We start from the raw sequence: 57671 nt of genomic DNA on the forward strand, positions 1-57671 counted from the left end.
AGCACCTCAAAGAAGGCGTTGAGCGCCTTGCGGAGCGCCGAATTGAGGCCACAGCTATCGACGAGCGGACAGTCGATCTCGCCGGCCTCGAAGCATTCCGCCATGGCGAAGCTGTCTTCCGTTACCTTGACGACATCGAACAGGGTGATGGCGGATGCGGGCTTCGGCAGGCGCACGCCGCCATTGCGGCCGCGGACGGTCTCGACAAGGCCGGCCTTGGTCAGCGGCTGCAGGATCTTGAAGAGAAACAACTCGGAAACGCCATAGGCCCTGGCGATTTCGGGAATGCGGCTGAGCTTTTCTCCGTTGGCGGCGCAGTACATCAACATGCGAACCGCGTAGTTCGTTTGTTTCGTCAGACGCATCATTCACTCCGGCATTCGAGAGGTTCACGAGTTCATCATATAGGACGGATCGTAGTTTGGAACAATTCCAAAAAGCTCGAAAATTCACTTCTTGTTGAGTGTTAACCGTTTCCCGATTGACTGTTCTGGGCGCTGAGGTCAAGAAAGATGAGCATTTTTGTTAACTTAGCTCAAACAAGAAAATGGAGGAAGCGATGTCCGTTTCAAGAGCAGCGATGGGCGTTTTGTCCCTGACGGCAACCCTGCTTACGACGAGCGCCGCCTGGGCCGACGGTGAGGTCAATATCTATTCCTACCGGCAGCCCGATCTGATCAAGCCGCTGCTCGACGCCTTCACCAAGGAAACCGGCATCACCACCAACGTGCTCTTCCTCGACAAGGGCCTCGTCGAGCGCATCCAGGCCGAAGGCGCCAACTCGCCGGCCGACGTGATCCTGACGGTCGACATCAGCCGCCTGACCGAAGCCAAGGACGCAGGCGTCACCCAGCCGGTCGTCAACGAGACGATCAGCAAGGACATCCCGGCACATTTCCGCGATCCTGACGGCAACTGGTTCGGCCTCACCACGCGCGGCCGCGTCGTCTACGCTTCCAAGGACCGCGTCGCCCAGGACGACATCACCTATGAAGAACTTGCCGATCCGAAGTGGAAGGGCAAGATCTGCACCCGCGACGGCCAGCACTCCTACAACATCGGCCTGTTCGCCTCGATGATCGCCCACCATGGCGAAGCCGAAACCGAGAAGTGGCTGACGGGCCTCAAGAACAATCTCGCCAAAAAGCCCGACGGCGGCGACCGCGACCAGGCCAAAGCGATTCTCGCCGGCGAATGCGACCTCGCACTCGGCAACACCTACTATGTCGGTCTGATGCTGACCAACGAGAAGGAGCCGGAACAGAAGGATTGGGCTGCCGCCATCAAGGTGCTCTTCCCGAACGCCAAGGACCGCGGCACGCACGTCAACATCTCGGGCATGGCACTCGCCAAGAACGCCCCGAACAAGGACAACGCGCTGAAGCTGATGGAATTCCTGTCGGAAGGCGAAGCCCAGAAGATCTACGCCGAGCAGGTCTACGAATATCCGGTGCTGCCGGGTGCCGAGCCCTCCGACGTGGTCAAGTCCTTCGGCACGATCAAGCCCGACGAGCTGCCGTTGGCCGACATTGCCGCCAACCGCAAGAAGGCATCGGAACTGGTCGACAAGGTCGGCTACAACGACGGCCCGCAGGACTGATCGCGAACCGAACTCGCGTTACGGACAGCGGGCCTCGGCCCGCTGTTTTCGTTTCAGGTCGCTGGACGGCAAGAACCGCAGGCTCATTGGGCCCCGGCACGCAACTGGGCAGCATAGTCGAGGATTGCCTTGCGACGCTCGGGCGTGCCGGGATGGGTCGACAGGATGCTGGTGTCGCCGTGGTCATCGAGCTTGTCTTCGAGCAGATCAAAGAAGCGGGCGATCGCCGTCGAATCCCTGCCGGCCTTCTGCATCAACTCGACCGAGTGCCTGTCCGCAGCACTTTCCGCGCCGCGTGAGTAGGACAACGTCAAAAGACCGGCGCCCTGTACCAGAATGTCTTCAGCACCGGACCCGATGTCGCCGCCGATCATCATGATCAGCCCGGCGACGCCGGCGGCACGGTAGATCTGCCGCAGGCTATGCTCGAGCTCGACGTGACCGATCTCGTGCGCCAGCACACCGATGATCATTTCGGTATCGTCGCCGGCAAGCTCGATCAGCTCGTCGGTGACAATCAGCGTGCCGTCGGGTAGCGCGAAGGCATTCGGGCCGATGGTGCCACCCTTGCGGAAGTTGAGCCTATATCCGCCCTCGCCGCGATCGGACTGGCGCGCGATCGCGTTGAACCCGTCACGGATCTTGTTCTGCCGCTCAGCTGAAAGCGCCGACGTGTCGAGCAGCGTTCGATCCATTGTTTCCAAGGTGCTTGCCGACATGATCTTCGGCACGATCGGCGGCGTCACCAGCACGGCGACTTCGACGAGCGCCGGCACGGCATAACGATAGATGGCCACGCCGCAGAGCACGGTCGCCAAAACGACCGCGATCAGGCGCGGGTGGAAACGCTCCCACTCGTGGACGAGACTGGTTTTTCCCTTCCGTTTGAGGAAGCGATCCATGGCGTCGTTGTCGGTCGTCTCGAACAGCGAACCGTCGGGAAACTCGACACGACGCGGAATGGCGCCGACACGCGCGGAAATGTCGACGGCGGCAAGCACGCCGCCTGCAAGTTCGACACCGTCCTCACCCAAGGCTTTGACGCCGCCGCCATCTTCGATCAGCCGCGAGGGCGCCGACCGGCTGGAACCGGCCGGATGCCACTCGCCAACAGCAATCTCTGTGACGCTAGAAGCCAAAGTCGAAGCCTTCGAAATCCATGAACTCCGAACCAACGGCCGAACCTTCCTGGGCGATCTTGTCGAACATCTCGCCGACATTACCTTCGAAATGTACACCCGTATGTTCATTGACATAGCGCGTCATGCGCACCGCAGCCCAGGGACGCATCAGGCCCAGTGTGAGGAGGGTGACGATCACGTTGGTGATCGTGATCCAGGCGTAACGGCCCCGCGACAGATCGCTCGTCAGCTGATGCTTGCCGTCGAAGGTCGTTGCCGACCAGGCGACGTTGCGAACGCCAGCACGATAGAACAGCGTCGCGACCCCGAAGATCGAGAAGAACGCGATGTAGCCGATGACGAACAACGCAATCATCGAAACCTGCAATTCCGGGGTGGCCACATAGGAACCGTCGAACAGCGTCATGATCACGGCCAGGTTGAGGAAACCGATAAAGGCGATGATCAGCAGGCCAGCAACGATGATGGCCGCCGACAGGAACCAGGACTTGTAGATCGCACCGACCGAAGGATCGGTCGTAAATGCCCTTTGTCCGTAACGCAGGTTGCTGCCGATGTAGCGGTAGGACCAGCGGCTGGCGAGCGGCACCAGGATTCCGAGCGTCAGAACCGAGATGACCGGACCGACGATAAAGGCGAGGAACGCACCGCCGACGCCGCCGACGAAATCGAACCGCACATTGCGATAGCTGGTGACGCGGGCGCTGAAACGCAGGCCCCTGACGACCAGCCACGGCAAGAAGACCACCAGCAGCAGCGCAAGGATGATGCCGGCGATCGGCACGAAGGTCAGCATGACGTTGTAGAAAATCAGGTAGGCGAACACGATCACTCGGCCGATCAGGATCTGCTTGCCCTTCGCATGATATTCGAAGGCGCGCCCGAGCAGCACAGTATTGCCATAGAAATAGCGGTTGCGGCGGACTTTTGCCCAGGCGGAATAGATGCCGAGCGTGATGATCGTCAGCAGCACGTTGACGATCCAGATGCCAAAATACTCTTTTCCGCTACCGCTGAACGACAGGCGGTGGAAATTGTCCGGTACCCTCTGCGTCGACGTCCCTTGCATCGACGCCGTTTCGGCCACGACCATGATAAAACCTCTCTCAATGAAATCAGCTTGCGGCCGCCCGCTAACAGACAGGCGCCGCGTTGCGACAGGATGACGTCATTTGTGAACCCAGCGAACTGTGGCTATCCCCCCGGATGAGCCTTCCATGCAAAAGAACGATCGAAATGCCTGCAATATTCGACCGAGGCGCGAATCAATTTTCAGCGCCTCGGGGATATCAAATTAGTTGCAGCGCAGCATGGCATGCAACAGGAAAGGAGCTCCCGAGGGAGGTCCCCGGCGCGCAACAAAAAAGGGCCTCCCGAAGGAGGCCCTGAGGCGGGAGGATCTGATGTCCCGTTACTTCATCGTCGGCATGACGAACTCGGCACCATCCTTGATGCCCGAGGGCCAGCGCTCGGTGATGGTCTTCGTGCGGGTCCAGAACTTGATCGAGTCCGGGCCATGCTGGTTCAGGTCGCCGAAGGACGAGGACTTCCAGCCACCAAAGGAGTGGTAGGCGAGCGGAACCGGGATCGGCACGTTGACGCCAACCATGCCGATGTTGATGCGCGAGGCGAAGTCGCGGGCCGCATCGCCGTCACGGGTGTAGATCGCGACGCCGTTGCCATATTCGTGCTTCATCGGCAGGTCGAGGGCTTCCTCGTAGTTCTTGGCGCGAACGACCGAGAGAACCGGTCCGAAGATTTCCGTCTTGTAGATGTCCATGTCCGGGGTGACATGGTCGAACAGGCAGCCGCCGATGAAGTGGCCGTTTTCATAGCCCTGCAGCTTGAAGTCGCGGCCGTCGACCACGAGCTCAGCACCCTGCTCGACACCGCTGTCGATCAGGCTTCTGATGCGCTGTTCGGCTTCCTTGGTGACGACCGGACCCATGTCGGCCTTTTCGTCGGTGTAGGGACCGATGCGCAGGCTTTCGACCATCGGGGTCAGCTTCTGAATCAGGCGGTTGGCGGTTTCTTCACCGACCGGGACGGCAACCGAGATCGCCATGCAGCGCTCGCCGGCCGAGCCGTAGCCGGCGCCCATCAGCGCATTGGCGGCCTGGTCGAGATCGGCGTCGGGCATGATGATCATGTGGTTCTTGGCGCCGCCGAAGCACTGGGCGCGCTTGCCGTTCATCGCTGCCGTGCCATAGACGTAGCGGGCAATCGGGGTCGAGCCGACGAAGGTAACGGCGGCAATATCCGGATGGGTCAAGATCGCGTCGACGGCGCCCTTGTCGCCGTTGACGACGTTGAGGATACCTGCCGGCAGGCCAGCTTCAATCATCAGTTCTGCGAGGCGCATCGGAACGGACGGGTCACGCTCGGACGGCTTCAGGATGAAGGCGTTGCCGCAGGCGATCGCCGGGGCGAACATCCACATCGGGATCATCGCCGGGAAGTTGAACGGCGTGATGCCGGCGCCGATGCCGACGGCCTGGCGGATCGAGTACATGTCGATGCCGGGGCCTGCACCTTCGGTAAATTCGCTCTTCTGCAGATGCGGAATGCCGATGACGAATTCGCAGACTTCGAGGCCGCGGACGAGGTCACCTTTGGCGTCTTCGACGGTCTTGCCGTGTTCGCGCGAGAGTATCTCGGCGAGTTCGTTCATATGCGTGTTCAGGAGCTCGACGAACTTCATGAAGACGCGGGCACGGCGCTGCGGGTTGGTGGCCGCCCATTTCGGCTGCGCCGCCTTGGCGCTTTCGACCGCTGCCGCAAGCTCCGCCTCGCTCGCCAGCGCAACGGTGCCCTGCACTTCGCCGGTTGCCGGGTTGAAGATGTTGCTGACGCGACCGCTCTTGCCGGCGACGCGCTTGCCATCGATGAAATGACCGAGTTCGTACATGGTTGGTTCCTCCAGACCTTGATTGTGGCGGCATGATCGCACTACGATTTCAACAAAGCAATTTCCGATATTCAGCAACCGTTGTGCAAAAACTAAAGTCCATGGTGTTGAGACGAGGTATCTGCCTATGAATTGGGACGATGTGAGAATGTTTCTAGCCGTGGCGCGCACCGGGCAGATCCTGGCGGCATCGAAGCGGCTCGGCGTCAACCATGCCACGCTCAGCCGCCGGGTGACGGCGCTCGAGGAAACCTTGAAGACCCGGCTTCTCGTGCGCCGGCCGAATGGCTGCGAGCTGACCGCCGAAGGGGAAATCTTCCTGACGGCAGCCGAGCGGATGGAGACGGAGATGCTGGCGGCGCAATCGCAGATCGGCCGGATCGACACGGCGATCGCCGGCACAGTGCGCATCGGCGCGCCCGACGGCTTCGGCGTCTCGTTCCTGGCGCCGCGCCTTGGGCGGCTGACGGCCCGCTATCCGGAACTGAAGCTGCAACTGGTGCCGGTGCCGCGTTCCTTTTCGCTGTCGCAGCGCGAGGCCGATATCGCAATCACCATCGAGCGACCGGAACAGGGGCGCCTCGTCTCCTCGAAGCTTACGGATTACACGCTCGGTCTTTACGCCTCATCGGACTACCTGGAAAAACACGGGACGCCGCAGACGATTGACGATCTGAGGGAACATCGCCGCATCGGCTATGTCGAGGACCTGATCTTCACGCCATCTCTGAATTTCTCCGCCGAGATCATGCGAAGCTGGGACGCCTCGTTCGAGATCTCCAGCGCCACCGGCCAGACGGAAGCCGTGCGCTCCAGCGCCGGCATCGGCATCCTGCACAACTATATCGCCCGCCACACGCCGGAGCTCAAACGCATCCTGCCGGAAACGACGATCCGCCGCGCCTATTGGACCACCTATCACGAAAGCGCCCGGGACCTCGTGCGCGTGCGCACGGTGGTCACCTTCCTGCAGGAATTGGTAACGGCGGAACATCAGATCTTCGTCTGAGACCGGACCGGGCCAGGATGCACGAGAGACGGCGCGTCCGCGGGGCGCACGAGCACGATCGACGGGAGCGGCGCACCGAGGCGCTTCAAACGAGAAAGAGAAGAAATAAGGAGAATGGTACGGTTGCCAGAAGCCGTTTTTTGTCCCACATTTTTCGAAGTGCCTGAGTTTGCTTGCTTTTCAGAATTCCTGCGGGCCCACCATGCGTCACATCGCATCGTAAACTCTGAAGTCTGAAACTGCGGGCTCTGGGACGCAAATCCCCAAAGCCCGCAAATTAAGGTTTACGGCTGCAGATTGACGGTAAGCTTTGCGATTTCACCGTTAAAGGCGAACGGGACCTGATAATCAGTTTCATCTACACCTGTGCGAGTATCGACGCCCACATCGAAAGTCTCATCCCAAGGCATGAGCGCCGGGATCGTGTGTGGTATTTTCGCGTTCGCGACCTCCTTGCCGTCCACCTTCAGGACGCCAGTGCCGCCCTTGCCCATGCCGGGTCCGTCAGATTTGAAATCGAACACCAGCGTGTGCTTGCCGGATGAAAGGGTGTCCTGCCCCTCCCAACGGAAGCGCTCCATATTGACGAAGTTGTACAGAAATACGGGTTTGCCCTTGAGGAGATAGAACCCGTATCCACCGAAGCGCCCCCCCGTGGTGACGAGCATACCTTCGCCGCCGTTTTCGGGAACGGTTACCTCTGCGGTGATCGTGTAGGATTTGTTGATGACGTTGGGTGCATTGCTTGTCGGAATACCTGGCATCACGCCGGCGTAGCTGAACTCCTTCCGTCCGGCGGTGGCGCTCGGCCGTGGCGTCTCAAGGCGTTCCAGGATCGAGTTGTCCAATGGGAAGACGTCGTACTTCGCCGCTTCCATCAGAAACAGTTCCTGCATCTGGTGCAATTTTTCCGGCATTTTTGCAGCAAGGTCGTTGTTCTGGGAATAGTCCTCAGTGAGGTTGTACAGTTCCCATTTATAGCCATCGACGACGTCCGGCATCGCCGTCGTGCCCATCAACCACGGCGCTGCTGGTGGTGTCGTGCAGGCATACCAGCCATCGCTGTAGATGCCGCGATTGCCGAACATTTCAAAGTATTGCGTTTTGCGGGCAGATGAGGCTTGGGCATTGTCCCATGTATAGGCCATGCTCACGCCTTCGATCGGTTTCTGCGCAACGCCATCGACCATAACCGGGGCGGTTATGCCTGTTGCTTCGAGGATCGTAGGAACGATATCGATCATGTGGTGGAACTGAGTGCGAACTCCACCGGCTTCCTTGATCCGTGCGGGCCAGGACATCGCCATGCCCTGACGCGTGCCGCCGAAGTGCGAAGCAACCTGCTTCGTCCATTTGAACGGCGTGTCAAACGCCCATGACCAGGCAACCGACATATGCGGATAGGTTTGGTTGGAGCCCCATTTATCATAGAACGCCATCTGCTCTGCGACCGGCATCTGCATGCCTTCGATCGTGATCAGTTCGTTCGGGGTTCCGAGCACGCTTCCTTCGGCGCTGGTGCCGTTGTCACCTTCAATGTAGATGACGAGGGTGTTGTCGAGCTTACCCAGATCATCGACGGCCTGGATAACCCGCCCGATCTCATGGTCCGAGTAGGCCACGTAGGCAGCAAACACCTCAGCCTGGTGCGCGAACAGCTTCTTGCTCTCTTCGTCGAGAGAATCCCATTTCGGGAGGCTCTCTGGCCATTCGGTTAGCTGCGTGTTGGCGGGAATGACGCCGAGCTTTTTCTGATTGGCGAAAATCTGCTCGCGCAACTCGTTCCACCCCATGTCAAACTTGCCCTTGAACTTGTCGATCCATTCCTTGGTTGGATGGTGGGGGGCATGAGTGGCACCGGGCACGTAGTAAACGAGGAACGGCTTGTCGGGTGCTGCCGCATTTAGCTGCTTTATATGATCAATGGCGTTGTCGGCCGTGTCCGTTATGAGGTTGTAGTCGGGCTTACCGGTCCAGGGGAAAATCTGGGTGGTGTTCTGGAACAGGTACGGCTCCCATTGATTGGTGTCGCCACCCATGAACCCATAGAAGTAGTCGAAGCCCATACCCGTCGGCCATTGATCGAACGGACCAGCGGCGCTGTACTGAAAAGCGGGCGTGTTGTGGTTCTTTCCGAACCAGGACGTGGCGTAGCCGTTCTGCTTCAGGATCTCGCCGATCGTAGCGTTCTCTATGCCGATGATCGAGTCATAGCCGGGATAGCCGGTTGCCTGCTCGGAGATGACGCCGAAACCCGCTGAATGGTGATTGCGGCCGGTGATAAGCGCGGCGCGCGACGGCGAGCAGAGCGCGGTGGAATGGAACTGCGTAAAGCGCAACCCCGCGTTTGCGACACGGTCGAGTGCCGGCGTGGGGATCACGCCTCCGAAAGTGCCCGCAACGCCGTATCCAGCGTCATCGGTCATGATCAGAAGGATGTTCGGGGCGCCCTTTCGGGGGACGATCTGCGGTGGCCAATAGGGTTTTGAGGCTTTCGCGTCGAGGCCGATTTCTCCACCGAACGCCGCCGGCGGGTTCGGTAGATATCGACCGTCGATCGTCGTTGTTGCGCTGGGCGAACCCAATTCACCCGTGGTTTCCTGCGCATTGGCATTGAAATTCGAAGCTGCCGTCAAACTCAAGGTGGCAAGAAAGAGCGTACCTAGTCTTAGCATGTCGCTTCTCCTCCGGTGAAAAAAAGAGAATTACAGAATGCTAAAATTAGGCAAGGTTGTAACAGTTACGAAGCCGGTTCGCATGCCCTGCGGACTGGGTGTCAGCGTGGGACAATCTGAGGGAAACGCATAACGTTGCGTGGGGACGACACTGCGATAGGTTCTTTAGATTTCAAACGCTTATCAGCTGCATCGGCATCATCTGCGGTGCAAACTACTATGCAAAATCTCACCCCCTCCGCCCGCCGATGAGAACACTCCAAGGCGATGCTGACGCGATCATTCGCACGCTGCTCGCCGACCGCACGCACCTGCGCTGACAGCTAGCGCTCGCCGAGACCTCGGCGCGCACCAGCTTAGCTCGAGGATGGCGTCCTCGCGGCGACAGGCAAACCGTACGTAGCACATGAGCGACGAGACGACCAGAAGTGCCAGTCAGGGCTCCATACGGAACCAAGGCCCATGTGCCATCCACACGACTAAAAGATGCTTCCAAACAGCGCGGAATAGACAATCACGGCTATCGCGAGCGTAAACCCAAGCGCGACGAACAGTCGGGTGAAATCGTACGTATAGAATCGAGCGAGAGTAAAGTTCCTCACGGCGACCTCCTAATTTTCATTTTGGTTGCGATGCCAGTGCACGGCGTCCACAGCAACTCAGGACAATGAGCGACTGCAATTCGTACCGACCTTGCCTACGAGACCTGCCGGAACTTGGATATCGGTCATGATTGCGGCTACGAATTCATCGCGTTTCGCACGATTGTCGAAGCCTTTGATTGCAGCGAGGTCCGTGCTTCTGGCAGTAGCCATTCGTCCTGCTGCGCTTGAACAGATGCCCGCAAATGCATCCACCTGAGCGGTTTCCGCCGCCCGCGTGCTGGCAGTCGTGGTCGTAAGCCATCCAGCATTGAAACCGACAATCGGCGCCGCGAAAAGCCCAATGCCTAAACCAATGGCGTAGGGTCTTGTCCATTCAAAAATTCGATCGAGTGTCATGACTTTGCTCCCTCTAATCAGGTGATTATCGGGATCGTTACAGGCCCGCGCTCGGACCATGAGCCAATGGCAATCCAGATTTTCCAGTTTGCGCTTTAAAAACGTCAATGTAAACAATCAAGAATCGATGTTAATGTGAAATATTCGATATTTAATTATTGATACTAATATTTATAGAAATACATAATTCTTGATCTTTCTCTGGATTTATATATATCAACTGACGTCGAATTCTCCAGAAATTTTTCATGAGTCCGTCTAATACTCCCAAAATATCTTGGTAAAGCCTCAATCATCGGATACAGATTAAACGTCGTTCTTAGGCCAGCTTGGCTTTTTGCTTCGTCAGAGGCTCCAGACCGCCAAACTCACCAATCATCGATCCTTGACGGCAGTTGTTCGCGCTGCATTGGCGCCAGACCAGCCCGATTTGGCTGAACCTTGCGAACGGCGTTCGCCATAAGAAAGGGGGCAGTATGTTTACCCGTACGAAATACCGAACCGTCCATTTCGATGAACCGTTCTGGATGCCAGGCCTCTGCGAGATGGTGGCCCCGGGCGACTACGAAGTTGATGAGGACGAGGAGTTGATTGAAGGCATCTCCTGGCTGGCTTATCGCCGCGTGGCGACCCTCATCAAGCTGCCGGCGACGGTCGAGAACAAATACCAAATGCGACTTGTTGCCATCGATCCTGAGGAGCTTGAAGGCCTCATCGCAGTGGACCGCGACAGGCACGCAATCTCCCTCTCGCCCAAATCGGAGAGACAGCAATTCGATGGGTAACGGCGTTTGCCGCTTGGCTCGTCAGTTAGCCCCAAAAGTCGAACGAAGATGTCGGCCTATGCGACCGAAACCTATCGCCCTCATCACAGAAGTAAGGATGCATCGGTGCTGTTCAGACGATTTTCTTCAGGAAGCCATCCAGAGAGACAGACGGCTTTGAACATTGGAACACACACCGAAACCGAGGTTAGGGACGCGATATGAAAAATAGCGACGAAGAACACGCACTCGCCATTAGTGTATGGGAATCGGAAGGCGGGGCGCCCAACAGATCCATGAGGCTCTATCAATACGGACGCCGCGTCGAATGCGACAGGTCGTACACCATCTACCATGTGTTCACGGGCGTGCCGGCAAAGATCGGTTCATGGACGATGACGGGGCTCAGCCAAAAGAATGCGGCGCGGGCTCTGCGTACTCTCAACACGCCCTAAAGCATGTCGCGCAAAAAGTGCGCAGCGGTTTGGCGATAGCGACACGCGTGAAATCAAACTGTCGAAGCGCGTTGCACGAGGCCGTTTAAACGCGACGCGCCCCGGGGCACCCGCAGATGTTCAACAATTGAAAGAGAGGCTCTATGCACGGGTACTCCGATGATATCGTCCCGGCATTGAGTGAGACCGAAATTGGCGTGCTCCGGCGCGTATTTGACGCGGCTTGTGCTGAGTGCGGAATATCGCGGCAGGGCCAACAAATTCAGCGGCTGGCGCAATTTCTCATGACCGAGTTCCGCCTCTACCCACTGGACGAAGAGGCGCTGCTGACAGCCGCACGGGCATTCTATTGCAAACAGAAACGTAAGCCCGGCAGCTCGGAATAATGTCGCCTATTCGCGGGAAGGCGCTTGTTTCCAATTAATCAAATAACACCTTGGGCCCACCCCTCGGAGGAGAAGTACAAACTGCCAAACATGGCCAGAGCACGGCTATAGTCGATCACAAACAAAATAAGAAAGGAAGAAAACCATGAGATCGTACATTGGAAGCTTCGGATATCAATTCAGATTCGTTGACTTCATGATCCGGTCATCGCTTGCGATTTCCCTTGGGGTCATAATCTATATCACATTCTATGGAGTTTTCTGGTGAAAGCTCGTCACGAACGAGTCCACCGCTCATCGCGCCGCTTGGCTGACGCCCATCCGCCGCGCCTACTGGACCACCTATCACGAAAGCGCCCACGAGCTCGTGCGCGTGCGCACAGTCGTGGCTTTCCTGCAGGAACTGGTGACGGCGGAACATCAGATCTTCGTCTGACACGCCTGAATCGGAGAAATCCGCCACAATCGCGCGTCGGCAACCCGGCGGCCTCGTCGAGCGAATTTTCGCTATCAATGTGCGACTTGTGAAGCGGCCGCCATCAGTTCCTTGGGATTGAGCGCCTGGCACATATTTTGACCCTGGTCCTCAACTTCTGTAAAGCTCCAGCGCACCACACCTTCTCGATCGAGCAGAAAATGGCCGACAAGCTGCATATGACCGGGTGTCCTCACCTGCTGATCGGCGTCTGTGATTTCGTACCCATCCTTTTCGCTCAGAAGATCGCCGGCGGTTGCCGGGTCCATCGGTTCAGGCAATTCCCCCGGCCGATCGACCCGCATCGTCTTGACCAGGTCCATTCCGACCTTGTGTGGCCAGTCGGTTTCATCCTCCGTGAACTCGAGGAGGGGTAAGCCGAAGGCGCGGTGTGACGCCCGCTCCGGGTCGGATGCAGCAAGAAGGCCGGGGATCGGATGATAGCGGAAATAGAGCCGCGCGCGTTCGACCGGGGTGTTCACCACCGCCAGAGAGTCCACGCCTTTTTCGCGCAAAGCCGGGTTTAACTGTGCCATTGCCGCGACATGGCGACGGCAGAAGGGACATAACAGGCCCCGATACAACCCGACCAACAATGGACGACGGCCGCGAAAATCATCAAGGGCGATCTTGCCCTCGCGTGAGATCGCATCCAGCACAAAGTTCGGAGCCTGGTCGCCCAGTCGTAGCGGATGGTCCTGATATTGTGGAGACATGGTCAACCTCCTCGCCCGAAGGACCAATAAAGAAGAGGCCGCACAGCGGCGCACGGCCTGACCTCTCGTCTTAGCGTATAGCCAGGATCAACCTGAGAATGGTCCCACATTGGCTCGCGAGCAAGCAGTAAACGGTGAATCGCGCCACGGGACGCTACCCCGGCGAGGCCGCATGGACTTCCTGACACGCGCCCTTCCCCTCGTTGATGAGCGATGGTCCAGAAGCGATGGATCAGAGCGTCTCAGAACGCATGCTGTCCGGTGTCGCATCTAAAGGGAAATGCCGGCTTCCCGTAGTCCATCCACGAGGCGGCCGAGCACGGCAGGGTCCCGATAGGGCAAGGCCCGTTTGAGGTGGTCGATGGAGAAGTTCGGGTTGACCTCGAACACCTCGTGCCAATAGCGCCGCGCCTCCTCGTGACGCCCGGTGCGACCATAGAGGCAGGCGAGATAGAAGCGCGTCATGTCGGATCGCGGCGCCAGCGCCAGCCGGCGCATGAAGGCGATCTCGGCCTCGTCGAAGCGGCCGAGGTTCAGCAAGGTCCGCCCCAGGAAATGCAGCGACAGGTCGAACTGCGGATCGAGCCGATGAGCCCGCGTATAGAACGGCAGCGCGTCTTCGAACTGGCTCTGAAAGTCCCGGATCGTGCCGAGGGCGGTATGGCCACCGGCGGAATTGGGATCGAGCTTGATCATCCGTTGGGCGGCGCTTTCGGCCTCATCGAAACGCCGCATCCAGCAGAGCGCGATTGAAAGCGCGTGATAGCCATGCGGCTCGTTGTCGTCGGTATCAACAGCCTTCTGCGCCAGTTCCAAGGCACGCTCCAGATTGTCCACCGTCCCGCCGTTCCATCGGTTGATGAAATCGGTCAAGGCGATGATCGAGAGGGACGCGTAGGCGGCTGCCAAACCCGGATCGATGGCGATAGCGCGCTCGAGCATGCTGCGCGCCTCCGCTGACGACACGGCATCGAACCGCAGAATGGCCTGACGGGACCGGACGAGCAGATCATAGGATTCCGGATCGACCTTACCGCGGCTTTCGCGTCGCTCTTCCTCGCCGGCCGTCAGCTTCACCTTGAGCGCCGTGACAATTGTGCGGGTCACTTCGTCCTGAACCTCGAAAATGTCTTCGATGCCGCGGTCGTAGCGCTCGGCCCAGAGATGACCGCCCGTCGTGCCGTCGATCATCTGGGCGTTGATGCGGATACGGTTGGCGGCGCGGCGCACGCTGCCTTCAAGGACATAGCGCACACCAAGTTCCTGGCTCACCTTGCGGATATCCGGCGACTTGCCCTTGTAGGCAAAGGAGGAATTGCGGGCGATGACGAAGAGGCCGGAAACCTTCGAGAGATCGGTGATGATGTCCTCGGTGATGCCGTCGGCGAAATAACCCTGCTCCGGATCGCCGGACATGTTGTCGAACGGCAGCACGGCGATCGAGGGCCGAGCCGGTAGCTGCGGCGGAGTTTCGGCGACGACCTCGACAGAAGCGCCCGCATATTCGTCCGGCGACCAGCTCCAGATGTGCACCGGGCGTTCGATGTTCTTGACCTCGTGGTGACCGCTGTCGGTGAAGCGGAGGTCGATGCGGCCGTGCATATATTCATGAACACCATCCGAGATGGCGACGCCGCCGGGTCTGGCGAGCGCCTCGATCCGGGCCGCGACATTCACGCCATCACCATAGAGATCGCTGTCGGCGACCATGATGTCGCCCATATTGACGCCGACGCGAAGCACGATCGCCTGATCCGCCGGGACATCCCTGTTTGCGGCCATCATTTCCCGCTGAAGTGCTGCGGCGCATTCGACGGCATTGACGGCGCTGGAGAATTCGACGAGCACGCCGTCCCCTGTCGTCTTGAAGACCCGGCCCTGGTGGGTGGCGACGAGCGGCTCCAGCACCTCTTTCCACCGCGCCATGAGCCGCGTGTAGGTGCTCGTCTCGTCACGCTCCATCAGCCGGCTGTAGCCGACGACGTCAGCAGCCAGGATGGCGGCGAGTCTGCGCTTGATGGATTCGTTGGCCATGGATTGCGGCGCCTTCCGAGAATCCTTTCTCAAAATTTTACCGGCGGATGGCCCCAATGTCTATTCAGTCTGCGGTCGGTCTGCGGCTTGCCTGTTCACGCCTGAGACCCGCCATAGGCAGTTGGCCCAACTGGACCGTCTCTCATCCACCTCGGGCGGCAGCCATGCAGCCGATTAGCCCGATTTGGGTAGCGCAGCGGCAGGAACAGGGAGTTGTCTTCCTGCGTTTCTGCTCCATCGGAAAAACCCTGTGCGATGGCTCAGGGCGACCGCGATGAACAGGCGGCCCGCCCCAGAAGCGGTTCGCATACGGAATTGAGGAAGGAGGATGGAACGATGCTTGTCGCTGTTACGGGCCGGCCAATCCTGCCGGGTGAATTCATCAAGATCGAAGACGTCTTCAGGGATGCGATTAGAGAGAGAAATCTTCCGCGCCGCTCATCGGAGGCTAAGGAGCTGGCAGTCCGGCTGTTCGAGCTTTACCAGAATGGCGTCGATGACGTGGTGGCGCTGAGAGCGATGGCCAAGCTGTTCTGAGCGCGCGATGTTTGCGGCGATGGCTGCTACGCAAGCGCTTCAATATCAATGAGATAAGAAGGAAATGGTACGGTTGGTGGGAATCGAACCTACGACCTCAGGTGCCACAAACCTGCGCTCTAACCAACTGAGCTACAACCGCACTGCTCGCGACATGTGTGTCGCTTGGCGGCTCACATACGGAGACTTCCGTCGCTTTGCAAGCCTTAACTTGAGATTATCCTGCAAAAAGACCGGATGGCAACCCATCCGGTCTTTTTGGATTTCGGCGCGCCCGGCAGATCCGGTGGCGACAAGGTCTGTCGCTCCCCGCCAGGCAGCACAGTCGGTCGGCTTAGACCTTCTTGAAGGAGGACATTGCCTTTTCGGCAGCTTCCTTGCCCGGCTTTGCGACGTTCTCGGCAACCTTCTTGGTCGCTTCCTGCATCGACTTGGCCTGCTCGACGGCAAGCTCGGCCTGCTTGCGGACAAAGCTCGTCTGCAGTTCGACAAACTCGGAGAGCGACTTCACGCCGAGCAGCGCTTCCATGTGCGAGAGCGAGTTTTCCGCATTGGTGCGCAGCGCGTCGATCGCCTTGAGGCCGATTTCGACGGTGCCGGTCTGAGCGCTTTCAAGCGTGGCTTCGACGGTCTTCGTCGCCTCTTCGGCGGCGGTCTTCATCTTGGCATAGGCTTCCTTCGACTGGGCGGCACCCTTTTCCGCGAAATCGCGGAAGCTGTCGGTGATCTTCGCCGGGTCGAACGAGGAAAGGGAAAATACGTCGTCGGTCTTCTTGGTAGCCATGAAAGCGCTCCTTGGTGTCAGGCCCTCTTCTGAGGCGCCGTTGCTTGATGCGCACTATATAGTCGACCTCCTTGTGCATTGCAATAAAATTGTGCAGCGCACAAAAACCCGGGCATTAACCTTTCGCGGTGAAAGCCGGGACGAAGCTTCGGCCTCGCTGGACCCCCGCGGATCCGCCGGGTATTAATAGAGTGTTAACCCGTAAGCGATCCGTCAATAGGCCCGTTCATGCCCGCGAGACAGTATCCTTTCATCGACATCGCCGTGCATGCGCGGGTGCGAGAGCATTTCGCCCGTGGCGATGCGGCGATCCTGTTTTCGCGGGACTTCGCACGCATCCTCTGGGCAAACGATCAGGGCGCCGCGTTCTTCGGTGCCGGATCGATCTATGACTTCATCGATGCAGGACCGGAACAGAACGATCTTTCGCTGCGCCAGTTGCGCGCCGCAGCCGCGCAACTCGTGCGCGTCGGCGATCGCCGCCAGCTTTCGATCCGCAAGTACTCAGGCTTTCGCGGCACGCCGCTCAATGTCGCCGTCGAAATGATCCGCGTTCGGCCGGACGAGGATGCCGTGCTCTTCACCGCGCCGCATGCAGGCGCACCGCTTTCGATCGAAGATCGGGCCGCACGCATGATCGCCGGCCTGGACGGCCCCGACACCCACATGGCCGTGCTCGACAGCGAGGGCGCCGTTGTCGCGCATTCCTCGGGTTTTCCCGACCTCGGCATGTCGGACGAGACGCGCAAGCAACTCGTCGTCGCGGTCTCGCGCGACCACGACTGGCTGATCAAACGGCCGGTCGCCACCCGCAAGGGCCATCTGCCGGCAGCCGTCGGCAAGATCGCCGACGATCCGTCGCTGCACCTGCTCTTTGCCGTCGAGACCATTCTCGGCACTCTCGACCCCGAGGAACACTCTCCTGCAGCCGAGCAAGCGCCGGTGTTGCCGCCCGTCCAGGATCAGGGTCCGGACGAAAGCGAGATTGCGACCGACGCCGAATTGGCAACCGACGAAATGGGCGACGAACCGGCCGCAAGCCTGGCGCCGCTCGAGCCGTTGGAAACGGCTGACGAACCCGACGCATCGGACGTCGAACAGCAGATCGACAACGGTGTCGAGGTCACGGATGAAGTGGGCGTCCTGGCGGACGCTGTCATCGAGCCGGAGCCGTCCAGTACCGCCGACGAGACGACAATTGCACCGTCCGCGGACGAACCCGACGCAGAGGACCTGAGCGTCGAGACCACTGAAATCGCTGCCGAAGCGGCTGTCGTCGAGGCAGCCGAAGACGAAACGGCCGAAATCACCGAAGTGGACAAGGCTGCCGGGGAGCCGGCGGAGTTCGTCTTCACGCCCGGCGGTCGTGCGGTGCGTTTCGTCTGGAAAATCGATGCCGAGGGCCGCTTCAGCGAAATCTCCGAGGAATTCGCAACCGCGGTCGGCCCGCGCGCGGCCGACGTGATTGGCGCAAGCTTCACCGAAGTCGCGGTACGCTACGACCTCGACCGCGACCACAAGATCGGCACGCTGCTGCAGCGACGCGACACCTGGTCCGGCAAGACGATTTTCTGGCCCATTCAAGGCACGAGCCTCAAGGTTCCGGTCGATCTTGCGGCTTTACCCACCTATTCCCGCTCGCGCGAATTCGACGGCTTCCGCGGTTTCGGCATCGTGCGCCTGGCCGATGCCGTCGAGGACGAGAACGCCAACGGCCTGGCGCTCGGCCTCACCGAGGCGGAGACGGACGAGCCCCTGCCAGAACGGGCCGAGAGCGAAAGTCCAGCCGGCGAGGCTGAGGCCGAAGGCCGGGTTGCGGCCGGACCGCAGGCCGAAGAACAACCGTCGCCCGCACCTGAACCTGCGACAGAGACTATCACGGGCGAAGGCAGCGCTGCCGAACCCGAAGACCTGCCGCTTTTCTCGGTCGTGCCGGAAGCAACGGAACTTCCACCTGAAGAGGAAAGCCTTGTCGAAGAGCCCACGCCCCCCTCGAATCCCTTCCAGGGCGAGCGCCCGGTGCTGCGCGTCGTCGAGACACCAGGCCGGCGAACCTCCGACAAGGTCGTCGAGCTTGAGCAGCACCGCGCGGCGAACGGGCTGACACGCGGCGAACAGGCGGCCTTTCGCGAGATCGCCCGGCAACTGGGCGAGAATTTCGGCAAGCCGCCTGAAGAGGAAGACGCCGCGTCGGAAAGCGGCAAAACAGTCAGCGCGGCAACAGACGGGCCCCTCCTTGCGGGTGAGAACGACGACACCGCTTCGCTGCAGCCCCCGTCGGACGAGCCGGAAATTGAGGACGCAGCACCTGTCGCGGCAAGCGGAAGCGAAACCGAGCTTGACGCAGAGACACGCGACGCCGCCAGCGAGACCGACGTCCAGCAGCAAACGGCCGACATCGGTCTTAGCGGCGAGATCCTCGACAGCCTGCCGATCGGCATGCTCGTCCATCGCGGCGAGCAATTGCTGCATGCCAATCCGGAGTTCCTGCGGCTCACGGCCTATAGCGATCTCGACGCGTTCGCACAGGAAGGCGGCATAGACGCGCTGTTTGCCAACGGCGAAGAGGCGATCGACGGCGAACCGGACGGCACGATGACGCTGATCCGCAAGGACGGCCAATTGCGGCCGGTCATCGCGCGCCTGCACTCGATCCGCTGGGGCGGCAACAGCGCGCTGATGCTGGCACTGACGCCGGCAAGCGCGCCAAGCGTCCAGCCGGCCAAGAGTGACGAGGCGGTGGCAGGCGGCGAACAGGTCGATCGCCTGAAGACGGAAATCGACGAGCTCAAATCCATTCTGGAAACGGCCACCGATGGCGTGGTCGTTCTCGGCCATGACGGCGATATCCGCTCGGTGAACCGCTCGGCGAGCGCGCTCTTCAACTATGACGAGGCCGAGATCCGCGGCAAACCCTTCGCGGCGCTCTTTGCCCATGAAAGCCAGAAGGCCGTGATCGACTACCTGCACGGCCTTTCCGGCCACGGCGTCGCAAGCGTGCTGAACGACGGCCGCGAGGTGATCGGGCGGGAGGCCAATGGCGGCTTCATCCCTCTGTTCATGACCATCGGAAGGCTTTCGGCATCGAACGGCTTCTGCGCCGTGATCCGCGACATCACCCAGTGGAAGCGGACGGAAGAAGAGCTCCGGAACGCCAAGCGCGCGGCGGAAACGGCAAACGCCCACAAGACCGAGTTCCTAGCCCGCGTCAGCCACGAGATCCGCACGCCGCTCAACGCGATCATCGGCTTCTCCGACATGATGGCGAGTGAACATTTCGGCCCGGTCGGCCACCCGCGCTATATCGAATATGCCGGCGATATCGGCCGCTCCGGCCGCCATGTGCTCGATATCGTCAACGATCTCCTGGATATCTCGAAGATCGAAGCCGGAGAGATGGAGCTCGACTTCGGCGCCGTCGAGATCAACGAGGCGGTTTCCGAGGCCGTGTCTCTCGTCCAGCCCCAGGCCAACAGCCAGCGCGTCATCATCCGCACCTCGCTTTCGGCAGCCGTGCCGAACGTCGTCGCCGATGGCCGCTCGATCAAGCAGATCGCGCTCAACATCCTGGCCAATGCCATCCGCTTCACGCCCTCAGGCGGTCAGATCGTCGTGTCGACCTCCTACGAGGCGAACGGCAGCGTCATCCTGCGGATCCGCGACACCGGCGTCGGCATGACGCGCAACGAGCTGGACCAGGCGATGAAGCCATTCCGACAGGTGACGACGGGCGCACGCAAGCGCGGCGACGGCACCGGGCTTGGCCTGCCGCTGACGAAGGCCATGGCCGAAGCGAACCGGGCACACTTCTCGATCACCTCCGCGCCGAACGAAGGCACGCTGGTGGAAATCTCCTTCCCGTCACAACGCGTCTTGGCGAACTGAGACCGGATGTTATAAGGAAATGTTGACTCACGGTGGCCAGTTTGCTGGCCACCGGTTAGCCATTCCTGCCGTCTCGCTTCGGAATCGATCGATTGCAGTCCACCACTCAGAGCACAAAGCGGCGTCTTGCACGTGCAGGAACCGGTCTTTCCCATCCTCTCCTGGCGACCTGGGCCGGCCTGACGTCGGTGATCGTGCTGATGCCGATCATTGCGATCGCGTGGCTCGCTGTTTCGGGCGGGGGCGGCAACTGGCCGCATCTCATGGAAAACGTCATTCCGCGCGCAACCGGGCGAACGCTGCTCCTCGTTTCGCTGACCGGTGCCACCACGGCAATCATCGGCATCCTGACCGCCTGGCTGGTGGCAAGCTGCGAGTTTCCGCTTCGCCGATTTCTTTCCGCCGCCCTGGTGCTGCCGCTCGCCATCCCCGCCTATCTTGCGGCCTATGCCTTCGGTGAGCTCTTCACCTTCACCGGGCCGGTGCAGAGCCTGATCCGCTTGATCTTCGGCTTCAAGACGAGCCGCGACTATTGGTTTCCGGATATCCGCTCGCTCGGCGGCGCGGTGCTGGTGCTGAGCTCGGTGCTCTATCCCTACATCTACCTCGCCTGCCGCTCGATGTTCCTGATGCAGGGACGGGCGGCTGCGGACGTCGCGCGCACGCTCGGCGCCGGTCCGCTGAAAGTGTTCTTCCGCATCCAGATCCCGATGGCTCGCCCGGCGATCATGATCGGCCTGACGCTGGTGGCGATGGAGACCTTGAACGATATCGGTGCCGTCGAATTCCTCGGCGTGCAGACGCTGACCTTCTCGATTTTCGATACCTGGCTGAACCGCGGCAGTCTTGCGGGCGCCGCCCAGATCGCCTGCATCATGCTGGTTTTCGTCATCGGCCTGATGATGATCGAACGGGCCGCACGCCGCCGCCAGCGCTTTTCCAGCCAGAAGACGACCTCGGCGGTTCACGACGCCGTCCGGCTGTCGCTGACCGGCTGGAAGAAATGGGCGGCAATGTTCGCCTGCCTGCTGCCCGTCCTCTCCGGTTTCGCCGTGCCGTTCTTCATCCTCGGCAATTTTGCCCTGAAGCGGATCGACCAGTTCGTGGAGCCTCGCCTTCTGAACGCGCTCTTCCACAGCATCCTGGTTTCGGGCGCGACGGCGATGGCCACGGTATTGCTCGGCTTCGTGCTGGCCTATGCGGCGCGCACCGGGCACTCCCGCGTCTCCGACACGGCCGGGCGGCTCGCCTCCTTCGGCTACGGTGTGCCCGGCACGGTGCTGGCGATCGGCGTGCTCTTTCCGCTCGCTGCTCTCGACAATGCGATCGACGCCGGCATGCGGGAAACCTTCGGCATCTCCACCGGCCTGATGATGACCGGCACCGGCTTTGCCATCATTTATGCCTGCAGCGTGCGCTTTCTTACAATGGCGGAAGGCACGCTCGAAGCCGGCTTCCAGAAGCTCTCTCCGCATCTCGACATGGCCGCGCGCGCGCTCGGGCGCACGGGCGGACAGACCCTGCGCACCGTGTTGCTGCCGATGATGCGCCCAGCCGTTCTGACTGCGGCCCTGCTCGTCTTCATCGAAACGATGAAGGAGCTATCCGCCACGATCATGCTGCGACCCTTCAACTTCAACACGCTCGCGACCCTCGTCTACGAGGATGCCTCGCGGGCGAAGGTGGAGGATGCTTCGGTCGCCGCCATGATCATCGTCATCGCCGGCATGATCCCGGTCATTGCCGTGTCGCGGTCTCTCGAAGGCCGATCCTGATAGGTATCGGGAAGCCCCCTGCGCGTTTCTGACGGCAGCAACGGCATAAAAAAAAGGTGGCTGGGAGGCCACCTCGATAATCGAATGCTAAACCAACAAGTGCTCGAGAAGGGATGACATCATGTCTGCGGCGGCATCGCTGCCGAGCGCCGACTTACATCGACCGGCCTCAAGTTGACATGACCATGCGCCCCCAATTCCTAACAAGACCTTACCAGGCGGCTCCGCAATTTTAGTGATTTTTCAGCAAGTCTGAAGGCGTGGTTAATTCGGGGAGCGCCAACAAGTTAACGCGCCCTCAATTTTTAAGGGCCTCGAGCCCGGCAAAAAGGTCGAGCGCCTCGGGGTTGGCGAGCGCCTCCTTGTTCTTCACCGGACGGCCGTGCACGACGTCACGAACGGCAAGCTCGACGATCTTCCCCGACTTGGTGCGGGGGATGTCGGTGACCGCGATCACCTTCGCCGGCACGTGGCGCGGCGACGCGCCGATGCGGATGCGGTTCTTGATCGCCTTGGTCAGATCGTCGGTAAGCGCGATACCAGATGCGAGGCGAACGAAGAGAACGACGCGCACGTCGTCTTCCCAATCCTGCCCGATGCAGAGGGCTTCTGCGACCTCCTCCATCTGCTCGACCTGATTGTAGATCTCCGCGGTACCGATGCGCACGCCGCCGGGGTTCAACGTCGCGTCGGAGCGGCCGTGAATGATGATGCCGCCATGTTCGGTCCATTCGGCAAAGTCGCCATGGCACCAGATATTGTCGAAGCGCTCGAAATAGGCGGCGCGATACTTGGCGCCCTCCGGGTCGTTCCAGAACATCACCGGCATCGACGGGAACGCCTTGGTGCAGACGAGCTCGCCCTTTTCACCGCGCACGGATTGCCCCGCGTCGTTCCAAACGTCGACCGCCAATCCGAGGCCGGGCCCCTGAATCTCGCCGCGCCAGACCGGCTTCAAGGGATTGCCGAGCACGAAGCAGGAGACGATATCGGTGCCGCCAGAGATCGAAGCGAGCTGGACGTCCGACTTGATGCCTTCGTAGACAAAGGAGAAGCCTTCCGGCGACAAGGGCGAACCGGTGGAGGTGAGCAGCCTCAAGGTGGAGAGATCATGGGTCTTGGCCGGCACGAAGCCGCCCTTGCGGACCGCATCGATGTACTTGGCCGAGGTGCCGAACACGGCGAACTTCTCGGCGGCGGCATAGTCGAAGAGCACGTTGCCGTCGGGATAGAAGGGCGAGCCGTCGAAGAGGCAAAGCGTGGCGCCGACCGCCAGGCCCGAGACCAGCCAGTTCCACATCATCCAGCCGCAGGTGGTGAAGTAGAAGAGGTTTTCGCCGCGGCGCAGGCCGCAATGGAATCGGTGCTCCTTCAGGTGCTGCAGCAAGGTGCCGCCGGCCGAATGAACGATGCACTTCGGAACACCCGTTGTGCCCGACGAAAACAGCACATAGAGCGGATGGCTGAACGGAAGCCGTTCGAACGTCAGCGTCTTCGCCTCGAACGGCGCGGTGAAATCTCCGAGAGTCTTGCCGCCCGCGATCGAGGCCGCAAGCGCTGCGCTGTCGCCGGCATAGGGTATGATCAGCGCCGGCACTGCAAGGCTCGCGGAGACCGCGCGCACCTTCGCGTCGACGTCCTGGCGCTTGCCGTTATACCAGTAGCCGTCGCAGGCGATGAACAGCTTCGGCGCGATCTGGCCGAACCGATCGAGAACGCCCTGCTCGCCGAAATCGGGAGAGCAGGACGACCAGATCGCCCCGATCGAGGCGGTCGCCAACATCAGCGCGATGGTTTCCGGCATGTTCGGCATCATCGCCGCGACGCGATCGCCCGGGCCGATGCCCTGCGCTTTCAGCGCCTGCTGTAGTCGCGACACCAAAGCACGCAGATCATTCCACGACAGGCGGTAGTCGACCTTGTCCTCACCGCGGAAGACAAGCGCATCGCCATCGCCGGTTTCGCGAAGCAGGTTCTCCGCGAAGTTCAGTTTCGCTTCGGGGAAGAAACGGGCATCGAGCATCCGGTCGCCATTGACGAGGGCAGTCGCGCCACGCTCCCCGACGACGTTGCAATGCTCCCAGACTGCGGTCCAGAAGTCACCACGCTCGGCCACCGACCATGCATGGAACGCGTCATAATCCGCAAAGGTTCTGCCGAAGCGTTCGCTGCACCAGGCGATGAATTCAGCCATTGGGCTATGCGCACGGATCTCTGGACTCGGAACCCACAATGGCTGCTCTGCTTGCATGCTTTCCTCCACTCCTACTCCATGCTCTCTATACCATGCTGCATCGCAAAATAAACAGTACCTGCAGTCGTCTCGGCATCGCGCCGGCGACATTTACCTGTCTGTTTCCTGTCCGTCGCATTTGATTTCTGAAGACCGAAGGCCTATCCAACATGCGAGATCCAAGCGATGGCGACCGGGCAGACATGACACGGAATTTCCTGCATAAGATGCGCGACGCACGCCTGCGGTCGCGGCTCAGCCGTCACCACTTCCTGTGGGCCGCAGCGATCGGAGTGGGGCTTGCTGTCGCCTACAATGCCGCACTGCCTCTGCTGATTTCGACCGCCGACGTGCGCCCGACGGTGGAGCACATGCTCGACGCCTGGTCAGGTGGGAAAAGCCGGATAACAGGCAATCCCGAGATCAGCTTCTGGCCGGAACCGACCCTCACGCTGCGCTCCGCGACGATCGAGACGGCAGATGGCACATCGCGCAAGCTCGTGCATATCGGCAGCATAACCGCGTCCTTCAGCCTGCTTTCAGCCATCGATGGCGACCCGGACCTCGAGGACATCCGCTTGATCGAGCCGGTCGTCACGCTGGAAAGGCGGACGGATGGCACGCTCAACTGGCAACGTCCACACTGGTTGACTGTGCCGGAGCGATCGACCTCCGGCGACGATACGCCCTTCGGTGACGTCACGGTCGAAAACGGACGCCTGCAGGTCATCGATCTCATTACCAATCAGACCCGTGAATTTTCCGGCATCTCCGGAACGGTCAAGTGGCCGTCCTTCTCCGAGCCTCTGGGCGCCCAGTTCTCGGGCAGCATTGGTGGACAGCTGGTAACCTGGACGCTCGACTGCAACGAACCGCTGGTGCTTCTTGCCGGCCGCGATACGACGCTCAGGACATCGCTGACCTCAACGCCATTGAACCTCTCTTTCGAAGGCGTCGGCAGTCTCTCACAAACACCGATCAGTTCGGGCCGGCTCCAGCTTTCGACCGCATCCCTGCAAACGCTGGCGGCCTGGTTCGAGGGCAAAGCCGAGCGTGCCCTGCCCGACAGCAGTTTCAACCTCAGCGCCAATGTCACGACAGGTGATAGCTCCCTGAAGCTCGACGATCTGCAGTTTGCTCTGGGCGGCGCCAACGCGACCGGTGTTCTCGACGTCTCCACGCCAGCCAACGATACGCCCCGTATTGAGGGCACGCTCGCCTTCGACCGCATCGGCCTCAACGGTTTGCAACCCCTCATCGATCAATTGCCGGTGGAGCCTGACGACATCGCCAAGCAGCTCGGTGACGCTTTCGCGCGGACCTGGCGTGCCGATGTCCGCCTGTCGGCGCAGGAGGCATTGGTCGGCCCGCTGCGGCTTGTGGATGTGGCGGCCGGCATCATCATCGACCATGGGCGCGCTTCCATCGACATCGCCGACAGCACCTATGCCAATGGCCGGCTCAGTGGCCGGATCGCCGTCTCGGAAGCGGGGTTGGCAAAGGGCGGCAAACTCGAACTTGTCCTGAAAAATGCCGACCTCGCCGCAGCGCTCGCGGACTTCGGGTTTACCGGCCCGATCCCGTCCGGCCGCGGCAACGTCAACTTCGACCTGGTGACCGAGCATCCGTTCTGGACTGAGCAGGCGGCCGAGGCTTCGGGCCGCATCAGGCTCTCGCTCGCCAACGGCACCCTCTCCAGTTTCGACGCAAACGCCTTTGCGGACCTGGTCAGGGCGGGAGAGTTCTTCTCGCTGGCTCAGGCGAGCGATGGCAGCTTCGCTTTCCAGACGGCCGACATCGAAGCCAGTTTCGGCCAGGGGTCGGCGCGGCTGAACCAGGCGCTTTTCACCGGCAAAACCGGCAGCCTCTCGGTCAATGGCGTCATTCCCTATCGCACCGGCAGCCTGGCACTCGCCGGCACGTTCATCGACACACTCAATGCCGGACAAAGGCTGCGCTTCTTCGTCGGCGGGTCCTGGCCGAATGCGGTGATCTCGCCCCTATCGGTCCTCGGCGAACCCAACTGAAAACGGCCGGCGTCGAGACACCGGCCGTTGGCTTGCGGTTCATAACCGGACAAAAGCCGCTTCACGCCAAGCGTGGAGCTTCTCCCGCTCAGGATTGCGCAAAGGCGGCCCGCTCGTCGCGCTCGCGCTGCGCTTCACGCTGCTTGGTGACGATGGAGGCAACGACGACCCCGATTGCGACAATGCCGATGAGGATCGTGCAGATCGCATTGATTTCCGGCGTCACGCCGAGCCGCACCTGGCTGTAGATCTTCATCGGCAGCGTCGTGGCGCCCGGTCCCGTCGTGAAGCTCGAAATCACCAGATCATCCAGCGACAGCGTGAAGGCCAGCACCCAGCCGGAAAACACTGCCGGCGCGATAACCGGCAGCGTGATCGCAAAGAAGGTGCGGACCGGGGTGGCGCCGAGATCGAGCGCTGCCTCTTCGATCGACTGGTCGAAGCTTAAGAGCCGCGACTGCACGACCACGGCGACGAAGCACATGGTGAAGGTGATGTGCGCCAGCGTGATCGTCCAGAAGCCGCGGTCGAGGCCGATCGCGACGAAGAGCAACAGCAGCGACAGGCCGGTGATCACCTCGGGCATGACGAGCGGCGCGTAGACCATGCCGGAAAACAGCATGCGACCACGGAAGCGCGTGAAGCGGACGAGCGCCAGCGCCGCCAGCGTCCCGAGCACCGTTGCACAGGTCGCCGAGATCAGTGCGACGCGGATCGTCACCCAGGCGGCATCGAGCAGCGCCTGATTGTGCCAGAGCTGCGTGTACCATTTGGTCGAAAAGCCCGCCCAGACCGTGACGAGCTTCGACTCGTTGAACGAGAAGATCACCAGAAGCACGATCGGCAGGTAGAGGAACCCGAAGCCGAGCACGATCGAGGCGATGTTGAAGCGAGACCAGGTACCCATCTCCTACCTCCCCTCGCTGTCGGCTTTGGCCTGCGCGTTCTGGAAATAGACGATCGGCAGCACCAGGATCAGAAGCAGGATCGTCGCCACTGCCGAGGATACCGGCCAGTCGCGGTTGGCGTTGAACTCGTTCCAGAGCGTCTTGCCGATCATCAGCGTTTCCGAGCCGCCGAGTAGGTCGGGAATGACGAACTCGCCGACCGCCGGAATGAAGACGAGCAGGCAGCCGGCGACGACACCCGCCAAGGAGAGCGGGAAGGTCACGCGCCAGAAGGCTGAAAACGGCGTGCAGCCGAGGTCGAGTGCCGCTTCGGTCAGCGTGTGATCCATCTTCTCGAGCGACGAATAGATCGGCAGCACCATGAAGGGCAGATAGGAATAGACGATGCCGATATAGATCGCCCAGTTGGTGTTGAGGATGATCAACGGCTGGTCGATGACGTTGATGCTCATCAGGAACTGATTGAGCAGACCCTCGGGCTTCAGGATCGCGATCCAGGCGTAGACGCGGATCAGGAAGCTCGTCCAGAACGGCAGGATCACCAGCATCAAGAGCGTCGGCCGAATGGTCTTCGGTGCCTTCGCCATGCCGTAGGCGACCGGATAGGCGATCAGCAGCGTCAGGACAGTCGAAACCGCCGCGATGATGACGCTCGATACATAGGCGTTGAAGTAGAGGACGTCTTCCGTCAGCCAGACATAATTGTCGAGCGAGAACTCCCGCGCCTTTTCAAGGATTCCGGACAGGCCGCCAAAGAGATCGAAGACCGGCGTATAGGGCGGCATCGCCACTGCCGTCTGCGACAGCGAAATGCGGAAGACGATGAAGAAGGGGATAAGGAAGAAAAACAGCAGCCAGGCATAGGGGATGATGATGACGAGGCGGCTGAAGAGAGCGGATGCGACGCGTGTCATGTCTCAATCCTTCAGAACGACGCCGGCGTCTTCGCCGAAAGAAATCCAGACCTCCTGGTCGTAACCGAGCGGATCCTCAACCGCGCGCACCGCATTCAGCGACGACGCCTTGATCACGCGTCCGTCCTTCAGGCGCACGTGGAAGACGGTCATGTCGCCGAGATAGCCGATATCCCAGATCTCCCCCTGGACGGCGTTGACGGGCGCGTGTGCCGGGGGCTGGCGGCTGACACGGATCTTTTCCGGGCGGACGGCGACGGCGGACTTGCCGCCTGTAGCCGGTCTTTCGGGCGACGCCATGCGGATCGGGAAGCCGTTGGTGCCTTCAAGGCGCACATAACCGCCGTCAGCCCCGCCGACCGCTCCCTCGAAAATGTTGACGTCGCCGATGAAGTCCGCGACGAAACGGGAATTCGGCGCCTCGTAGATCTCGGCCGGGGTCGCGACTTGGATGACCTTGCCGTGGCTCATGACCGCGATGCGGTCGGCCATGGTCATCGCCTCTTCCTGGTCGTGGGTCACCACGACGAAGGTGAGGCCGAGTTCCTGCTGCAGGTCCATCAGTTCGAACTGGGTTTCCTCACGCAGCTTCTTGTCGAGCGCGCCGAGCGGCTCGTCGAGGAGCAGCACCTTCGGCCGCTTGGCAAGCGAACGGGCGAGCGCGACGCGCTGACGCTGGCCGCCGGAAAGCTGGTGCGGCTTGCGCTGGGAAAACTTTTCGAGCTTCACCAGCTTCAGCATCTGCGCGACGCGCGCAGCGATATCCGCTTTCGGCATGCCGTCCTGCTTGAGGCCGAAGGCGATGTTGTTCTCGACCGTCATGTGCGGAAAGAGCGCGTAGGACTGGAACATCATGTTGACCGGCCGCCGGTAGGGCGGGATGCCGGCGAGGCTCTGCCCGTCGAGAATGATCTCACCCGACGTCGGCTGCTCGAAGCCGGCAAGCATGCGCAGGAGCGTCGACTTCCCGCAGCCCGACGCGCCGAGGAGCGCAAAGAACTCGCGTGTGTAGATATCAAGCGAAAGGTCGTCGACGGCGGTGAAATCGCCGAACCGCTTTGTCACGTTCTTGACGGAAATGAATGGCTTGGAAGCGGGATCCGCCCAGGGGGCAAAGGACCGCCGAATACTGCCGAGAGACTTCATCATCTATCCCCGAATGATACAGCCGATTGGGCGCTCTTGTTTTCCCCGGCGCCCATTAAGAAAATTGCCCGGATTTTGAGGTCCGGGCAATTCGTTTTCCGCTCTTACTGGCCGGTTACGACCTTTGTCCAGAGTCGGGTCAATACCCTCTGTTCCTTCGCCTCGAAGGGCGTCACCGTGAACAGTTTCTGCATCACCTCTTCCGACGGATAGATGGCGGTATCTTCCAGAACGGCCTTGTCGAGGAACTGCTGCGAGGCCTTGTTGCCGTTGGCGTAGAAGACGTAGTTCGATGCCTTGGCGACGACTTCCGGCTTCATCATGTAGTTGAGGAAGGCATGGGCTTCCTCAACGTGCTGTGCATCGGCAGGGATCGCCAACATGTCGAACCACATCTGCGCGCCCTGCGACGGGATCGCATAGTCGACGGTCACGCCGGCCTTCGCTTCGGCCGCACGGTCGCGGGCCTGGAAGACGTCGCCGGAGAAACCGACCGCAAGGCAGATGTCGCCGTTGGCGAGCGCGTTGATGTATTCCGACGAATGGAACTTGCGCACGTTGGGACGGATGCTTGCCAGGAGTTCGGCCGCCTTTTCCAGATCGGCAGCATCGTGGCTATCCGGATTGAGGCCGAGATAGGCAAGCGCCGACGGCATGACGTCGGTCGGGGAATCGAGGATGTGGATGCCGCAATCCTTGAACTTCGCCGCCAGTTCCGGCTTGAAGATCACGTCCCAGTTGGGCTTCTCGTCCGTGCCCAGGATCGCTTTCATCTTGTCGACATTGTAGCCGATGCCGGTGGTGCCCCACATGTAGTCGACGGCGTATTCGTTGCCCGGATCGTACTTCGCCGTACGCTCCATGATCACGTCCCACATATTGGAAAGGTTCGGCAGCTTCGACTTGTCGAGCTTCTGGAACACGCCGGCGGCGATCTGCCGCTGCAGGAAGGTTGCCGTCGGCACGACCACGTCGTAACCCGAACCGCCCGCGAGCAGCTTCGTCTCCAGGATCTCGTTGGAATCGAAGACGTCATAGACGACCTTGATACCGGTCTCCTTGGTGAAGTCTTCCAGAATGCTGCTGTCGATGTAATCCGACCAGTTGTAGACGTTGACCACGCGCTCCTGCGCCGAGGCCAGCATGGTCGAACCGGCCAGTACGGCTGCCGCCAGGGTTGTGACGATGAGCTTGGACATACAACTCCCCTTTTGATTTTTCGTATCGGGCCCGGCATGCCGGGACACCGTCCAATCCGCTTCGCTCAGGCCGGAGGTTAGGCATGTTTCTCGATAACCTCAAGCGCTTTCGTGCCAATAAAAGGCGCCGCCGCATCGGTCGAAGTTTTTCACAAGCCAAGGAAAATCGGGCACTTATGGCAAGCCGCCGGGCGGCTGCTTAAACCGGGCGTCACCGCTCGCCGCAGTTAACCATGTCGATGCTCGACATGTACGGACCGACGTTTACAATTGATTAACCATGATCGCCGTGCGATTTTCCGGCCGGTTGTGCATCAAGGCTTGGGTATTGCGATGGGCGAGAAGATCGTTGGCGAGAAGGCCACAGGCGGACGAAGCCGCAGGATCGACCCGAAGGAACTGAAACGCCTTTCCGTGCTCGAGCCGCACAAGGCGCTGGGCGCAATCGCTTTCGATTGGGTGATGATCGCAGCGGCGATCGCCGTCAGCGAATATGCCAGCAATCCGCTGGTCTATCTGCTCGCCGTTGTGCTGATCGCCGGACGCATGCATGCACACGGCTGCATGATCCACGAGGCCGCGCATTACCGCATCGTCCGCAACAGAAAACTCAGCGACTGGATGAGCGACCTGTTGCTCGCCTGGCCGGTGCTTGCCACCGTCGACGGCTATCGCCAGAACCATCTCGCGCACCACCAGCATGCCAATACCGACGAGGATCCGGACTGGACGGCGAAGCTCGGCATGCCGCAATTCACCTTCCCGCAGAAGCTTGCTCGCGGCATAACACAGTTGCTTGGCTACCTCGTTGCGGTCAATTCGCTGCGCGACATGCTGCACATGGCCAAACGCATGGGAAAGAACGACCGCTCGACGCTTCAATACAAGCTGCTGCGCATCGGCTTCTATGTGGCCGCCGCGGCGATCTTCACGCTGCTCGGCATCTGGCGGGAAGTGGCGCTCTACTGGGTGGTGCCGTTCCTCACTTTCTTCTGCCTGTTCCTTTATATACGCAGCGTCGCCGAGCACTTTGGCAGCATGGACTATAGCGACGAACTCACGAGTTCACGCACGGTCTATCCGCATGCCTGGGAGAAGCTGTTCTTCGCCCCCCACAACATCAACTATCACCTCGAGCACCACCTCTATCCGGGCGTGCCGTTCTACAACCTGCCGGAGTTGCACGCGATCCTGATGCGCAACAAGGCCTATGCGGACAAGGCGCATATCACCCGCGGCTATACGACGGGCCTTCCGGCGGAATGCTTCGCGCCGGATGCACCGCTGCTGCCGAACCAGCATCCCGTCAGCTATTGAAAATCGAAAACGCTGAGCCCGGTCGCCATCTCATCGAGCCCCAGCGGCCGCGTGACCGGCGGCTCGGCGCGTGCCAGACAGCCCTGCCGTTCACAGAGCCGGCAGGCGGCACCAATCGCGACCGCCGGCGGCATCGCCGAACCGTAGACCACCTCATCAGCGAAGGACGCTTCGCAACCGAGGAGCAAGGCCGTGCGCCGAACCCGCTCCTGAAACGCCGCCTGCGGGCCATCCAGCGTGCGCGCCACCGTCAGAAACGCAGCGCCATCGGGCATTTCGACACGATCGACCAGAACCTGCCCCGGCACCGAGAAGGCGGCGTGGATATTGAGCTTCGGACAGCCGCCGCCGAATTTCGCCTGCGGGAAGCCTGAAGCGCCGGCCCGCCGCAAGCGGTGGCCGGCATTGTCGATCTCCATCAGAAAGAAGGGCACGCCTTGTGCGCCCGGCCGCTGCAGCATGGTCAGCCGATTGGCGGCCTGCTCGAAGGAGACCTGAAAGCGCGCACGCAGCACGTCGACATCATACTTCGCGCGCTGCGCGGCGGCGAGGAAGGCGGCATAGGGCATCATCAGCGCATGCGCGCCATAGCGCGCAAGCTCGAAACGGGCGATGCGGCGCGCCTCCGCCGTCGAGAAACGCAAAGGCTCGAGTTCGGCTATGATCGCCTCATGGCAGGCGATCGATACGGCCTCCATGGCGATCTCGCGGAGCTGGTCATAGGGCGATAGCCGCTCGGAGATGAAGAGGCGCATGGAATGCCGGTCGAAACGGCGGCGCAGATTGGGCATGGCATGCACCGGCAGGCTGCGCACCACCAGGCCATGCTCCTTCTTCAGCCAGTTCCTGAGAGCACCCACGAGATCATCGCCTGGCGACAGCGCCTCATGAAAGGCTTCCGCCGCTGCCTCGATTGCAGCAAAATGATTGGGCCGCGCCTCGAAGGTTTCGCGCACCTCGTCCATCGGCAGCCGCGTGCCCGAAAGCGCCTCCATATGCCCCTGCCCCGCCAGCAGGTCGGCGAGGTCCTTCAGGCGCGCCGCCTGCTCGCGATAGGCGCGATAGAGCTTGACGACACCGCCGGCGGCATTGGGGGCGGCTTCCGCCACCTCGATCAGCTCCTGCTCTCCGGGCAGTTCGGCTGACAACAGCGGATCGGCAAAAACCTCGCGCAATTGCGTGAGGCTGCCACCGGTTTCTCCCTGCAGTTCGTCGAGATCGACCTTGTAGACCGACGCGAGTTTCAAAAGCAGCTGAACAGTCAACGGCCGCTGATTGCGCTCGATCAGATTGAGGTAGGACGGCGAGATGCCGAGGGCCTCGGCCATGGCCGTCTGCGTCAGCGAGAGACCGTTGCGAATACGCCTGACCCGCGGACCGGCGAAGATCTTGTTCTCGGCCATTTGTAACTACCTTTACAATCTGCAACGAACGCGACGATTTACATTTTTTACAAATTTACTTCGCGCTTCTGTCAAAGGCAAGACAAGATAACCCTTTTGAGCGCGCCATTTCATTGTTTCCAATAGCCGAATATCGCAGCGCAATGTAAAAGCTGTCACATGAACTCGAAACACAAAGCGCCGTGCGACGAAAGTCGAATGGATGTCCGATTTTGACAGGAGGATGTAATGACTGATTTTTACAAGCTGGTTCCGAGCGCACCGCAAGGCCGCTTCGATGGCGTCGAACGCCCCTATACCGCCGAGACCGTAAAGCGGCTGCGCGGGTCGGTCGAAATCCGCTATTCGCTGGCCGAAATGGGCGCGAACCGCTTGTGGAAACTCATTCACGAGGATGACTTCGTCAACGCGCTTGGAGCGCTCTCCGGCAACCAGGCCATGCAGATGGTCCGCGCCGGCCTGAAGGCGATCTATCTCTCCGGCTGGCAGGTTGCTGCCGACGCCAACACCGCTTCGGCAATGTATCCGGACCAGTCGCTCTATCCGGCCAATGCGGCGCCCGAGCTCGCAAAGCGCATCAACCGCACGCTGCAGCGCGCCGACCAGATCGAAACGTCGGAAGGCAAGGGCCTTTCGGTCGACACCTGGTTCGCGCCGATCGTCGCCGATGCCGAAGCCGGCTTCGGCGGCCCGCTCAATGCCTTCGAGATCATGAAGGCGTTCATCGAGGCAGGTGCTGCCGGCGTGCACTACGAAGACCAGCTCGCGTCTGAAAAGAAGTGCGGCCACCTCGGCGGCAAGGTTCTGATCCCGACGGCCGCCCATATCCGCAACCTGAACGCAGCAAGGCTTGCCGCCGACGTCATGGGCACGGCGACGCTGGTCATCGCCCGTACGGATGCGGAAGCGGCAAAGCTGCTCACTTCCGATATTGACGAGCGCGACCGTCCTTTCGTCGACTATGACGCCGGGCGCACGGTCGAAGGCTTCTACCAGGTGAAGAACGGGCTGGAGCCCTGCATCGCCCGGGCCATCGCCTATGCACCGCATTGCGACCTCATCTGGTGCGAGACCTCCAAGCCAGATCTGGAGCAGGCCCGCAAGTTCGCCGAAGGCGTACACAAGGCGCATCCGGGCAAGCTGCTCGCCTACAACTGCTCGCCGTCGTTCAACTGGAAGAAGAACCTCGACGACGCGACGATCGCCAAGTTCCAGCGCGAGCTGGGCGCGATGGGCTACAAGTTCCAGTTCATCACGCTTGCCGGCTTCCACCAGCTGAACTTCGGCATGTTCGAACTGGCGCGCGGCTACAAGGCGAGACAGATGGCCGCCTATTCGGAACTGCAGGAAGCGGAATTCGCAGCCGAGGTCAACGGCTACACCGCAACCAAACACCAGCGCGAAGTGGGCACCGGCTATTTCGACGCCGTTTCGATGGCGATTACCGGTGGCCAATCCTCAACGACCGCTATGAAGGAATCGACCGAGCACGACCAGTTCCGCCCGGCCGCAGAGTGAAAGCCCGGCGGGAGCGCGGCAATCCCTGCCCGCTGCGCTCCTGCCGATCCTCATAAATCAGAGCGGGACACGGACGGAAACCGCAGACACTCTTCCGCATCCCACTCTAGCCTCGAACCTCAAGGAGAAGTCCAATGACAGTCCAGACACGCGTCAAGGAACGGGCCGAGGAACAGTCTTCGGCGATGACCCCGGACCAGCAGGCAGCGATCCGTATGGTCGCCAACGACCTGCACCGCCTCAACCAGTCCGTCATGAAAGCCGTCGATGCCGGCGTTTCGGTCGAGCTCGTTCGCTCGGCCCGCCACCACGGCGGTGAAGGCAACTGGGGCGACCTCCTGATCCCGGTCATCGTGACCCAGGGCAGGCCATGACACTCGTTGCTGTGACGCTTGGGATGGCCTTGCTTTCATCCGTCTCGCTTCGTCCGCTCGCTGCATCTTTCGTCCGAAGCACAATTTATCGTTGAATATCATTGAAACTGCAGCGCGAGATCTCGGCGCACAAGATCAGAAAGGCCGGCAGCGATGCCGGCCTTTCCGTGCTCGCGGTGATCGTTCACGATGCAACGATCACCGGCAACCCACTATTTCAGGTTGATCGAACCTCCCGCTCCTGCCTATATTAGCCAAACCTACCTTAGGCAGAGGTGCGCATGCATCGATCGACGAGAGCTGCCGATACGGCCGAACTGACGGAGTTTATCTACGGCGCCGCATTTGGTGACTGCAGCTGGCAGGACTTTCTTGATCGACTGACCACGACGATGCCCGGCGGGCGCTCGGCGCTCCATTACCACGATCTCACATCGCCGGCGTCATGCGTGCCCTATGTCTCCGGCTTTACGCCGGAAGCCATCGACCAGTTCAACAGCCACTTCGCGGCGATCAATCCCTGGATACCGAAGTCGGTCCTCGTGCCCGTCGGCCGCGGTCTCGCCGGCGAGCATATCGTCTCGCGCGCGGATTTGCTGAAATCGGAATTCTACAATGACTGGCTGAAGGGCCAGACCGGCTGCGAGACCACGGTGGGCGTCACCATCGTGCGCAGCGCGACGCGCACATTGCTCGTATCGACCTGTACATCGTCCACGGACGAGGAACTCAACCGGCAGGCGGCCGATCAATATACCCTTCTTGCCCCTCATCTGAAACGCGCCTTCGATTTCCTGCGCCGACGGGACCTGATGATGGCCGAGCAGCATGAGGGCCAGACGCTTCTCGATACGATCGGCGTCGGCGTCATTTATGTCGGCGACAATCTTCGCATCCGCTCGATGAACGTCAACGCCGAACGCATGGCGGCGAAGGGTTCTCCGTTTCGCGTCACGATCGGCGGACGCTTGTTCATGGACGAACCGGAAGCCAACGCGGCACTGGAGCTTCTGGCCTCACCGGTCGGCACTCCCGCACAGCCGCAGGTTCGCATCGTCAGGACCGCGGAGAATGGCGCCTTTCGGATCACGCTCGTCCGGCGAAGCGCCAGTATCTTCACCGAACTCCTCGATGGCCCCACCGTCGCGGTGCTGGTCGAGCCGGCGTCCTCGCTGGTTTTTGACCAACGCCTCACCCACCTGAAAGACAGCTACGGCCTCACGCCGGCCGAAATCCGCATCGCGTCAGGCGTCGTTGCCGGCCTGACGCTGAAGGAAATGTCGCATGCCAACGGCGTCAGCTACGAGACGACCCGTACGCAGCTTAAAAGCATCTATTCCAAGACCCGGGTCAATTCTCAGGCCGCCCTGGTCAAGCTCCTGATGCGCTGACCGAAGGCGCCAGAACCCACGACCCGTCGTTCTGGATGCGGGCCGGTCGCGCGCATGCTCAGCCGCGACGCGGCCGTTTTCCGGCAAAGACGTCAGCATGGCTACGCAACAGCTTCGTCATGCGATCGACCACCGTGCGGATTTCCTTTCGGTGCCGATCCTCGTTGTTCATCACGATCCATTGCCGATGCCTGAGCGCCGGGATTTCGTCACCCGCCCGCTCCAGCATCGGATCGAGATCGCCGACGAAACAGGGAAGCACGGCGCACCCGGCGCCGGCACGGGCGAGATCCAGGAGCGAACGCGGCCGTGTGATCGTCGCGACGATCCTGCCCTCTGCCTGCTGGTGAGGCCAGCGAAGATAGGCCGAGATCGCCTCCTCTTCGCCCACGGCCACCCACCGACTGTTGGCAGCTGACGCTGCGTTCTTCTGGCGATAGGCGGCGTAGGCGACGTCACCGATCAGGCTCGCCGCCAGATAGCTTTCCTCGGGCTCGAAAGCACGGATGCCGATATCGGTCTCACGATAGGCGAGGCTTGCGCGTGTCTCGCCAACCGTTATCGCCAGGCTGAAACCATCCCTCTCGCTGCAAAGTGCCGGGAAATTCTCGGCAAGAAGCCAGGCATTCCAGGTGCCGACGGTGATGCGGACTGTCGCGCCTTCACCCTCGCGCCGCCAGCTTTCGACCAGGCGCGCCGCCGTCTCCATCTCCTGAAGCTGCTCGAAAAGAAGCTCACCGTCGCCAGTGAGCTGATAGCCGGTCTGGCTGCGCAGGAATAAGGCGCGGCCCGTCCGCTCCTCGAGCTCCAGCATCCGCCGCCCGACCGTGGCCGGGCTCGAACCGAGCGCCTGTGCCGCGCCGGTCAGGCCCCCGGTGCGCGCCACGCTCATGAAACAGCGGTAGATATCCCAATCCAGGTTTTTCATTACTGAAAAATATAGCGCGATATCCGGTGTATGTAAAACTGCTTTGGATGCATAAAAGACGTGATGCCCACCAAGTGAGGAGCATCACCATGGAAATGATGGCAATGGTCTATATCGCCGACATGGCCTTGAAGAACCGGCGTTGGGACGAAGACTTCGATCCGAAGCCGCCGGGATATCTTCGGCGCCTCTTTAACGCCCTGTCCGTCAGGATTGCCCAGCGGCGCATGAGGCGCCTTGACGCTGAAGAAAAGAGCACCGCGGAGCCCTGCGGCCACGCGGTGCAATGTTAGCCCCTGCCCTTGTTATGTCGCACGGCGATACCGGTTTGCCGTGCCTTCGCCTGAAGGCGGAACGTCCGCCGTCAGCGAATTCGATTGCCGGCCGCCTCAGGCGGCCCGGTAATTGTAGTCGTCTGCCTGCGGCTCCAGCCGGAACTGCTCGACAAGCATCATCAACGTGTCGGCCTGGTGCGCGAGCGACCGGCTCGTCGCCGTGGCTTCCTCGACCATGGAAGCGTTCTGCTGTGTCATCTGGTCCATCTGGTTGACCGAGCCGTTGACCTCGTTGAGCGCAACGGCCTGATCGCGGCTAGCGGTCGCGATCATCTCCACATGCTGGCTGACGGTGACGATCTGCGCGCTGATCGATGCCAGCACTTCGCCCGTTTCCTTGACCAGGTGCGAACCGGCATTGACCTCGTTCGTCGACTTGTTGATGAGCCCCTTGATCTCGCGCGCGGCCTCTGCCGAACGCTGCGCCAGTTCACGCACTTCCTGGGCGACAACGGCAAAGCCCTTGCCTGCTTCACCCGCACGCGCCGCCTCGATGCCGGCGTTCAGCGCCAACAGGTTCGTCTGGAAGGCGATGTCGTCGATCACCTCGATGATCTGCTCGATCTGGCGCGAGGCCTCCTCGATGCGTCCCATGGCGGCGATCGCGTTGGTGACGACGGTCGCTGAGCTGTCGGCGCTGCGCTTCGTCTGGATCACGGCATGGTTGGCTTCGCCGGCACGCTCGGCCGAAGAGCGAACGGTCACGGTGATCTGGTCGACCGCAGCGGCGGTTTCTTCAAGCGATGCCGCCTGGGCTTCCGTTCGCTTCGACAGCGAGTCGGCGGCATGATGCATGCTTGAACCGCTTTCCTGGATCGCCTGCGCATTGGCACGGATCTGGGAGAGCGTGTCCTGCAGCCGGATCAGCGAGCCGTTGAAGTCCTCGCGCAACTGTTCGAGACGACCGTGGAACGGAACCTCGATCTGGCGCGAGAGGTCGCCCTGCGCGAGACGGCCGAGACCGGCTGCAAGCTCGCTGACGGCCAGATCGATCTGACGATCGAGCTCCCGCTTTTCCCGATCGTTGCGGCTGCGCTCCATCTCGGCGCGAGTACGCTGCTCTTCGCTCTCGGCCTCGATGCGCACCTTGGAAAGCGCGTTCTCCTTGAAGACGCCGAGCGCGCGCGCCATGTCGCCGATTTCGTCACGACGGGCGTCGCCGTCGATCGCCGTGTCGAGGCGGCCATCGGCGAGGCGCCGCATGGCAGCGGTGATCTGACCGATCGGCTTCTTCAGCGTCAGCGTCAAAGCAATGCCGGCAAGCAGCGCGATGACGACGCCGCCGACGGTTGCGGCCACCGAGATCTGGTTTGCTTCCTGGCGTTCTGTTCCGGCGGCCACCTTCTGCTGCTCGGCAAAGCCGGTGAGATCGCCCCAGATCTGGTCGATCGATTGGCCGGCAGCGTCGAAGTCGGCGGTCCGCTTGACGGTGATTTCGACGAGCGCTGCGGCATCCTTCTTCATCGCCGTCAGGATCGGCATCAGCGTATCGGCGATCTTGTCGAAGGAAGCGCCGTCACTGGCAACACCACGCAGCGTCGCCATGTTCTGTTGAACGGCAAGCGACTTGTCGAGCAGCTTCTGGCGGCTCTCTTCGTTCGTCTGCCCCATGAAAGTCGCAGCGGAAATCTGAATGTCCGTGATCGACGCGGCGAGCCGGCGGGTTGCGGTCAGTACCGATTCCGTCGTGACGATCTGCTCGTCGAGTTCGGCGAAGATCCGCGTCGCGTCACGCATCTTGCCGACCGATGCCGCCTCCAGGCGGAAGCTCGCAGTGCGGAAACGGTCGACATATTTGGAGATGCCGGCAAGCGTCTCCGGGCCGGCCGGCGCCTTCAGCAGCGAACCGATCTCGCTCGAAGCCGACGTGATCGTTTCGGCAAGCGATTTCTCGTCCTTCGGCAGCAGACGGAAGATGTCGCGCTCGGTGCGGCCGATCATCGGGAAGCGTTCCTTGACGGCCTTGAGCTTGTCGTCGACGGTGATCGCCTTGCTGACCTCGGTGCCGAATTCGTTGAAGAAGCGGCTGGCGCGCATCAGCTTTTCGGCTTCGCGCAACATGGTCTTGGCAGCGTTTTCGTTCTTCCGCACGGCGTATTGCAGCCGGTTCGATTCCTCGTTGATCTTGGAGCGCTCGATCAGCAGCGCGTCGAGGTTTGCCGCCATCGCTGCGCGCAGCTCCTGCTCGCCGACATGCAGCTTCCAGAGGCCATCAATGCGTGCCTCGATGTCGTTTGTCGCGGCGATTGCGGCCGTCAACTCGTCCTGACCGCTCTGGCCGGCGACCTGCGCGGCCGTCGCCGCAAGCACGTCCTTCTGAGCCGAAATCTTCGACTGGACGGCTTGCCTGGTTTCCTCGGTCGTCGAATGCAGGAAGGCGTTCATGCCCGCATAGACATCCTTGAAGCCGCTCAATGTCTGCAGCACGCTGTTGGAAATCTCCATGCGGCCCTGAAGCAGGCCGGATGCATAGAGACCGGTGATACCGACGGCACAGATGCTGACGACGAAGGGCAGGATGAAAAAGAGCACCTTCGTCTGGATCTTGAAACGGGCAAGAATTCTATCAATGAACATTGAAAACACCTTGGCTCGCAGCTCGCATTCGCCTCCCCCGGCAGCTCGAGACGTCTCCGCCTTCAACGACAGGGCGTGAAGGTGCGAGCGATCGAGAGCCACCCGATGCGCAAACAGGCTGATGTTTTTCGGAAAATCATACGGCGCACGCCGCAAGTCCGTCGGCAATCATTGCGGATCCGCGTCACCACTCCTAGGCAACGTGGACCTGACGAACTCACATCGTCGCACTATCCAATTTGAACGATTAAAATTTATATAAGCGCGTTTCACCTGCGGCAGAAAATCCGAAGGTGCGCGGGGCGCTTCAACGGCGCCCGAGGAACCGGCCGTCTAGGGCCGGTTGCCTGAGATCAGAACCAAAGGGCCGGAAGGGCTGCAAGCGCGGCTACGGCGAAGAAAGCGATGAGGGCGAGGCGCGTGATCGCGGCCTTCTGCTGACGGCTTTCATCGGTGCGGGCGACCGCGATGGCGCGGGGACGGCGGCGTGGTTGGTTCATGGCATCCTGTCCTTGTCACATTCACCGGCAACCATCGGCCCGGATGAACCGGCTTGCCAGTCACACATATATTGCAGCCATGCCGTGGCGGAGGAAAGTCAAAAAATAGGAAACAGTGTTATTTCCGTTTACGCGACAATCCGATCACACCAACCGCCGGCTGTGCCGACGAGAATAAAGGTTCGATCAGAGCCGTTAACAATCGCTGAAGCACGACCCACCAAAAGCGGGGAGATCAGGCGTCCTGCCCGGCAGCAAAGCCCGATGCCCAGGCCCATTGGAAATTGTAGCCGCCGAGCCAGCCGGTCACATCGACGCATTCGCCGATGAAGTAGAGCCCCGGTACCGCCTTCGCCTGCATCGTCTTGGAATCGAGCCCTTTGGTATCGACGCCGCCGAGCGTGACCTCGGCCGTGCGATAGCCTTCCGATCCGGCGGGCTTGATCGTCCAGGCCTGGATCGAAGACGAAAGCTGGTTGATCGTCTTGTCCGAGAGGTCGGCAAGCTGACGGCCGGTCAGCTTCGCGCCGTCGGCGAAAAACTGTGCGAGCCGGCGCGGCAGGATATCGCCAAGCGCCGTCTGCACCGCCTGCTTACCGTGGGTACGGCGGATCTCCTTGAGGATCGCGGAGATGTCGATATCGGGCATCAGCCGCAACTCGATCTCCTGTCCCTCGCGCCAATAGGAAGAGATCTGCAGGATCGCCGGGCCGCTCAGGCCACGATGGGTGATCAGCACCGCCTCGCGAAAAGCCGTCTTGCCGAACCGGGCTTCGGCGTCGGCTGCGACGCCCGCCAGTTCGCCGATCGTTTCGAGTTGCGCCGGATCGAGGGTCAGCGGCACGAGGCCCGGCCGCGTTTCGACGATGCCAAGGCCGAACTGCTCGGCGATCCGGTAGGCGAGCCCGGTCGCACCCATCTTCGGAATCGACTTGCCGCCGCTGGCTATGACGAGCGATTGGGCATCGATAGGCCCCTCATCCGTCATGACGCGGAAGCCCGCCCCGTGGCGTTCGACGCTTTCGATCGTTGTCTCCAGCCGCAACTCGGCGTGCACATCACGCATTTCCGCGAGCAGCATCCTGATGATGTCCTTGGCCGAGTGGTCGCAGAAGAGCTGGCCGAGGGTCTTTTCGTGCCAGGCGATGCCGTGCTTTTCGACCAAGGCCAGGAAATCGCGCGGCGTATAACGCGCCAGTGCCGACTTGCAGAAATGCGGGTTGGCCGAAAGGAAATTCTTCGGCCCCGCATGGATATTGGTGAAGTTGCAGCGACCACCGCCGGAGATGCGGATCTTCTCGCCGGGTGCCTTGGCATGGTCGAGCACAGCCGCGCGGCGGCCGCGCTTGCCCGCTTCGATGGCGCACATCATGCCCGCAGCACCGGCGCCGATGATGACCACATCCTTCTTCTCAGCCACGAAACACCCCAGCTCTTTTGTCTTTCCTTCCCGGTGGCAAAGAAGAAAGTCAATGACCAAGCCCATCTAGCCAATTGCCAATCTGTGGTTATGATGCGTCATCCGAAGCCAAAACCGGTGATTTATGCCCTCCAAGAGAAGTGCTGCCCAACAAACAACGAAAATCAGCAAAACTTCGAAAATACCCCCCGCCTTGCACTCCCTCCGCGGTGTGAAGACCTGGAAGGAAGCCACGGACTGGCTCAAGATCCGCGGTATCGAAGACGTCGAATGCATCACGCCCGACCTTGCCGGCGTGCCTCGCGGCAAGATGATGCCGACCTCGAAATTCACGTCCAACACCTCGCTGGCGCTCCCCTCGGCCGTCTACCGGCACACGATCTCGGGCGAATATCCTGACGAAACCGGGCAGTTCCGCTACGATTCGCGCGACAGCGATATCAAGCTCGTGCCTGATCTCTCCACCCTTTCGGTCGTGCCCTGGGAGACCGACCCGACGGCGCAGGTGATCTGCGACATCGTCGGTTCGCAGGGTGAGCAGATCAGCTACACGCCGCGCAACGTCCTGAAGCGCGTGGTCGACCTTTACAAGAAGAAGGGCTGGAAACCGGTCGTCGCACCGGAAATCGAATTCTACCTCGTCGCCACCAATGACGACCCTGACTATCCCCTGCATCCACCGAAAGGTCGCTCCGGTCGCTCGATCCTTGGCGGTCAGGGCTATTCGATTGCCGGCATCAACGAGTTCGACGAGCTGATCGACGACATCTACCACTTCTCCGAGAAGCAGGGTCTCGAGATCGACACGCTGATCCATGAAGAGGGACCGGCGCAGCTCGAGATCAACCTTCGCCACGGCGACCCGATCGAGCTGGCCGACCAGGTCTTCCTGTTCAAGCGCACGATCCGCGAGGCGGCGCTGAAACACGGCATCTATGCCACCTTTATGGCCAAGCCGATGCAGGGCCAGCCGGGTTCGGCGATGCACATCCACCAGTCGGTGGTCGAAATCAACACCGGCCGGAACCTGTTTTCGAACCCGGATGGATCGGCATCGAAGGAATTCTTCCACTTCATCGGCGGCATGCAGCACTACGTGCCGCGCACGCTGGTCATGATGGCGCCCTATGTGAACTCCTTCCGCCGGCTGACGCCCGACATGTCGGCGCCGGTTAATACCGCCTGGGGCTACGACAACCGCACGACCGCCTTCCGCATCCCGGTGTCGGAACCGGTCGCCCGGCGCATCGAGAACCGGCTGCCGAGCTCGGATGCCAACCCCTACCTGGCGCTCGCGGCCTCGCTTGCCTGCGGCTATCTCGGCATCGTCGAACAGCGGGAGCCGACGGCACCGACCGAGGACACGGCCAACGAGGGCGAGATCGACCTGCCGCGCGGCCTGCTCGAAGCTGTCGCTCTGCTCGAATCGGCACCATCGCTTGCGGAGGTGCTGAGCCCTGAGTTCATCGCCATCTATGCCGGCGTCAAACGTGGCGAGTTCGAAACCTTCATGCAGGTCATCAGTCCCTGGGAACGCGAATTCCTGCTTCTCAACGTCTGACCTCAGAGGTTCTCCATGCCCTGGCAAAGCCCGATCTCGCCCGGTTACTCCTGGTATGAGGCGACCGTTCCGGATCGACCGGAGTATCCCGCCATGCCCGGATCGCGGAAAGCCAACGTCGCGATCGTCGGCGGTGGCTATACCGGGCTGCAGGCCGCCTGGAACCTGGCGCGGCAGGGCGTCGACGTCACCTTGATCGACGCCTGCCGCTTCGGCGACGGTGCCTCTGGCCGCAATGGCGGCCAGTTCGGCACCGGGCAGCGCGCCTGGGCGGACGAGACCGAGACAAGCCTTGGTCATGAGCGGGCACAGGCGCTCTTCGACATGGCGGAGAATGCCAAGCGCTATGTGCTCGACTTCGCAAGCGCCCACGAAATCGACATCGAGTTCGTGCCCGGCCAGCTCTCGGTCGGCCACAAGAAGAGCTTCGAAAAAGACTATCGCGACCATGCGGAAGCGATGGCAACACGCTTCGGCTATCCGCATCTCTCCTTCATGGATCGGGAGGAAACCGCAAGCCGGCTCGGATCGAGCCACTACCACTTCGGCATCCGCGATGCCGGCACCGGCCATATCCACCCGATGAAGCTGCTGGTCGGCCTTGCGAAACAGGCCGCCCTTGCCGGTGCCAATCTCTTCGAGCAGACGAAGGCAACCAAGATCGAGCGCCAAAGCGGCACGATCGTCATCACCACCGACCGCGGCACGATCACCGCCGACCGCGCGCTCGTCGCCTGCAACGCCTATATCGGCAATCTCGAGCCGGTGAGCGCCAGCCACGTCATGCCGATCCGCTCCTTCATCGGCGCAACGACGGTGCTTTCCGACCACCCAAAGGTCATTCCCGGCGGCGAATCGGTCGATGATTCGCGCTTCGTCGTGCGCTATTTCCGCAAGTCGCGGGACGGGCGGCTGCTCTTCGGCGGCCGCGAGGCCTATACCGCTGACAATCCGCTCGATATCTCGACCCACATCCGCCGGCAGATCAGCGAGATCTATCCGGAACTTGCCAATATCGAGATCACCCATGCCTGGGGCGGCTCGGTCGGCATCACCATGCCGCGCACGCCCTTCTGTCGCGAAGTGATGCCCGGCGTCACCTCGATCGGCGGCTATTCCGGCCACGGCGTGATGCTCTCCAACTATTGCGGCAAGCTCTATGCCGACCTGGCGCTCGGCAAGGATACCGAGCTCGATCTGCTGAAAGCCCTGAAAATCCCGGCTTTTCCCGGTGGTACGCGGTTCCGCTCCGCCCTTCTCTTCCTCGCGTTAAGCTGGTACGCATTACGTGACAGGTTCTGAGAAGCCCTCGCGGCGGCATTTTATTGCGCCGCACCCTAGCGCATTTAAATCGATTAGATTATATGTGTCCGTGACCTGAACAGATCGAGATATCCCATGAGCAGCCAGATCATTCCCGTCGAACCATTTGACTATGTGGTGTTCGGGGGCACCGGCGATCTTGCGGAGCGCAAGCTGTTGCCGGCGCTCTATCACCGGCAACTGGAAGGCCAGATCACCGAGCCGACCCGCATCATCGGGGCGTCGCGCGCAGCACTGAGCCATGAGGACTATCGCAAATTCGCCGTCGATGCGCTGAAGGAACATCTGAAGGCGGACGAGTACAAGGAAGAGGAAGTCGCCAAGTTCGCCGCGCGCCTGTTCTATGTTTCCGTCGACGCCAAGTCGGACCAGGGCTGGGACGCACTGAAGAAGATCCTCGAAGAGGGCAAGGAGCGTATCCGCGCCTTCTATCTCGCTGTCGGCCCGGCTATCTTCGGCGACATTTCCGAACGCATCCGCGATCACAAGCTGATCACCAAGAATACCCGCATCGTCGTCGAAAAGCCGATCGGCCGCGACCTCGCATCGGCGACCGAGCTCAACGACACGATCGGCAAGGTCTTCCGCGAAGAGCAGATCTTCCGTATCGACCACTATCTCGGCAAGGAGACGGTGCAGAACCTGATGGCGCTGCGCTTCGCCAATGCGCTCTACGAGCCGCTGTGGAACTCCGCCCATATCGACCACGTGCAGATCACCGTGGCGGAAGCCGTCGGCCTCGAAAACCGCGCCGGCTATTACGACAAGGCCGGCGCGCTGCGCGACATGGTGCAGAACCACATTCTGCAGCTCGTCTGCTTCGTCGCCATGGAAGCGCCGACCTCGATGGACGCGGAAGCGGTCCGCGACGAAAAGCTCAAGGTTCTGCGCGCGCTGAAGCCGATCACCTCGTCCAACGTCGAACAGGTGACGGTGCGCGGCCAGTACCGCGCCGGCGCCTCTGCCGGCGGTCCGGTCAAGGGCTATCTCGAAGAGCTCGAAGGCGGCGTTTCGAACACCGAGACCTTCGTGGCGATCAAGGCCGAGGTCAGCAACTGGCGCTGGGCCGGCGTGCCCTTCTACATCCGTACAGGCAAGCGCCTTGCCGGCCGCATGTCGGAAATCGTCATCACCTTCAAGCAGATTCCGCACTCGATCTTCGACAACAACGCCGGCCGTATCTCCGCCAACCAGCTGGTCATTCGCCTGCAGCCGAACGAAGGCGTGAAGCAGTCGCTGATGATCAAGGATCCTGGCCCGGGCGGCATGCGCCTGCGTAACGTTTCGCTCGATATGAGCTTTGCCGAGGCATTTGCCGTGCGCAATGCCGACGCCTATGAGCGGCTGCTCTTCGACGTCGTCCGCAACAACCAGACGCTGTTCGTACGCCGCGACGAGGTCGAGGCCGCATGGAAGTGGGTCGACCCGATCCTGAAGGCCTGGGAGGAAACCGGGCAGCAGGTTCAGGGCTATACCGCCGGCACCTGGGGTCCGAGCCAGTCGATCGCGCTGATCGAGCGCGACGGCCGCACTTGGAACGATGCGATATAGGTGCGACCATGACGACAGAGCTTCATACATTTGAAAACGGTGCGGCACTCGCAGAGGGCTTGGCTGACGCCGTAAGCAGCGCACTTTCTGCCGGCATTGCAGCACGCGGTTCGGCGAGCATCGCAGTCTCCGGCGGCTCGACCCCCAAGGCTTTCTTCAAGGCGCTGTCCAAAAAGGACATCGCCTGGGACAAGGTAACCGTGACGCTCGTTGACGAACGTTTCGTGCCGCCGGAAAGTGATCGCTCCAACCATGGCCTGGTTGCCAGCAACCTGCTTCAGGACAAGGCGGCCGCGGCCAAGTTCCTGCCGCTCTACCATGCGGCCCCGACCGCCGAGGCGGCCGCTGAAATCGCAAGCCGGGAAACGGCAGCAATCGGCGCGCCGTTCGACGTCGCCATTCTCGGCATGGGAACGGACGGGCACACCGCGTCGTTCTTCCCGGGCGGATCGCAACTCGCGCGTGCCATCGATCCGGCGACGCCGCGCGGCGTGATCACCATGGAGGCGGAAGGTGCCGGCGAAACCCGCCTGACGCTGACCTTCGCCAGCCTTCAGGATGCGCGGCTTCTGGTGCTGCACATCGAAGGCGAAGGCAAGAAGACCGTTCTCGCCAAGGCTGAAGAGGCCGGCGACGAGAAGGACATGCCGATCCGCGCGATGCTGCGCCGTGCCGCATCGCCGGTGCAGATTTATTGGGCGCCGTAGATCGACTGCTGTTGGGTTGAATTGGCCCAATATCAAAGTGGAGACACGTTCAGCCGGTGGCGCGCTCCCGCCTGAACGGGAAAGTGTTTCTGAGAACATGCCGGGACGCAACCTGCGCTCTCCCAAGCTCGCCGCGCTCCGGACCGATGACTGGATGAAGATGAGGAGCTTCAAGGCTCCGGAACAGGATTTGCCATGTCCGCCGATTCCCGCATTGCCGCGATCACCGCTCGCATCGTCGAGCGCTCGAAACCGCACCGCGAACCCTATCTCGACCGCGTCCGCCGGGCGGCGTCGAGCGGCCCGCACCGCAGCGTGCTCGGCTGCGGCAACCTAGCGCACGGGTTTGCCGTCTGTTCCCCCGCCGAGAAGGTGGCGCTTGCGGGCGACCGCGTGGCCAATCTCGGCATCATCACCTCCTATAATGACATGCTCTCGGCGCACCAGCCGTTCGAGACCTATCCGGCGCTCATCCGCGATGCGGCGCGCGAAGCGGGCGGCGTCGCACAGGTTGCCGGCGGTGTGCCGGCCATGTGCGATGGCGTCACCCAGGGGCAGCCGGGCATGGAGCTCTCGCTCTTCTCGCGCGACCTGATCGCCATGGCTGCCGGCGTCGGCCTGTCGCACAACATGTTCGATTCCACCGTCTATCTCGGCGTCTGCGACAAGATCGTACCGGGTCTCGTCATTGCGGCGCTGACCTTCGGCCATCTGCCCGCCATCTTCGTGCCCGCAGGTCCGATGACCTCGGGCCTCCCGAACGACGAGAAGGCGCGGGTGCGCCAGCTCTTCGCCGAAGGCAAGGTCGGCCGCGACGAGCTTCTCGAAGCAGAGTCCAAGTCCTACCACGGGCCGGGCACCTGCACGTTCTATGGCACGGCCAATTCCAACCAGATGCTGATGGAGATCATGGGCTTCCACCTGCCCGGCGCCTCCTTCATCAATCCCGGCACGCCGCTGCGCGACGCGCTGACGAAGGAAGCCGCCAAGCGGGCGCTGGCGATCACCGCCATGGGCAACGAGTTCACCCCCGCCGGCGAGATGATCGACGAGCGCTCGATCGTCAACGGCGTCGTCGGCCTGCATGCGACCGGCGGCTCGACCAACCACACGATGCACCTCGTCGCCATGGCGCGTGCCGCCGGCATCGTGCTCACCTGGCAGGATATCTCCGAGCTTTCGGATATCGTGCCGCTACTCGCGCGCGTCTATCCGAACGGCCTTGCCGATGTGAACCACTTCCATGCCGCCGGCGGCATGGGCTTCCTGATCAGCCAGTTGCTGCGGGGCGGGCTGCTGCACGATGACGTGCACACCGTCGTCGGCCAGGGCCTCGATGCCTACAAGATCGACGTTCGGCTTGGAGCCGACGGCGGCGTCGAGCGCGTGCCGACACCGAAGGAAAGCGCCGACCCGAAGGTGCTTGCGACCATCGACCAACCCTTCCAGCATACCGGCGGCCTGAAGATGCTGACCGGCAATCTCGGCAAGGCGGTCATCAAGATTTCAGCCGTGAAACCGGATCGCCACGTCATCGAGGCCCCGGCCAAGATCTTCCACGACCAGGCCGAGCTCAATGCCGCCTTCAAGGCGGGCAAGCTCGAGGGCGATTTCGTCGCCGTCGTGCGCTTCCAGGGCCCAAAGGCGAACGGAATGCCGGAGCTGCACAAGCTGACGACCGTGCTCGGCATCCTGCAGGATCGCGGCCAGCGCGTCGCCATCCTCACCGACGGGCGCATGTCCGGCGCCTCCGGCAAGGTGCCGGCGGCAATCCACGTCACCCCGGAAGCCAAGGACGGTGGGCCGATCGCCCGCATCCAGGAAGGCGACATCGTGCGCATCGACGCGGTCGCCGGGACGATCGAGGTGCTGGTCGAGGACATCGCGCTGAAGACGCGGGTACCTGCGCATGCCGACCTCTCGGACAACGATTTCGGCATGGGCCGTGAGCTTTTCGCGCCGTTCCGGGCGATTGCAGGCGCTGCCGACCATGGAGCGAGCGTTCTCTTCCACTAGGACGCAAATAGCGCCGCCTCCTCAGCCGGGGCGGCGCCCTTTTCTAGCGAACTTTTCTTCGAGGCAGCGGCAAGCTCTCCGCCCTCACTGCCCGCTTACGGCAGCGGACCAGGGAACATGTCATTGCGCCCATCGTAGCGCTCGATCTCCAGCGTAAATACATCGACTCCTTCGATGCAGCGGGCATTGATGGAGATCTTGTTGTCCGGATAGCCGCCGCGCATGATCGGCGTCGAGCAGGTCGGGCAGAAGTGATGGCCCTCGTTGAGACCGCGCCAGATGTAGCTCGACAGGCGACGTTTCTCGGTGAGCAGCTTCACCTTGGCGGCGTCCACCTTCCAATGAAGGAAGCCGGAGCGCCGGCAGGTCGAACAGTTGCATTCGACGAGGCCAGAAAGCTCCTCGTCAACCTCGACTGCGATGTCGCCGCAATGGCAGGAAAGCCGATAGGGTCGCTGCATGGTTCCGGTCCGAGTCTGTTGAAGAAGACCGCAACCATTCATTGCGCCGACAGGACGGTCAAGCCCCACACCTCAAGCCGCGTTCGGCCTCAGCGATAGATATCGAGCGTTCGGTTGCGATGGTTCGGATGGGTGCTGTAAACGAAGATCCGATTGAGATCGCGGTCGGTCAGCAGGCGGAGGAACCGCGCTTCGATGACGTTGTTGGCATGCACGCGCTTCAGCAGGCAGCCGACCATCTGGATGCGGGCACTCGGGATATCGAGATAGAAGTTCTGCGGAAGCTGATACTGCGTCAGGATACTGATGACGGCGCCGCTTTTGGAGAGCTTGATGATCTCGCAGCGGCGGGAACTCAGCTGCGTCATGCCCTTCTCGGTATATTCGATGCGCGCCTCGTTCCGTGTGTCCTCCATCGGAAAGTTCGCTTCCCGATCGTACATGAAGGACTCTTCCTTGTTCAGGAAGTGCTGCTGCATTGCGGGCGCCGCGCCTCTCATCGATATGCCTTTCCTATCCCCTTTTGAAACAGATTAGCGGCAGAGATTTAACAGAGGGTTTGATCCGTAGGTTGCATTGAAAAAACCCGCCCGATTTTACGGGCGGGTCGAGATGACCATCTGTTCGTTAGACAAATCCGGACGGAGGGCCGCTACGCACCTCTCCTGGAACTGATCTTCCAAGCCGCAAGTCCGGACGGAAAACCGCTACGCACTTTTCCTGGAATTGATCTTCCAGGCCGCAATTCCGGACGGAAAACCGCTGCGCACTTTTCCTGGAATTGCTTACGCGCGATAGCTGCGACCGTCAGCATCGAACAGGTGCAGTTTGGCCTTGTCGGCGGTGAAGCGCACCTTGTCGCCGCGATGAACCGGCAGGATGCCGGGGATCTTGGCGATGATCGGCTCCTTGTCGACCAGACCTTCGATATAGAGCAGCGTCACTTCGCCAAGTGCCTCGACGATGGCGACCGTGCCCTCGAACAGGAAGTCCTCGCCAGTGGAGACCTGCAGGTCTTCCGGCCGGACGCCGAAGCTCGCCATCTTGCCGTTCTGCGATGCGTCCGTGGCTATATCGAGCGTGACGCTCTTGCCGCCGGTCAGCTTCACCGTGGTCTGCGCGCCGGTGGCGGTAATCGCCGAGGGGATGATGTTCATCGCCGGCGAGCCGATGAAGCGCGCGACGAAGAGATTGGCCGGCCGCTCGTAAAGTTCCAGCGGCGCACCCACCTGCTCGATATGGCCCTGCGACAGCACGACGATGCGGTCGGCGAGCGTCATCGCCTCCACCTGGTCGTGGGTGACATAGATCATCGTGGTATCAGCCATCTGCTCGTTGAGCTTGGCGATCTCGATGCGGGTGGCAACGCGCAAGGCCGCGTCGAGGTTCGACAGCGGCTCGTCGAACAAGAAGACCTTGGGGTCGCGGCAGATCGCCCGGCCGATCGCAACGCGCTGGCGTTGACCGCCCGAAAGCGCTTTCGGCAGACGATCAAGGTATTTGGTGAGCTGCAGGATATCGGCGGCCGCGCGCACGCGCCGGTCGATCTCCTCTTTCGATTCCTTGGCAATCCGCATGCCGAAGGCCATGTTGTCGTAGACGGTCATATGCGGATAGAGCGCATAGGACTGGAACACCATGGCGATGCCGCGCTTCGACGGCGGCACGGTGTTGACGCGCTCGCCATCGATGAACATGTCGCCGCCGGTGATCTCCTCGAGACCCGCGATCATGCGCAGCAGCGTCGACTTTCCGCAGCCGGACGGACCGACGAAGACGATGAACTCGCCCTGCTTGATGTCGAGATTGATGCCGTGAATGACATCGACCGCGCCGTAGGACTTGCGGATATCTTTAAGCAGCAGACCCGTCATTGCACCCTCCCCTTCGGTTCTTCCCGTCAGTTCTTGCTCTCATCATTGTTCAGCCGGCGTCACACCAACCGGGCGAAGTACGCGCCCCAGGCCGGCAGGTTGACCGTTCTGTCCTTCACCTCGGCTGCAAAGCCGTGCCCTTCAAGCGCGGCGACCGGTTCGTTCGGCAGCGTGGCCGCAGCCGGCGTACCGCTCATGTTGAACAGGCAGAAAAGCTTCTCGTTGCCATAGCTGCGCACGAAGGCGAGCACCTGTCCATCCGTGTTCAGGAACTCGATCTCGCCCTTGGCGAAAGCCGGATGCGCCTTGCGGAAATGCAGGAAGCGGCGGTAGTGCTCGAGCACCGACGCCTGGTCGCCCTGCTGCGCCGATACGGCGCGTTGGAGGTGCTCTGCCGGCACGGGAAGCCAGGGCTTCGCGTTGCCGAAGCCGCCATTGACCGCGGATCCGTCCCAGACCATCGGTGTACGGCAGCCATCGCGGCCCTTGAAGTCGGGCCAGAACTGGATGCCATAGGGATCCTTCAGGTCCTCATAGGCGAGTTCGGCTTCGCTCAGCGCCAGCTCCTCGCCCTGATAGATGCAGACCGAGCCGCGCAGCGACATCAAGAGGCTCGCAAGCAGCTTTGCATGCGCGTCGCGATCGGCAACGCCAGCGCCCCAGCGGCTGACATGGCGCACGACGTCGTGGTTGGAGAAGGCCCAGCAGGCCCAGCCCTCGGGCGCTGCCTTCTGGAAATTGCGGAGAACCTCGGCGACGGTCGCCGGTGTCAGCGGATCGGGCGCTAGGAATTCGAAGGCGTAGCACATCTGCATCTTGTCGCCGCCGGAAGTGTATTCGCCGGCGATCTCCAGGCCGCGCTGGCTGTCACCGACCTCGCCAACAGCGGCAATCGCCGGAAACTCGTCCATGACGGCGCGGAACCGCTTCAGGAATGCCAGGTTCTCCGGCTGGTTCTTATCGTAGAGATGTTCCTGATAGTTGTACGGGTTGACCGCCGGTGCGGTCTGGGCGTTGCGGCGTTCCGGCGCCAGCGCCGGATTGTCGCGCAGCTGCTTGTCGTGGAAGTAGAAGTTGATGGTATCGAGGCGGAAGCCGTCGACGCCGCGCTCCAGCCAGAAACGCTCGACACCAAGCAGCGCTTCCTGAACTTCCGTATTGTGCAGGTTGAGATCCGGCTGCGAGGTCAGGAAGTTGTGCAGGTAATATTGCAGGCGCGTCGGATCCCATGCCCAGGCCGAGCCGCCGAAGATCGACAGCCAGTTGTTAGGCGGGGTGCCATCCGGCTTGGAGTCGGCCCAGACGTACCAGTCGGCCTTGGCGTTGGTCCGGCTTGCGCGGCTTTCGACGAACCAGGGATGCTGATCCGAGGTATGCGAGAGAACGAGGTCGATCATCACCCGGATGCCGAGGCGGTGCGCTTCCGCGATCACGGCGTCGAAATCGGCAAGGCTGCCGAAGATCTGGTCGACATCGGTGTAATTGGAGACGTCGTAACCGAAGTCCTTCATCGGCGAGGTGAAGAACGGCGAAATCCAGATTGCGTCGGCGCCGAGGGCGGCAATGTGCGGCAACCGGGCAACGATGCCCTTGAGGTCGCCGATGCCGTCGCCGTTGGAGTCCTGGTAGGAGCGCGGGTAGATCTGGTAGATCACCGCGCCGCGCCACCAGTCCCGATCCGGCTGCAAAGTGGAAGTGCTCATTTCGGTCATGCTCATTTTCTCTGGAGGTCCTTGATAGTCAGCCGCCCTTGACCGAGCCCGCCAGCAGACCGCGCACGAGATAGCGCTGCAAGCTGAAGAAGACGATCAGCGGAACGATGATGGTAATGAAGGCGGAAGCCGTCAGGATTTCCCAGTTGCCGCCGCGCGAGCCCAGCAGGTTGACGAGCCGGCCGGTCAGAACCAGTTCATCGGGGCCTGCGCCCAGGAACACGATCGCCACCAGCAGGTCGTTCCAGGTCCACAGGAACTGGAAGATCGCGAAGGAGGCGAGCGCCGGGAAGGACAGCGGCAGAATGATCTTGACGAAGATATCGAAATCGCTGGCACCGTCGACGCGGGCGGATTCCATGATTTCGCGCGGCAGGCCGGCCATGTAGTTGCGAAGCAGATAGATCGCCAGCGGCAGGCCGAACCCGGTATGGGCCAGCCAGATGCCGACATAGGTCTTGGCCGGCACGCCCAGGATCGTGCCAACGCCGTTGTAGAGCTTCAGCAGCGGGATCAGCGACATCTGCAGCGGCACGACGAGAAGACCGACGACCACGGCGATCAGGATCGCCCGGCCGGGGAACGGCATCCAGGCAAGCGCATAGGCGGCGAAGGCCGCGATCATGATCGGGATGATCGTCGCGGGTACGGCAACCGTGAGCGAATTGATGAAGGAGCGGCCGATGCCCTCAGCGCTTAACACCTCGACATAGTTGTCGAAGGTAAAGCGCGGCGGCGAAGACGCGGTGACGAAGACGCGCTGGCCGCGCGAACCCTCCATCTTCTTGTCGGAAACGATCTCGAAATTGCCGTCGGCCTGAACGGTCAGCTTTTCGCCGTCGTTGAGTTCGGCGGTTTCGCCGGCCTTGAACGCAGTCGGCTCGCGGCTGTTAAAGCCGAAGGCGGAGATTTGGCCCGGCTGACCTTCGAGCAGGTTGCCGGAGATCACGAACTTGCCTTCGCGCTCGACCTGGCTTTCTGGGCCTGGCGCACGGACGACGGTGTTCTGCGACGAGGTCGAAAGTGCGGTCCACCAGCCGGAAACGGCGAGCTGATCCTTGTCGCGCAGAGACGAGATCAACAGGCCGGCGGTCGGCAACGTCCAGAGCGCGACGATCAAAAGGACCGAGAGGTGGACGACCCACATGAGGGGTGAGCGTGTCGCTGGATTCATCTCAGTGCCCCTTCATTTCCTTGGCCGCATTGCGGATGTTCCAGACCATGATCGGAATGACGAGGATCATGATGACGACGGCGATCGCCGCACCGCGGCCAAAGTCGCCGCCCCCGCGGAACATCCAGTCGAACATGAGGTTGGCGAGCACCTGGCTCTGCCATTGGCCGTTGGTCATCGCCAGCACGATGTCGAAGACCTTCAGCACGAGAATGGTGATGGTCGTCCAGACGACGGCGATCGTGCCCCAGATCTGCGGCACCATGATCTTGAAGAAGATCTGCCAGCCATTGGCGCCGTCGATGACAGCGGCTTCGATCGTTTCCTCAGGGATGCCGCGAAGGGCAGCGGACAGGATGACCATCGCAAAGCCCGTCTGGATCCAGACGAGGATCGCCATCAGGAAGAAATTGTTCCAGAAGGGCAGCGTGATCCAGGCCTGCGGCGCGCCGCCGAAGGCGACGACGATGGCGTTCAGGAGGCCGATCTGCTCTGCGCCTTCGGGACGGAAATCGTAGATGAACTTCCAGATGACCGCGGCACCGACGAACGAGATCGCCATCGGCATGAAGATCAGCGTCTTGGCGATGTTGCCCCACCAGATGCGGTCGGTGAGTGCTGCGATGACCAGGCCGAAGAAGGTCGCGAGCGCTGGAACGACCAGCAGCCAGAGGAAATTATTGTAGATCGACTGGCGGAACTCACCGTCGTTGACCATCCAGGCATAGTTGCTGACGCCGACGAAGTTCTGTCCGGCGCGATCATGGACGCTGTACCAGAGCGACATGAAGACGGGATAGATAAGATACACTGTCAGCGCAAGGAGCGCCGGTCCCAGAAACAACCACGGACGGATGGCGTTGGTGATACGCAGATTTCTTGACGCGACGGCACCTGATTTTCCCTTCGACGGGAACATCAGGTCGAGAATGAAACTGGTTCCCCAGAAATAGGCGGCGCAGCCGATGACCCCGCCCAACATGAACCCTGCAGCCTTCAAAAGCTGAAACAACATGACATGTCCCTCCCCCTCGGTGCACGGTCGCGTGCAGGGCTGGCGATTGTCGCCGTTCTCATTGGGGTGCGCCACTTCTCATAGACGAAGGCGGGAAGCGAGCGGAAAACCGCATACACTTTTCCTCTGCCCGCCTCTGCAGCGAACCCGGATCGGCAACGGGCGGCATCGCCGCCACCCGTCATCCGGTTCTTACTTGATGGCGTCCCACGCCTTCTGCACGCCATCCGCGACATCTGCCGACGACTTGCCGCCGACGAAATCGACCATCCCGGTCCAGAACGCGCCCGCGCCGATCTTGCCCGGCATCAGGTCGGAACCGTCGAAGCGGAAGGTGGTGGCGTTGAGCAGGATCTCGCCCTGCTTCTTCAGCGGCGGGTTGCCGTAGGTGTCGACGTTGACGCTCTTGTACGGCGTGAGGAAGCTCGTCTGCGCCATCCAGACTTCATGGGCGATCGGCGTCTTCAGGAATTCGATGAAGGCGCGCGCGGCCGGCGTGTCCTTGGTGATCATCGCCAGCGTACCGGCGCCGAGCACCGGATTGCCGAGCTCCTTCTTGCTCTCGTAGGGCGGCATGTAGAAGAAGTCGGCGTCCTCGCCGATCTTGGTGCCCTCAGGGAAGAAGGACGGAATGAACGACGCCTGGTGGTGCAGGTAGCACTTCGGCGGCGAGGCAAAGAGGCCCTTCGGGCTGTCGCGGAAGTCGGTGGAGGCAACGGCTGCAGCGCCGCCATCGACGAACTTGTCGTTCTTGGCAAACCAGCCGAACTCGTCGATCGCCCCAACGACAGCCGGATCGGTGAAGGGAATCTCGTTCTTGACCCACTTGTCGTAGACATCAGCCGGCTGGGTGCGCAGCATCATGTCTTCCACCCAGTCGGTCGCCGGCCAGCCGGTCGCGCCGCCCGAGCCGAGGCCGATGCACCATGGCTTGCCGCCGTCAGCGGCGATCTTCTCGGTCAGCGCCTTCAGCTCTTCCATGGTCTTCGGCACTTCGTAGCCGGCGTCCTCGAAGTTTTCGGGCGAGTACCAGACGAGCGACTTCACGTCGATCTTGTAGGGAAATGCATAGAGCGCGGCATTGCCGTCCTTGCCCTTGTAGGTCGAAAGATCGACCCAGGACTGGCCGGCGGCGTAGTTGTCGAGCAGCCACTTCTGGGTGTCGTCGCCGAGCGGCGTCAGGTAACCCTTGGAGGCGAGATCGCCGATCAGACCCGGCTGCGGGAGGACCGAGATTTCGGCCGGGCTGCCGGCCTGGGTGTCGATGACGATCTGCTGCTCATAGTTTTCCGAGGACGAATATTTGATCTCGGCGCCCGTCGCTTCGGTGAAGTAGGCATAGACGCTCTTGAACAGCGCCTCGTCCTCACCGCGCCAGGGGCCGAAGATCGTCAGCGTCTGGCCCTTGAGGTCATGACCCTTCTTGAACTCCTCGAAGCTCGCCCAGTTGAACTTCGAATCCTCGCCCGGCTTGAACTTGAGGTCAGCGGCGCCGGCAGCACCTGCCAACAGGGCAAACGCCGCCACGCCCAACAGCAATGATCTCTTCACGTTCTTCTCCTCCCAAAGATGAACCCGGATCCCACCGGGCAGACGATGATGCGCGAAAATTCAAAGCGCTTTGAGTTCGCTAACAAACCATTGCGACACGCGAGGAGTCAAGAGATTTCCCATCCCTGTCCTCAATGCGACGAATTTGTGCTTTGCGGTAACGTTTTGCACCGCGCAATGGTTGAATTCCGCTTTGTTGCTCGAAAAACGGATGCTACACCAACCCGAGGCGCTGGGACCAAACACCAAAAATCATACGGATATCCAAAGCGCTTTGGGAGGAATCCTGACCATGGCGGTCAATCTCAAGCAACTTGCGGAACTGCTCGGCCTGTCCCAGACGACGGTCAGCCGCGCATTGAACGGCTATCCGGAAGTGAATGCCGAGAC

The 57671-nt window shown here is 61.3% G+C and carries 45 protein-coding genes, 1 tRNA gene and 1 pseudogene (2 of these 47 running past the window's edge); 20 read left to right on the top strand and 27 right to left on the bottom strand.

Annotation, left to right across the window (positions count from 1 at the left end):
• Nucleotides 1-365, bottom strand: partial view of an iron-responsive transcriptional regulator RirA gene (gene rirA / locus ACTJKM_RS01925; protein ID WP_057251106.1) — the 5' portion only. 100 nt of this gene lie to the left of the window's left edge; 365 of the gene's 465 nt are visible here — the first part of the coding sequence; it begins with the start codon at nt 363-365; its stop codon lies beyond the left edge, outside the window.
• Between the two features lie 215 nt (nt 366-580).
• Between rirA and ACTJKM_RS01930 the strand changes: the two genes are divergently transcribed.
• Entirely contained in the window at nt 581-1600 is a 1020-nt protein-coding gene (locus tag ACTJKM_RS01930) for a Fe(3+) ABC transporter substrate-binding protein (RefSeq protein WP_057250963.1), read from the top strand.
• An 83-nt stretch (nt 1601-1683) separates the two neighbouring features.
• Here ACTJKM_RS01930 and ACTJKM_RS01935 read toward each other — a convergent pair whose 3' ends face one another.
• The 3 genes from ACTJKM_RS01935 to ACTJKM_RS01945 all read right to left on the bottom strand — a co-directional run bounded on the left by ACTJKM_RS01935 (nt 1684) and on the right by ACTJKM_RS01945 (nt 5650).
• Nucleotides 1684-2739 (bottom strand): M48 family metallopeptidase, encoded by a 1056-nt coding sequence (locus ACTJKM_RS01935; RefSeq protein WP_058325417.1) that lies wholly within the window; start codon nt 2737-2739, stop codon nt 1684-1686.
• Nucleotides 2729-3835, bottom strand: coding sequence for a YjgN family protein (locus tag ACTJKM_RS01940; protein ID WP_082663360.1), 1107 nt, complete (start codon nt 3833-3835; stop codon nt 2729-2731). Before ACTJKM_RS01940 ends, ACTJKM_RS01935 begins: the two co-directional genes overlap by 11 nt.
• Nucleotides 3836-4153: 318 nt before the next feature.
• Nucleotides 4154-5650 carry a CoA-acylating methylmalonate-semialdehyde dehydrogenase gene (locus ACTJKM_RS01945; protein WP_058325416.1) on the bottom strand — a complete coding sequence of 499 codons (1497 nt, stop codon included), beginning with the start codon at nt 5648-5650 and terminating at the stop codon, nt 4154-4156.
• 127 nt (nt 5651-5777) lie between these two features.
• On the opposite strand from ACTJKM_RS01945, the gene ACTJKM_RS01950 reads away from it, so the two are divergent.
• Nucleotides 5778-6659 carry a LysR family transcriptional regulator gene (locus ACTJKM_RS01950; RefSeq protein WP_058325415.1) on the top strand — a complete coding sequence of 294 codons (882 nt, stop codon included), beginning with the start codon at nt 5778-5780 and terminating at the stop codon, nt 6657-6659.
• A gap of 284 nt (nt 6660-6943) precedes the next feature.
• On the opposite strand, the gene ACTJKM_RS01955 is transcribed toward ACTJKM_RS01950, so the two are convergent.
• Both ACTJKM_RS01955 and ACTJKM_RS01960 read right to left on the bottom strand, forming a co-directional pair.
• Nucleotides 6944-9334 (bottom strand): arylsulfatase, encoded by a 2391-nt coding sequence (locus ACTJKM_RS01955; protein ID WP_058325414.1) that lies wholly within the window; start codon nt 9332-9334, stop codon nt 6944-6946.
• Nucleotides 9335-9993: 659 nt separating this feature from the next.
• A complete protein-coding gene (locus tag ACTJKM_RS01960) occupies nt 9994-10335 on the bottom strand; it encodes a hypothetical protein (RefSeq protein ID WP_057251108.1) in 342 nt (113 codons plus the stop codon).
• Between the two features lie 476 nt (nt 10336-10811).
• On the opposite strand from ACTJKM_RS01960, the gene ACTJKM_RS01965 reads away from it, so the two are divergent.
• The 3 genes and pseudogenes from ACTJKM_RS01965 to ACTJKM_RS01975 form a co-directional block, all read left to right on the top strand.
• On the top strand, nt 10812-11120 hold the full coding sequence (locus ACTJKM_RS01965) for a hypothetical protein (protein WP_058320540.1): 309 nt from the start codon (nt 10812-10814) through the stop codon (nt 11118-11120).
• Between the two features lie 577 nt (nt 11121-11697).
• The gene (locus ACTJKM_RS01970; protein ID WP_057250975.1) at nt 11698-11940 is read left to right on the top strand and encodes a hypothetical protein; all 243 of its coding nucleotides are present in this window, start codon (nt 11698-11700) and stop codon (nt 11938-11940) included.
• Between the two features lie 319 nt (nt 11941-12259).
• Nucleotides 12260-12376, top strand: a pseudogene (locus ACTJKM_RS01975) (LysR family transcriptional regulator); the annotation flags it as partial.
• Nucleotides 12377-12450: 74 nt separating this feature from the next.
• Here ACTJKM_RS01975 and ACTJKM_RS01980 read toward each other — a convergent pair.
• A complete protein-coding gene (locus ACTJKM_RS01980) occupies nt 12451-13131 on the bottom strand; it encodes a peroxiredoxin-like family protein (RefSeq protein WP_058325413.1) in 681 nt (226 codons plus the stop codon).
• A gap of 270 nt (nt 13132-13401) precedes the next feature.
• Nucleotides 13402-15165, bottom strand: a complete 1764-nt coding sequence (locus ACTJKM_RS01985; protein WP_058325412.1) for an adenylate/guanylate cyclase domain-containing protein — start codon at nt 15163-15165, stop codon at nt 13402-13404.
• 336 nt (nt 15166-15501) lie between these two features.
• On the opposite strand from ACTJKM_RS01985, the gene ACTJKM_RS01990 reads away from it, so the two are divergent.
• Nucleotides 15502-15702 (top strand): hypothetical protein, encoded by a 201-nt coding sequence (locus ACTJKM_RS01990; RefSeq protein WP_143032880.1) that lies wholly within the window; start codon nt 15502-15504, stop codon nt 15700-15702.
• A 65-nt stretch (nt 15703-15767) separates the two neighbouring features.
• Here ACTJKM_RS01990 and ACTJKM_RS01995 read toward each other — a convergent pair.
• A tRNA-His gene (locus ACTJKM_RS01995) sits at nt 15768-15844 on the bottom strand.
• Nucleotides 15845-16036: 192 nt separating this feature from the next.
• Nucleotides 16037-16486, bottom strand: coding sequence for a phasin (locus ACTJKM_RS02000; protein WP_057250983.1), 450 nt, complete (start codon nt 16484-16486; stop codon nt 16037-16039).
• Between the two features lie 228 nt (nt 16487-16714).
• On the opposite strand from ACTJKM_RS02000, the gene ACTJKM_RS02005 reads away from it, so the two are divergent.
• Together ACTJKM_RS02005 and ACTJKM_RS02010 are read left to right on the top strand one after the other, a co-directional pair.
• Nucleotides 16715-20371: a PAS domain S-box protein gene (locus ACTJKM_RS02005; protein WP_058325410.1), complete on the top strand. Its 3657-nt coding sequence runs from the start codon at nt 16715-16717 to the stop codon at nt 20369-20371.
• 92 nt (nt 20372-20463) lie between these two features.
• Entirely contained in the window at nt 20464-22146 is a 1683-nt protein-coding gene (locus ACTJKM_RS02010; protein ID WP_065372773.1) for an ABC transporter permease, read from the top strand.
• 298 nt (nt 22147-22444) lie between these two features.
• Here ACTJKM_RS02010 and ACTJKM_RS02015 read toward each other — a convergent pair whose 3' ends face one another.
• Nucleotides 22445-24397, bottom strand: a complete 1953-nt coding sequence (locus ACTJKM_RS02015; RefSeq protein ID WP_113511373.1) for an acetoacetate--CoA ligase — start codon at nt 24395-24397, stop codon at nt 22445-22447.
• A 185-nt stretch (nt 24398-24582) separates the two neighbouring features.
• Between ACTJKM_RS02015 and ACTJKM_RS02020 the strand changes: the two genes are divergently transcribed.
• On the top strand, nt 24583-26406 hold the full coding sequence (locus tag ACTJKM_RS02020) for an AsmA family protein (protein ID WP_058325602.1): 1824 nt from the start codon (nt 24583-24585) through the stop codon (nt 26404-26406).
• Between the two features lie 88 nt (nt 26407-26494).
• Here the strand turns inward: ACTJKM_RS02020 and ACTJKM_RS02025 are convergent, their stop codons facing one another.
• From ACTJKM_RS02025 to ACTJKM_RS02040, 4 genes are all read right to left on the bottom strand, one after another.
• Nucleotides 26495-27313 (bottom strand): ABC transporter permease subunit, encoded by an 819-nt coding sequence (locus tag ACTJKM_RS02025; RefSeq protein ID WP_058325408.1) that lies wholly within the window; start codon nt 27311-27313, stop codon nt 26495-26497.
• A gap of 3 nt (nt 27314-27316) precedes the next feature.
• Nucleotides 27317-28228 (bottom strand): ABC transporter permease subunit, encoded by a 912-nt coding sequence (locus ACTJKM_RS02030; RefSeq protein ID WP_058325407.1) that lies wholly within the window; start codon nt 28226-28228, stop codon nt 27317-27319.
• 3 nt (nt 28229-28231) lie between these two features.
• Nucleotides 28232-29377 carry an ABC transporter ATP-binding protein gene (locus tag ACTJKM_RS02035; protein WP_093231971.1) on the bottom strand — a complete coding sequence of 382 codons (1146 nt, stop codon included), beginning with the start codon at nt 29375-29377 and terminating at the stop codon, nt 28232-28234.
• A gap of 101 nt (nt 29378-29478) precedes the next feature.
• Nucleotides 29479-30573, bottom strand: a complete 1095-nt coding sequence (locus ACTJKM_RS02040) for a polyamine ABC transporter substrate-binding protein (RefSeq protein WP_058325406.1) — start codon at nt 30571-30573, stop codon at nt 29479-29481.
• A 333-nt stretch (nt 30574-30906) separates the two neighbouring features.
• On the opposite strand from ACTJKM_RS02040, the gene ACTJKM_RS02045 reads away from it, so the two are divergent.
• On the top strand, nt 30907-31890 hold the full coding sequence (locus ACTJKM_RS02045; protein WP_058320476.1) for a fatty acid desaturase family protein: 984 nt from the start codon (nt 30907-30909) through the stop codon (nt 31888-31890).
• Here the strand turns inward: ACTJKM_RS02045 and ACTJKM_RS02050 are convergent.
• Nucleotides 31884-33293, bottom strand: a complete 1410-nt coding sequence (locus tag ACTJKM_RS02050; protein ID WP_058325405.1) for a helix-turn-helix domain-containing protein — start codon at nt 33291-33293, stop codon at nt 31884-31886. The two genes, ACTJKM_RS02045 and ACTJKM_RS02050, sit on opposite strands and share 7 nt — an antisense overlap.
• A gap of 228 nt (nt 33294-33521) precedes the next feature.
• On the opposite strand from ACTJKM_RS02050, the gene aceA reads away from it, so the two are divergent.
• The 3 genes from aceA to ACTJKM_RS02065 all read left to right on the top strand — a co-directional run bounded on the left by aceA (nt 33522) and on the right by ACTJKM_RS02065 (nt 36576).
• A complete protein-coding gene (gene aceA, locus ACTJKM_RS02055; RefSeq protein WP_058325404.1) occupies nt 33522-34811 on the top strand; it encodes an isocitrate lyase in 1290 nt (429 codons plus the stop codon).
• Between the two features lie 134 nt (nt 34812-34945).
• Nucleotides 34946-35185, top strand: coding sequence for an SMc00767 family acetate metabolism repressor (locus ACTJKM_RS02060; protein ID WP_034800815.1), 240 nt, complete (start codon nt 34946-34948; stop codon nt 35183-35185).
• A gap of 281 nt (nt 35186-35466) precedes the next feature.
• Nucleotides 35467-36576 (top strand): helix-turn-helix transcriptional regulator, encoded by a 1110-nt coding sequence (locus tag ACTJKM_RS02065; protein WP_058325403.1) that lies wholly within the window; start codon nt 35467-35469, stop codon nt 36574-36576.
• 58 nt (nt 36577-36634) lie between these two features.
• On the opposite strand, the gene ACTJKM_RS02070 is transcribed toward ACTJKM_RS02065, so the two are convergent.
• On the bottom strand, nt 36635-37504 hold the full coding sequence (locus ACTJKM_RS02070; RefSeq protein ID WP_057251006.1) for a LysR family transcriptional regulator: 870 nt from the start codon (nt 37502-37504) through the stop codon (nt 36635-36637).
• A gap of 89 nt (nt 37505-37593) precedes the next feature.
• Here ACTJKM_RS02070 and ACTJKM_RS02075 point away from each other — a divergent pair, with 89 nt between their 5' ends.
• On the top strand, nt 37594-37797 hold the full coding sequence (locus ACTJKM_RS02075; RefSeq protein WP_057251007.1) for a hypothetical protein: 204 nt from the start codon (nt 37594-37596) through the stop codon (nt 37795-37797).
• 96 nt (nt 37798-37893) lie between these two features.
• Here the strand turns inward: ACTJKM_RS02075 and ACTJKM_RS02080 are convergent, their stop codons facing one another.
• The 3 genes from ACTJKM_RS02080 to ACTJKM_RS02090 all read right to left on the bottom strand — a co-directional run bounded on the left by ACTJKM_RS02080 (nt 37894) and on the right by ACTJKM_RS02090 (nt 42336).
• Nucleotides 37894-40416, bottom strand: a complete 2523-nt coding sequence (locus ACTJKM_RS02080) for a methyl-accepting chemotaxis protein (RefSeq protein WP_058325402.1) — start codon at nt 40414-40416, stop codon at nt 37894-37896.
• A gap of 353 nt (nt 40417-40769) precedes the next feature.
• The gene (locus ACTJKM_RS02085; protein ID WP_176907103.1) at nt 40770-40916 is read right to left on the bottom strand and encodes a hypothetical protein; all 147 of its coding nucleotides are present in this window, start codon (nt 40914-40916) and stop codon (nt 40770-40772) included.
• A gap of 235 nt (nt 40917-41151) precedes the next feature.
• Nucleotides 41152-42336 (bottom strand): NAD(P)/FAD-dependent oxidoreductase, encoded by a 1185-nt coding sequence (locus ACTJKM_RS02090; RefSeq protein ID WP_058325401.1) that lies wholly within the window; start codon nt 42334-42336, stop codon nt 41152-41154.
• 124 nt (nt 42337-42460) lie between these two features.
• On the opposite strand from ACTJKM_RS02090, the gene ACTJKM_RS02095 reads away from it, so the two are divergent.
• The 5 genes from ACTJKM_RS02095 (at nt 42461) to edd (ending at nt 49494) form a co-directional block, all read left to right on the top strand.
• Nucleotides 42461-43897 carry a glutamine synthetase family protein gene (locus ACTJKM_RS02095; RefSeq protein ID WP_057251012.1) on the top strand — a complete coding sequence of 479 codons (1437 nt, stop codon included), beginning with the start codon at nt 42461-42463 and terminating at the stop codon, nt 43895-43897.
• Between the two features lie 15 nt (nt 43898-43912).
• Nucleotides 43913-45199 carry an NAD(P)/FAD-dependent oxidoreductase gene (locus tag ACTJKM_RS02100; RefSeq protein ID WP_058325400.1) on the top strand — a complete coding sequence of 429 codons (1287 nt, stop codon included), beginning with the start codon at nt 43913-43915 and terminating at the stop codon, nt 45197-45199.
• Nucleotides 45200-45295: 96 nt separating this feature from the next.
• Nucleotides 45296-46771 (top strand): glucose-6-phosphate dehydrogenase, encoded by a 1476-nt coding sequence (gene zwf, locus ACTJKM_RS02105; protein WP_057251016.1) that lies wholly within the window; start codon nt 45296-45298, stop codon nt 46769-46771.
• 8 nt (nt 46772-46779) lie between these two features.
• Nucleotides 46780-47478 carry a 6-phosphogluconolactonase gene (gene pgl / locus ACTJKM_RS02110; RefSeq protein ID WP_057251018.1) on the top strand — a complete coding sequence of 233 codons (699 nt, stop codon included), beginning with the start codon at nt 46780-46782 and terminating at the stop codon, nt 47476-47478.
• Nucleotides 47479-47673: 195 nt separating this feature from the next.
• Nucleotides 47674-49494 carry a phosphogluconate dehydratase gene (gene edd / locus ACTJKM_RS02115; RefSeq protein ID WP_058325399.1) on the top strand — a complete coding sequence of 607 codons (1821 nt, stop codon included), beginning with the start codon at nt 47674-47676 and terminating at the stop codon, nt 49492-49494.
• Nucleotides 49495-49589: 95 nt separating this feature from the next.
• On the opposite strand, the gene ACTJKM_RS02120 is transcribed toward edd, so the two are convergent.
• The 7 genes from ACTJKM_RS02120 to ACTJKM_RS02150 all read right to left on the bottom strand — a co-directional run bounded on the left by ACTJKM_RS02120 (nt 49590) and on the right by ACTJKM_RS02150 (nt 57281).
• A complete protein-coding gene (locus ACTJKM_RS02120; RefSeq protein ID WP_058325398.1) occupies nt 49590-49955 on the bottom strand; it encodes a GFA family protein in 366 nt (121 codons plus the stop codon).
• Between the two features lie 89 nt (nt 49956-50044).
• Complete coding sequence (locus ACTJKM_RS02125) at nt 50045-50455, bottom strand: hypothetical protein (protein ID WP_057251024.1); 411 nt, start codon at nt 50453-50455, stop codon at nt 50045-50047.
• Nucleotides 50456-50740: 285 nt separating this feature from the next.
• Nucleotides 50741-51829: an ABC transporter ATP-binding protein gene (locus ACTJKM_RS02130; protein WP_058320484.1), complete on the bottom strand. Its 1089-nt coding sequence runs from the start codon at nt 51827-51829 to the stop codon at nt 50741-50743.
• A 59-nt stretch (nt 51830-51888) separates the two neighbouring features.
• Entirely contained in the window at nt 51889-53547 is a 1659-nt protein-coding gene (bglA, locus tag ACTJKM_RS02135; protein WP_113511369.1) for a beta-galactosidase BglA, read from the bottom strand.
• A 22-nt stretch (nt 53548-53569) separates the two neighbouring features.
• Nucleotides 53570-54715, bottom strand: a complete 1146-nt coding sequence (locus ACTJKM_RS02140; protein WP_093231966.1) for a carbohydrate ABC transporter permease — start codon at nt 54713-54715, stop codon at nt 53570-53572.
• 1 nt (nt 54716) lies between these two features.
• Complete coding sequence (locus tag ACTJKM_RS02145; protein WP_093231965.1) at nt 54717-55730, bottom strand: carbohydrate ABC transporter permease; 1014 nt, start codon at nt 55728-55730, stop codon at nt 54717-54719.
• Nucleotides 55731-55922: 192 nt separating this feature from the next.
• On the bottom strand, nt 55923-57281 hold the full coding sequence (locus tag ACTJKM_RS02150) for an ABC transporter substrate-binding protein (RefSeq protein WP_057251032.1): 1359 nt from the start codon (nt 57279-57281) through the stop codon (nt 55923-55925).
• 292 nt (nt 57282-57573) lie between these two features.
• Between ACTJKM_RS02150 and ACTJKM_RS02155 the strand changes: the two genes are divergently transcribed.
• Nucleotides 57574-57671, top strand: the 5' end (the start) of a protein-coding gene (locus ACTJKM_RS02155; protein ID WP_057251034.1) for a LacI family DNA-binding transcriptional regulator. It continues 934 nt past the right edge of the window; 98 of the gene's 1032 nt are visible here — the first part of the coding sequence; it begins with the start codon at nt 57574-57576; its stop codon lies beyond the right edge, outside the window.

Origin of the sequence: Ensifer sp. 22460, assembly GCF_052044935.1 — a bacterium.
Taxonomy (GTDB): domain Bacteria; phylum Pseudomonadota; class Alphaproteobacteria; order Rhizobiales; family Rhizobiaceae; genus Ensifer.

What these genes read in the sequence shown, in the direction of transcription:
- ACTJKM_RS01955 (WP_058325414.1), bottom strand. Translation starts at nt 9,334, where the DNA reads ATGCTAAGACTAGGTACGCTCTTTCTTGCCACCTTGAGTTTGACGGCA.
- ACTJKM_RS02040 (WP_058325406.1), bottom strand. Translation starts at nt 30,573, where the DNA reads ATGTCCAAGCTCATCGTCACAACCCTGGCGGCAGCCGTACTGGCCGGT.
- ACTJKM_RS01965 (WP_058320540.1), top strand. Translation starts at nt 10,812, where the DNA reads ATGTTTACCCGTACGAAATACCGAACCGTCCATTTCGATGAACCGTTC.
- ACTJKM_RS02095 (WP_057251012.1), top strand. Translation starts at nt 42,461, where the DNA reads ATGCCCTCCAAGAGAAGTGCTGCCCAACAAACAACGAAAATCAGCAAA.
- ACTJKM_RS02045 (WP_058320476.1), top strand. Translation starts at nt 30,907, where the DNA reads ATGGGCGAGAAGATCGTTGGCGAGAAGGCCACAGGCGGACGAAGCCGC.
- ACTJKM_RS02080 (WP_058325402.1), bottom strand. Translation starts at nt 40,416, where the DNA reads ATGTTCATTGATAGAATTCTTGCCCGTTTCAAGATCCAGACGAAGGTG.
- ACTJKM_RS01940 (WP_082663360.1), bottom strand. Translation starts at nt 3,835, where the DNA reads ATGGTCGTGGCCGAAACGGCGTCGATGCAAGGGACGTCGACGCAGAGG.
- ACTJKM_RS01960 (WP_057251108.1), bottom strand. Translation starts at nt 10,335, where the DNA reads ATGACACTCGATCGAATTTTTGAATGGACAAGACCCTACGCCATTGGT.
- ACTJKM_RS02030 (WP_058325407.1), bottom strand. Translation starts at nt 28,228, where the DNA reads ATGACACGCGTCGCATCCGCTCTCTTCAGCCGCCTCGTCATCATCATC.
- ACTJKM_RS02125 (WP_057251024.1), bottom strand. Translation starts at nt 50,455, where the DNA reads ATGAGAGGCGCGGCGCCCGCAATGCAGCAGCACTTCCTGAACAAGGAA.
- ACTJKM_RS02005 (WP_058325410.1), top strand. Translation starts at nt 16,715, where the DNA reads ATGCCCGCGAGACAGTATCCTTTCATCGACATCGCCGTGCATGCGCGG.
- ACTJKM_RS02140 (WP_093231966.1), bottom strand. Translation starts at nt 54,715, where the DNA reads ATGAATCCAGCGACACGCTCACCCCTCATGTGGGTCGTCCACCTCTCG.
- ACTJKM_RS02100 (WP_058325400.1), top strand. Translation starts at nt 43,913, where the DNA reads ATGCCCTGGCAAAGCCCGATCTCGCCCGGTTACTCCTGGTATGAGGCG.
- edd (WP_058325399.1), top strand. Translation starts at nt 47,674, where the DNA reads ATGTCCGCCGATTCCCGCATTGCCGCGATCACCGCTCGCATCGTCGAG.
- ACTJKM_RS02035 (WP_093231971.1), bottom strand. Translation starts at nt 29,377, where the DNA reads ATGATGAAGTCTCTCGGCAGTATTCGGCGGTCCTTTGCCCCCTGGGCG.
- ACTJKM_RS02145 (WP_093231965.1), bottom strand. Translation starts at nt 55,730, where the DNA reads ATGTTGTTTCAGCTTTTGAAGGCTGCAGGGTTCATGTTGGGCGGGGTC.
- ACTJKM_RS01980 (WP_058325413.1), bottom strand. Translation starts at nt 13,131, where the DNA reads ATGTCTCCACAATATCAGGACCATCCGCTACGACTGGGCGACCAGGCT.
- ACTJKM_RS02000 (WP_057250983.1), bottom strand. Translation starts at nt 16,486, where the DNA reads ATGGCTACCAAGAAGACCGACGACGTATTTTCCCTTTCCTCGTTCGAC.
- aceA (WP_058325404.1), top strand. Translation starts at nt 33,522, where the DNA reads ATGACTGATTTTTACAAGCTGGTTCCGAGCGCACCGCAAGGCCGCTTC.
- ACTJKM_RS02120 (WP_058325398.1), bottom strand. Translation starts at nt 49,955, where the DNA reads ATGCAGCGACCCTATCGGCTTTCCTGCCATTGCGGCGACATCGCAGTC.
- ACTJKM_RS02085 (WP_176907103.1), bottom strand. Translation starts at nt 40,916, where the DNA reads ATGAACCAACCACGCCGCCGTCCCCGCGCCATCGCGGTCGCCCGCACC.
- ACTJKM_RS01945 (WP_058325416.1), bottom strand. Translation starts at nt 5,650, where the DNA reads ATGTACGAACTCGGTCATTTCATCGATGGCAAGCGCGTCGCCGGCAAG.
- ACTJKM_RS02015 (WP_113511373.1), bottom strand. Translation starts at nt 24,397, where the DNA reads ATGCAAGCAGAGCAGCCATTGTGGGTTCCGAGTCCAGAGATCCGTGCG.
- ACTJKM_RS02070 (WP_057251006.1), bottom strand. Translation starts at nt 37,504, where the DNA reads ATGAAAAACCTGGATTGGGATATCTACCGCTGTTTCATGAGCGTGGCG.
- ACTJKM_RS01950 (WP_058325415.1), top strand. Translation starts at nt 5,778, where the DNA reads ATGAATTGGGACGATGTGAGAATGTTTCTAGCCGTGGCGCGCACCGGG.
- ACTJKM_RS01990 (WP_143032880.1), top strand. Translation starts at nt 15,502, where the DNA reads ATGCTTGTCGCTGTTACGGGCCGGCCAATCCTGCCGGGTGAATTCATC.
- zwf (WP_057251016.1), top strand. Translation starts at nt 45,296, where the DNA reads ATGAGCAGCCAGATCATTCCCGTCGAACCATTTGACTATGTGGTGTTC.
- pgl (WP_057251018.1), top strand. Translation starts at nt 46,780, where the DNA reads ATGACGACAGAGCTTCATACATTTGAAAACGGTGCGGCACTCGCAGAG.
- ACTJKM_RS01985 (WP_058325412.1), bottom strand. Translation starts at nt 15,165, where the DNA reads ATGGCCAACGAATCCATCAAGCGCAGACTCGCCGCCATCCTGGCTGCT.
- ACTJKM_RS02075 (WP_057251007.1), top strand. Translation starts at nt 37,594, where the DNA reads ATGGAAATGATGGCAATGGTCTATATCGCCGACATGGCCTTGAAGAAC.
- bglA (WP_113511369.1), bottom strand. Translation starts at nt 53,547, where the DNA reads ATGAGCATGACCGAAATGAGCACTTCCACTTTGCAGCCGGATCGGGAC.
- ACTJKM_RS01970 (WP_057250975.1), top strand. Translation starts at nt 11,698, where the DNA reads ATGCACGGGTACTCCGATGATATCGTCCCGGCATTGAGTGAGACCGAA.
- ACTJKM_RS02020 (WP_058325602.1), top strand. Translation starts at nt 24,583, where the DNA reads ATGACACGGAATTTCCTGCATAAGATGCGCGACGCACGCCTGCGGTCG.
- ACTJKM_RS02060 (WP_034800815.1), top strand. Translation starts at nt 34,946, where the DNA reads ATGACAGTCCAGACACGCGTCAAGGAACGGGCCGAGGAACAGTCTTCG.
- ACTJKM_RS02065 (WP_058325403.1), top strand. Translation starts at nt 35,467, where the DNA reads ATGCATCGATCGACGAGAGCTGCCGATACGGCCGAACTGACGGAGTTT.
- ACTJKM_RS02025 (WP_058325408.1), bottom strand. Translation starts at nt 27,313, where the DNA reads ATGGGTACCTGGTCTCGCTTCAACATCGCCTCGATCGTGCTCGGCTTC.
- ACTJKM_RS02130 (WP_058320484.1), bottom strand. Translation starts at nt 51,829, where the DNA reads ATGACGGGTCTGCTGCTTAAAGATATCCGCAAGTCCTACGGCGCGGTC.
- ACTJKM_RS01930 (WP_057250963.1), top strand. Translation starts at nt 581, where the DNA reads ATGGGCGTTTTGTCCCTGACGGCAACCCTGCTTACGACGAGCGCCGCC.
- ACTJKM_RS02050 (WP_058325405.1), bottom strand. Translation starts at nt 33,293, where the DNA reads ATGGCCGAGAACAAGATCTTCGCCGGTCCGCGGGTCAGGCGTATTCGC.